Annotated in this window: 48 protein-coding genes and 4 pseudogenes (1 of these 52 running past the window's edge); 27 read left to right on the forward strand and 25 right to left on the reverse strand. The window is 71.7% G+C overall.

The genetic code is table 11. From position 1 onward, the window contains the following. Positions 1-186: 186 nt before the first annotated feature. Positions 187-1,344 (reverse strand): glycerate kinase, encoded by a 1,158-nt coding sequence (locus ACTWP8_RS24500; RefSeq protein ID WP_443324283.1) that lies wholly within the window; start codon positions 1,342-1,344, stop codon positions 187-189. Positions 1,345-1,477: 133 nt separating this feature from the next. Here ACTWP8_RS24500 and ACTWP8_RS24505 point away from each other — a divergent pair, with 133 nt between their 5' ends. From ACTWP8_RS24505 to ACTWP8_RS24515, 3 genes are all read left to right on the forward strand, one after another. After that, on the forward strand, positions 1,478-1,990 hold the full coding sequence (locus ACTWP8_RS24505) for an NUDIX domain-containing protein (RefSeq protein ID WP_443324284.1): 513 nt from the start codon (positions 1,478-1,480) through the stop codon (positions 1,988-1,990). An 83-nt stretch (positions 1,991-2,073) separates the two neighbouring features. Next, positions 2,074-2,832: an SIR2 family NAD-dependent protein deacylase gene (locus ACTWP8_RS24510; protein WP_443324285.1), complete on the forward strand. Its 759-nt coding sequence runs from the start codon at positions 2,074-2,076 to the stop codon at positions 2,830-2,832. 79 nt (positions 2,833-2,911) lie between these two features. Then, on the forward strand, positions 2,912-3,088 hold the full coding sequence (locus ACTWP8_RS24515) for a hypothetical protein (RefSeq protein WP_443324286.1): 177 nt from the start codon (positions 2,912-2,914) through the stop codon (positions 3,086-3,088). On the opposite strand, the gene ACTWP8_RS24520 is transcribed toward ACTWP8_RS24515, so the two are convergent. Together ACTWP8_RS24520 and ACTWP8_RS24525 are read right to left on the reverse strand one after the other, a co-directional pair. Next, the gene (locus tag ACTWP8_RS24520) at positions 3,072-3,584 is read right to left on the reverse strand and encodes a methylated-DNA--[protein]-cysteine S-methyltransferase (RefSeq protein ID WP_443324287.1); all 513 of its coding nucleotides are present in this window, start codon (positions 3,582-3,584) and stop codon (positions 3,072-3,074) included. The genes ACTWP8_RS24515 and ACTWP8_RS24520 overlap by 17 nt on opposite strands. Positions 3,585-3,629: 45 nt before the next feature. Beyond that, entirely contained in the window at positions 3,630-5,123 is a 1,494-nt protein-coding gene (locus tag ACTWP8_RS24525; protein WP_443324288.1) for an AlkA N-terminal domain-containing protein, read from the reverse strand. A 139-nt stretch (positions 5,124-5,262) separates the two neighbouring features. Between ACTWP8_RS24525 and ACTWP8_RS24530 the strand changes: the two genes are divergently transcribed. The 6 genes from ACTWP8_RS24530 (at position 5,263) to ACTWP8_RS24555 (ending at position 13,270) form a co-directional block, all read left to right on the forward strand. Further along, complete coding sequence (locus ACTWP8_RS24530; RefSeq protein WP_443324289.1) at positions 5,263-5,709, forward strand: CU044_2847 family protein; 447 nt, start codon at positions 5,263-5,265, stop codon at positions 5,707-5,709. A 3-nt stretch (positions 5,710-5,712) separates the two neighbouring features. Further along, positions 5,713-7,923, forward strand: coding sequence for a VMAP-C domain-containing protein (locus tag ACTWP8_RS24535; protein ID WP_443324290.1), 2,211 nt, complete (start codon positions 5,713-5,715; stop codon positions 7,921-7,923). A gap of 33 nt (positions 7,924-7,956) precedes the next feature. Next, positions 7,957-8,904 (forward strand): AAA family ATPase, encoded by a 948-nt coding sequence (locus ACTWP8_RS24540; protein ID WP_443324291.1) that lies wholly within the window; start codon positions 7,957-7,959, stop codon positions 8,902-8,904. Next, positions 8,901-12,353, forward strand: coding sequence for an SAV_2336 N-terminal domain-related protein (locus ACTWP8_RS24545; protein WP_443324292.1), 3,453 nt, complete (start codon positions 8,901-8,903; stop codon positions 12,351-12,353). The genes ACTWP8_RS24540 and ACTWP8_RS24545 overlap by 4 nt, the downstream gene beginning before the upstream one ends. A 72-nt stretch (positions 12,354-12,425) precedes the next feature. Continuing rightward, complete coding sequence (locus ACTWP8_RS24550; protein ID WP_443324293.1) at positions 12,426-12,650, forward strand: hypothetical protein; 225 nt, start codon at positions 12,426-12,428, stop codon at positions 12,648-12,650. Positions 12,651-12,652: 2 nt separating this feature from the next. Next, a complete protein-coding gene (locus ACTWP8_RS24555; RefSeq protein ID WP_443324294.1) occupies positions 12,653-13,270 on the forward strand; it encodes a Clp protease N-terminal domain-containing protein in 618 nt (205 codons plus the stop codon). Positions 13,271-13,312: 42 nt separating this feature from the next. On the opposite strand, the gene ACTWP8_RS24560 is transcribed toward ACTWP8_RS24555, so the two are convergent. Beyond that, complete coding sequence (locus ACTWP8_RS24560; RefSeq protein WP_443324411.1) at positions 13,313-14,728, reverse strand: phytoene desaturase family protein; 1,416 nt, start codon at positions 14,726-14,728, stop codon at positions 13,313-13,315. A 297-nt stretch (positions 14,729-15,025) separates the two neighbouring features. Here ACTWP8_RS24560 and ACTWP8_RS24565 point away from each other — a divergent pair, with 297 nt between their 5' ends. The 3 genes and pseudogenes from ACTWP8_RS24565 to ACTWP8_RS24575 form a co-directional block, all read left to right on the forward strand. Beyond that, on the forward strand, positions 15,026-15,565 hold the full coding sequence (locus ACTWP8_RS24565; RefSeq protein ID WP_443324295.1) for a hypothetical protein: 540 nt from the start codon (positions 15,026-15,028) through the stop codon (positions 15,563-15,565). A gap of 101 nt (positions 15,566-15,666) precedes the next feature. Beyond that, positions 15,667-15,780 (forward strand): annotated as a pseudogene (locus tag ACTWP8_RS24570) (nucleotidyltransferase domain-containing protein); the annotation flags it as partial. 24 nt (positions 15,781-15,804) lie between these two features. After that, positions 15,805-16,056 (forward strand): annotated as a pseudogene (locus tag ACTWP8_RS24575) (aldo/keto reductase); the annotation flags it as partial. 49 nt (positions 16,057-16,105) lie between these two features. On the opposite strand, the gene ACTWP8_RS24580 reads toward ACTWP8_RS24575, so the two are convergent. Together ACTWP8_RS24580 and ACTWP8_RS24585 are read right to left on the reverse strand one after the other, a co-directional pair. Further along, positions 16,106-17,014 (reverse strand): inositol monophosphatase family protein, encoded by a 909-nt coding sequence (locus ACTWP8_RS24580; RefSeq protein WP_443324296.1) that lies wholly within the window; start codon positions 17,012-17,014, stop codon positions 16,106-16,108. 173 nt (positions 17,015-17,187) lie between these two features. Beyond that, positions 17,188-17,442: pseudogene (locus ACTWP8_RS24585) on the reverse strand (gamma-glutamyltransferase family protein); the annotation flags it as partial. A gap of 125 nt (positions 17,443-17,567) precedes the next feature. Between ACTWP8_RS24585 and ACTWP8_RS24590 the strand changes: the two are divergent. The 3 genes and pseudogenes from ACTWP8_RS24590 to ACTWP8_RS24600 form a co-directional block, all read left to right on the forward strand. Continuing rightward, positions 17,568-18,719 (forward strand): ADP-ribosylglycohydrolase family protein, encoded by a 1,152-nt coding sequence (locus ACTWP8_RS24590; RefSeq protein WP_443324297.1) that lies wholly within the window; start codon positions 17,568-17,570, stop codon positions 18,717-18,719. A 141-nt stretch (positions 18,720-18,860) separates the two neighbouring features. Next, the gene (locus ACTWP8_RS24595; protein ID WP_443324298.1) at positions 18,861-20,009 is read left to right on the forward strand and encodes an ATP-grasp domain-containing protein; all 1,149 of its coding nucleotides are present in this window, start codon (positions 18,861-18,863) and stop codon (positions 20,007-20,009) included. 264 nt (positions 20,010-20,273) lie between these two features. Next, a pseudogene (locus tag ACTWP8_RS24600) lies at positions 20,274-21,089 on the forward strand (lipoate--protein ligase family protein); the annotation flags it as partial. Positions 21,090-21,121: 32 nt separating this feature from the next. On the opposite strand, the gene glpK reads toward ACTWP8_RS24600, so the two are convergent. Continuing rightward, a complete protein-coding gene (gene glpK, locus ACTWP8_RS24605) occupies positions 21,122-22,636 on the reverse strand; it encodes a glycerol kinase GlpK (protein WP_443324299.1) in 1,515 nt (504 codons plus the stop codon). A gap of 45 nt (positions 22,637-22,681) precedes the next feature. Next, positions 22,682-23,449, reverse strand: coding sequence for an IclR family transcriptional regulator (locus tag ACTWP8_RS24610; RefSeq protein ID WP_443324300.1), 768 nt, complete (start codon positions 23,447-23,449; stop codon positions 22,682-22,684). Positions 23,450-23,632: 183 nt separating this feature from the next. Between ACTWP8_RS24610 and ACTWP8_RS24615 the strand changes: the two genes are divergently transcribed. Then, complete coding sequence (locus ACTWP8_RS24615) at positions 23,633-24,058, forward strand: ATP-binding protein (RefSeq protein ID WP_443324301.1); 426 nt, start codon at positions 23,633-23,635, stop codon at positions 24,056-24,058. Positions 24,059-24,238: 180 nt separating this feature from the next. Beyond that, entirely contained in the window at positions 24,239-24,781 is a 543-nt protein-coding gene (locus ACTWP8_RS24620; protein WP_443324302.1) for an NUDIX hydrolase, read from the forward strand. A 7-nt stretch (positions 24,782-24,788) separates the two neighbouring features. Here ACTWP8_RS24620 and ACTWP8_RS24625 read toward each other — a convergent pair whose 3' ends face one another. Then, positions 24,789-26,102 (reverse strand): helix-turn-helix domain-containing protein, encoded by a 1,314-nt coding sequence (locus ACTWP8_RS24625; RefSeq protein WP_443324303.1) that lies wholly within the window; start codon positions 26,100-26,102, stop codon positions 24,789-24,791. A gap of 155 nt (positions 26,103-26,257) precedes the next feature. Here ACTWP8_RS24625 and ACTWP8_RS24630 point away from each other — a divergent pair, with 155 nt between their 5' ends. Continuing rightward, positions 26,258-26,701: an ATP-binding protein gene (locus ACTWP8_RS24630; RefSeq protein ID WP_443324304.1), complete on the forward strand. Its 444-nt coding sequence runs from the start codon at positions 26,258-26,260 to the stop codon at positions 26,699-26,701. A 200-nt stretch (positions 26,702-26,901) separates the two neighbouring features. Continuing rightward, complete coding sequence (locus ACTWP8_RS24635; protein ID WP_443324305.1) at positions 26,902-27,609, forward strand: 5-formyltetrahydrofolate cyclo-ligase; 708 nt, start codon at positions 26,902-26,904, stop codon at positions 27,607-27,609. 81 nt (positions 27,610-27,690) lie between these two features. Here ACTWP8_RS24635 and ACTWP8_RS24640 read toward each other — a convergent pair whose 3' ends face one another. The 10 genes from ACTWP8_RS24640 to ACTWP8_RS24685 all read right to left on the reverse strand — a co-directional run bounded on the left by ACTWP8_RS24640 (position 27,691) and on the right by ACTWP8_RS24685 (position 40,350). Further along, positions 27,691-29,232, reverse strand: a complete 1,542-nt coding sequence (locus tag ACTWP8_RS24640) for an NCS1 family nucleobase:cation symporter-1 (protein ID WP_443324306.1) — start codon at positions 29,230-29,232, stop codon at positions 27,691-27,693. A 27-nt stretch (positions 29,233-29,259) separates the two neighbouring features. Beyond that, positions 29,260-30,264 carry a TIGR03842 family LLM class F420-dependent oxidoreductase gene (locus ACTWP8_RS24645; protein WP_443324307.1) on the reverse strand — a complete coding sequence of 335 codons (1,005 nt, stop codon included), beginning with the start codon at positions 30,262-30,264 and terminating at the stop codon, positions 29,260-29,262. A 13-nt stretch (positions 30,265-30,277) separates the two neighbouring features. Beyond that, a complete protein-coding gene (gene hydA / locus ACTWP8_RS24650) occupies positions 30,278-31,678 on the reverse strand; it encodes a dihydropyrimidinase (RefSeq protein WP_443324308.1) in 1,401 nt (466 codons plus the stop codon). A gap of 220 nt (positions 31,679-31,898) precedes the next feature. Next, positions 31,899-32,669, reverse strand: coding sequence for a hypothetical protein (locus ACTWP8_RS24655; protein WP_443324309.1), 771 nt, complete (start codon positions 32,667-32,669; stop codon positions 31,899-31,901). After that, positions 32,659-34,203 (reverse strand): substrate-binding and vWA domain-containing protein, encoded by a 1,545-nt coding sequence (locus tag ACTWP8_RS24660; RefSeq protein WP_443324310.1) that lies wholly within the window; start codon positions 34,201-34,203, stop codon positions 32,659-32,661. Before ACTWP8_RS24660 ends, ACTWP8_RS24655 begins: the two co-directional genes overlap by 11 nt. A gap of 56 nt (positions 34,204-34,259) precedes the next feature. Beyond that, positions 34,260-35,501 (reverse strand): hypothetical protein, encoded by a 1,242-nt coding sequence (locus ACTWP8_RS24665; protein ID WP_443324311.1) that lies wholly within the window; start codon positions 35,499-35,501, stop codon positions 34,260-34,262. A gap of 131 nt (positions 35,502-35,632) precedes the next feature. Continuing rightward, on the reverse strand, positions 35,633-36,910 hold the full coding sequence (locus ACTWP8_RS24670; RefSeq protein ID WP_443324412.1) for an aspartate aminotransferase family protein: 1,278 nt from the start codon (positions 36,908-36,910) through the stop codon (positions 35,633-35,635). A 110-nt stretch (positions 36,911-37,020) separates the two neighbouring features. Beyond that, positions 37,021-37,863, reverse strand: coding sequence for a nitrilase-related carbon-nitrogen hydrolase (locus ACTWP8_RS24675; RefSeq protein ID WP_443324312.1), 843 nt, complete (start codon positions 37,861-37,863; stop codon positions 37,021-37,023). Between the two features lie 377 nt (positions 37,864-38,240). Further along, complete coding sequence (locus ACTWP8_RS24680) at positions 38,241-39,815, reverse strand: hypothetical protein (RefSeq protein ID WP_443324313.1); 1,575 nt, start codon at positions 39,813-39,815, stop codon at positions 38,241-38,243. Between the two features lie 139 nt (positions 39,816-39,954). After that, positions 39,955-40,350, reverse strand: a complete 396-nt coding sequence (locus tag ACTWP8_RS24685) for a PPOX class F420-dependent oxidoreductase (protein ID WP_443324314.1) — start codon at positions 40,348-40,350, stop codon at positions 39,955-39,957. Positions 40,351-40,509: 159 nt separating this feature from the next. Here ACTWP8_RS24685 and ACTWP8_RS24690 point away from each other — a divergent pair, with 159 nt between their 5' ends. From ACTWP8_RS24690 to ACTWP8_RS24705, 4 genes are all read left to right on the forward strand, one after another. Further along, entirely contained in the window at positions 40,510-40,755 is a 246-nt protein-coding gene (locus tag ACTWP8_RS24690; protein ID WP_443324315.1) for a hypothetical protein, read from the forward strand. Between the two features lie 70 nt (positions 40,756-40,825). Further along, positions 40,826-41,605 carry an RNA polymerase sigma factor gene (locus ACTWP8_RS24695; protein WP_443324316.1) on the forward strand — a complete coding sequence of 260 codons (780 nt, stop codon included), beginning with the start codon at positions 40,826-40,828 and terminating at the stop codon, positions 41,603-41,605. Further along, positions 41,602-43,764 (forward strand): M48 family metalloprotease, encoded by a 2,163-nt coding sequence (locus ACTWP8_RS24700; RefSeq protein ID WP_443324317.1) that lies wholly within the window; start codon positions 41,602-41,604, stop codon positions 43,762-43,764. The genes ACTWP8_RS24695 and ACTWP8_RS24700 overlap by 4 nt, the downstream gene beginning before the upstream one ends. Positions 43,765-43,908: 144 nt before the next feature. Further along, positions 43,909-44,388, forward strand: a complete 480-nt coding sequence (locus tag ACTWP8_RS24705) for a VOC family protein (RefSeq protein WP_443324318.1) — start codon at positions 43,909-43,911, stop codon at positions 44,386-44,388. A 153-nt stretch (positions 44,389-44,541) separates the two neighbouring features. Here the strand turns inward: ACTWP8_RS24705 and ACTWP8_RS24710 are convergent, their stop codons facing one another. Continuing rightward, positions 44,542-45,195, reverse strand: a complete 654-nt coding sequence (locus ACTWP8_RS24710) for a response regulator (protein ID WP_443324413.1) — start codon at positions 45,193-45,195, stop codon at positions 44,542-44,544. A gap of 683 nt (positions 45,196-45,878) precedes the next feature. On the opposite strand from ACTWP8_RS24710, the gene ACTWP8_RS24715 reads away from it, so the two are divergent. Continuing rightward, on the forward strand, positions 45,879-46,079 hold the full coding sequence (locus ACTWP8_RS24715) for a hypothetical protein (protein WP_443324319.1): 201 nt from the start codon (positions 45,879-45,881) through the stop codon (positions 46,077-46,079). Between the two features lie 247 nt (positions 46,080-46,326). On the opposite strand, the gene ACTWP8_RS24720 is transcribed toward ACTWP8_RS24715, so the two are convergent. The 3 genes from ACTWP8_RS24720 to ggt all read right to left on the reverse strand — a co-directional run bounded on the left by ACTWP8_RS24720 (position 46,327) and on the right by ggt (position 50,568). After that, positions 46,327-47,061 (reverse strand): TioE family transcriptional regulator, encoded by a 735-nt coding sequence (locus ACTWP8_RS24720; RefSeq protein ID WP_443324320.1) that lies wholly within the window; start codon positions 47,059-47,061, stop codon positions 46,327-46,329. 96 nt (positions 47,062-47,157) lie between these two features. After that, positions 47,158-48,189: an ATP-binding protein gene (locus tag ACTWP8_RS24725; protein WP_443324321.1), complete on the reverse strand. Its 1,032-nt coding sequence runs from the start codon at positions 48,187-48,189 to the stop codon at positions 47,158-47,160. Positions 48,190-48,741: 552 nt separating this feature from the next. Beyond that, positions 48,742-50,568, reverse strand: coding sequence for a gamma-glutamyltransferase (gene ggt, locus ACTWP8_RS24730; protein ID WP_443324322.1), 1,827 nt, complete (start codon positions 50,566-50,568; stop codon positions 48,742-48,744). Between the two features lie 115 nt (positions 50,569-50,683). Between ggt and ACTWP8_RS24735 the strand changes: the two genes are divergently transcribed. Both ACTWP8_RS24735 and ACTWP8_RS24740 read left to right on the forward strand, forming a co-directional pair. Then, positions 50,684-51,430, forward strand: coding sequence for a hypothetical protein (locus ACTWP8_RS24735; protein ID WP_443324323.1), 747 nt, complete (start codon positions 50,684-50,686; stop codon positions 51,428-51,430). A 133-nt stretch (positions 51,431-51,563) separates the two neighbouring features. Beyond that, a complete protein-coding gene (locus ACTWP8_RS24740) occupies positions 51,564-53,219 on the forward strand; it encodes a CocE/NonD family hydrolase (RefSeq protein WP_443324324.1) in 1,656 nt (551 codons plus the stop codon). Between the two features lie 68 nt (positions 53,220-53,287). Here the strand turns inward: ACTWP8_RS24740 and ACTWP8_RS24745 are convergent, their stop codons facing one another. Continuing rightward, positions 53,288-53,731, reverse strand: coding sequence for a DUF6278 family protein (locus ACTWP8_RS24745; RefSeq protein WP_443324325.1), 444 nt, complete (start codon positions 53,729-53,731; stop codon positions 53,288-53,290). Between the two features lie 190 nt (positions 53,732-53,921). On the opposite strand from ACTWP8_RS24745, the gene ACTWP8_RS24750 reads away from it, so the two are divergent. Then, entirely contained in the window at positions 53,922-55,748 is a 1,827-nt protein-coding gene (locus ACTWP8_RS24750) for an SGNH/GDSL hydrolase family protein (RefSeq protein WP_443324326.1), read from the forward strand. Between the two features lie 77 nt (positions 55,749-55,825). Here the strand turns inward: ACTWP8_RS24750 and ACTWP8_RS24755 are convergent, their stop codons facing one another. Next, positions 55,826-56,516 carry the 3' portion of an exodeoxyribonuclease III gene (locus ACTWP8_RS24755; protein ID WP_443324327.1) on the reverse strand. Its footprint extends 92 nt past the window's final position, so 691 of the gene's 783 nt are visible here — the last part of the coding sequence; the start codon falls outside the window, past its right edge — the gene reads right to left on this strand; the stop codon is at positions 55,826-55,828.

The raw sequence follows: 56,516 nt of genomic DNA on the forward strand, positions 1-56,516 counted from the left end.
GCGGAACGGGTGGGCACAAACCGGCCACCGGGCCGCACCCGGCGACGGTGCGCCACCCCTGCCGGGAGCTCCCGCCCCGTACGCGGCTGCACGCCGGTGGCCACATTGTGCCCACCCTCCCCCATAGCCTGAACGGCATGGTGGGACCCCCATCGCCCCGCGGAACGCATGCCCACAACGTGGGGGCTAGGAGCGCAGCTCCGTTATCGCCAGGCGCTCTGCCGCGCGCTCCAGCAAGGGCCCGGCATCGGCGATGCAGACGGCCGGGTCAGGCTCCAGGTCCGTCAGGGCGTACGCGCGGGCGATGCCCGCGGCCTCCAGCGCCTCGTCGGACAGGACGCGGCGCCCGCACACCGCGACCACCCGCCGCCCACCCGCCCGCGCCGCCGCCGCGACCCCCGCCGGGGCCTTCCCGTGCAGCGTCTGCTCGTCGAGCGAGCCCTCACCCGTGATGACGAGGTCCGCCCGCTCCAGTGCCGCCGCGAAGCCCAGAACGTCGAGCATGACCTCGATGCCCGGCCGGAAGCTCGCGCCGAGCCCGATCAGGGCGCCGTAGCCGATGCCGCCCGCCGCTCCCGCGCCGGGCGACTGCGCGTACGCCGCGGCCTCCGGCCCGATCGCCTGCTCCAGAACACGCGCGTAGTGAGCGAGCGAGGCGTCCAGCAGCTCGACGTCCTCCTCGCTCGCGCCCTTCTGCGGGCCGTAGACCGCCGCGGCGCCCTTCGGCCCGGTCAGCGGGTTGTCGACATCGCTCGCGAGGACGATCTCCGTATCGGCGATCCGCGGGTCGAGGCCGGAGAGGTCGGCGGTGGCGAGCTCGCGGAGCGGGCCGCCGCCGGGCGCGACCGGCTCGCCGTCGCGGTCGAGGAAGCGCGCGCCGAGCGCGGCGAGCATGCCCGCGCCGCCGTCCGTCGTCGCGCTGCCGCCGACGCCGAAGACGATCGTGCGCGCGCCCGCGTCCAGCGCGGCCCGCAGCAGCTCGCCCGTGCCGTACGTGGTCGCCGTGAGCGGCGTGAAGACGCCGGCGGGCAGGCGCTGGAGCCCGGAGGCCTCCGCCATCTCGACGACGGCGGTGCCGTCGCGCAGCGCGTACGCAGCCATGAGCGGGATGCCGAGCGGACCGGTGACCTGTACCTCGCGGCGCTCGAACCCGGCGGCGACCGCGGCGTCGACCGTCCCGTCGCCACCGTCGGCAACGGGCAGCGACTCGACGCGGACGCCAGGGGCCACCCGCCGCAGCCCGGCGGCGACGCGCTCGGCGACCTCTACGGCCGTGAGCGAGCCCTTGAACTTGTCCGCGGCGATCAGCACGCGCCCGGTTTCCTTGACTGCTGCGTCCGCCACTTACTACCCCTCGCTATCGAACACGCGGTCGCGCCGCTGCGACCCTATCCGGAGGTGAGCCGCACTGCCCAGCGTGAACGGGGCGAACCAGAGCGGTCCGCCGGTGCCGGGCGCGGGCGCTAGGCTCGCGGCCGTGACCATCGACGACTACGCCACATACATCGCCGGACTGCCGAGAGTTCTCGCCGGTGCGGGCGTCATCTTCCGCGACGCGCGGGGCCGGATCCTGCTGGTGGAGCCGAACTACCGGAACGACGGGAAGTGGATCCTGCCCGGCGGCACCGTGGAGTCCGACCACGGCGAGACACCGCGGCAGGGCGCGCGGCGCGAGGCGGCGGAGGAGATCGGACTCGACGTCGAGCTCGGGCCGCTGCTCGCCGTCGACTGGGTACCCGGGCCCGCCAGGCCTCCGCTGGTGTCGTACCTCTACGACGGCGGAGTGCTCGACGAGGCCCAGCTCACCGCCATCCGCCTCCAGGAGGCCGAGCTGCTGTCCTGGCAGCTGGTGCACCCGGACGCGGCCTACGGCTATCTCGACGGCGGGCTCGGGCGCCGCGTCCGCGCCGCGCTCGGCGCGCTGGCGGGCGGCACGGGTCCGGCGGAGCTGGAGAACGGATACCCGCCGCTCGGCGTCGCGTCCCGCTAGCGACGCGCAGAGCGGCGCCGGACAGCGGCAAGGCTCCGGAAAGCCGCTCGCCCCCGGCCCTCCCCCGTGCGTACGCTCGCCGCATGAGCAGCGGCGAGACGAGCGCGCGGAACGGCTCCCGGCAGCCCCTCGTGGCGGTCCTCAGCGGTGCCGGGATCTCCACCGACTCGGGGATTCCCGACTACCGCGGTCCGAACGGCCTGTGGCGGCGTGATCCGGAGGCCGAGAAGCTCGTGACGTACGAGTACTACATGTCCGACCCGGAGATCCGCCGCCGCTCCTGGCAGATGCGGCGGAACAGCCCGGCACTCCGCGCACAGCCCAACCCTGCGCACCGCGCGGTGGCCGAGCTGGAGCGCTCAGGGGTGCCGGTCCGGGTGATCACGCAGAACGTCGACGGGCTGCACCAGCTCGCCGGGCTCCCGCCCCGCAAGGTGCTGGAGCTGCACGGAACGGCGCGGGCCGTGATGTGCACGCGCTGCACGGCGCGCTCGGAGATGGCCGAGGCCCTCGGCCGGGTGGCGGCGGGCGAGGACGACCCGCCGTGCCGGGAGTGCGGCGGAATCCTCAAGTCGGCGACGGTGATGTTCGGCGAACGGCTCGACCCGGACGTGCTGGCCCAGGCCATGGCCATCGCCCAGGCGTGCCAGATCTTCATCGCGGTGGGTACGAGCCTCCAGGTGCAGCCGGCCGCCTCGCTGGCCGGTTTGGCGGCGGAGCACGGCGCACGGCTGATCATCATGAACGCCGAGCCGACGCCGTACGACGATGTGGCGGACGAGGTGGTGCGCGAGCCGATCGGGACGGCCCTGCCCGCCCTCCTGGAGCGGCTTCTCCCCTGACCCGCCGTCCCCCGCTCCCCCCGGATACCGCTGGCTGGGGGAGCACGCTGCAGCCCGAGTTCTCCACGTGGCTTAAGGCTTGAGCACGATCTTGCCGCGGGTGTGGCGCCTTTCGATCGCGGGCGTCGGCGAGCACGAACTCGGCGTGACTCGCCCGCCCGTGGGTGAACCCGAGAACCTCGTCGCCCACCGCGAAGTCCCCGACGCCTACGCCCAGTTCGGCAACGACTCCGGCGAGGTCACTGACCTGTCTTGAGCAATCCCTCGAGGGAGCCCGTCCCGGACTCGAAGTCGAGGAGGCGGCGCTTGCGGTCGAGCCCGCCGCCGTAGCCGGTGAGGCTGCCTCTCGCGCCGACGACCCGGTGGCAGGGGACGATGATCCCGATGGGGTTCCGGCCGTTCGCGAGGCCGACGGCGCGCGATGCGGACGGGTTCCCGAGGCGGTCGGCCAGCTGCCCGTACGAGACCGTCGCGCCGTACGGGATCCGGCGCAGGACCTCCCAGACGCGCTGCTGGAAGGGCGTGCCGTCCAGGCGGAGAGGCAGGTCGAAAGCGGTCAGCTCTCCCGCGAAGTAGGCCCTCAGCTGGCGTACGGCCTCGGCGAAGGGCGCGTCGTCGGGGGTGCCGAAGGTGTCCTCCGGGGGCCGGTGCCGCTGCTCGGTCATGTAGAGACCGCTGAGGACCCCGCCTGTGGCGACCAGCGTGAGCGGGCCGAGGGGGCTGTCGACGACGGTGTGGGTGCGCTCGGGCATGGCGTGCTCCTCGACGGTCGGATCGTCGACCGGGCAGATCGCCGGTCAGACGGCGGGCAGGTGGTTGATGGGGTGGTCGTCCGTCGCCCACAGATACTGGACGGCGTACGCCCGCCAAGGCCGCCAGGCCGCGGCCCGCGCGGTGAGGGCGGCAGGCGTCGACGGCAGACCGAGCTCCTGGGCGGCGCGCCGCAGCCCGAGATCGGTCGGGAGGAAGGCGTCGGGGTCGCCCAGTGCGCGCATGGCGACCACCTCGACCGTCCAGGGTCCGATCCCGGGCAGCGCGGCGAGCCGGGCTCTGGCCTCGTCCCAGTCGCTGCCCGCGCCGAGGTCGATGTCCCCGGCGGCGAGGGCCTCGACGAGCCTGGTGAGCGTGGTACGGCGGCTGCGGGGCAGGGCCGGCTGCCCGGGGTCGAGGGCGGCGAGCTGCTCGGGGCCGGGGAAGAGGTGGGTCAGTCCGCCCGCGGGGTCGTCGACGGGCTCGCCGTGCGCGAGGACGAGGCGGCCCGCGTGCGTACGGGCGGCTGCCGTCGACACCTGCTGGCCGAGGACGGCCCGCACGGCGAACTCCGCGGCGTCGACCGTCCGCGGCACCCGGCGGCCGGGGTCCTTGTCGACCAGCGGCGCGAGCAGCGGATCCGTCCTGAGCAGCTCGTCCACCGCCACCGGATCGGCGTCGAGGTCGAGCAGGCGGCGGCACCGGCTGATCGCGATGGTGAGGTCGCGCAGGTCGGTGAGGGCCAGCCGGCAGGCGATGTGGTCCGGCTGGGGGCGCAGCGCGACGACCCCCTGCCCGTACGGCAGCCGCAGCGTGCGCCGGTACGCCCCGTCGCGCCACGCCTCGACCCCGGGGACGGCGGTGGCGACGAGGTGCCCGAAGAGGTTGTCGGGGGAGAGCGGGGCCCGGTAGGGCAGGCGCAGCGAGATCGTCCCGGTCGCGGCCGTGGCCGCCGTACGACCGTCGCCGCTCGTACCGCGCGCGGCGCGGGCGCGCAGCTCGCTCGGCGAGAGGGCGAAGACTTCGCGCACGGTGTCGTTGAAGGTGCGGATGCTGGAGAAGCCGGCGGCGAAGGCGATCTCCGCCATGGGGAGTTGGCCGGTCTCGATGAGGAGCCGGGCGGTCTGCGCGCGCTGTGCACGGGCGATCGCGAGCGGGCCCGCGCCCAGCTCGGCCAGCAGCTGCCGCTCGATCTGCCGCGCGCTGTACCCGAGCCGCCCGGCGAGCCCCGGCACCCCCTCCCGGTCGACCACGCCGTCGGCGATCAGCCGCATCGCGCGGGCGACGAGATCGGCGCGCTCGTTCCACTGCGGGGAGCCGGGGCTGGCATCGGGCCTGCAGCGCTTGCAGGCCCGGAACCCGGCCTGCTGCGCTGCGGCCGCGCTGGGATAGAAGCGCATGTTCTCGACCTTGGGCGGCACGACCGGACAGCTCGGGCGGCAGTAGATGCCGGTGGTCAGGACGGCGGTGAAGAACCAGCCGTCGAAGCGTGCGTCCTTCGCCTGGACGGCGCGTACGCACCGGTCGGTGTCGGTGTGCATGGGTCCAAGCATCGGGTACGGGGAGTGGGCGGGGCTGGCGAGAATCCGACATCGATGTCGAACGAGCGCTGTGCATCGGGTGTGATCCGATTGCGGCAAACGGGAGACCGGTGGGGTGCTGATCTGCATCATGTGTGCGGTGACGCACTACGCCGAGATGCTCCTGGCCGATGACACATCCGTACGCCTGGAGCTGGCTCCCGTGGGCATACCGCCGGAACCGGGAGTCGCGCAAGCGGTTGGCGCCCGCCCCGCGGGCCCGCCGGCCCCTGCGGACACCGCTGGTCAGGATCTGCCCGACGGCATCGCCGGCGCGGTCCCGGCAGGGCGCCGCAGCGAGACCGCAGCGGTTCTCGCCACGGACACGATGCGCTCGGCGCTGCGACCGCTCGGGCCGCTGCTGCAGCAGGTGCACGACTCGGTCGCGACCGCGGCCGACCCGCCCCAGGAGATCAGCGTGCAGTTCGGCGTACACATCGGCCAGGACTTCAAACTCGGGATCGTCGGTGCGAACGGCCAGGCGAGCATGACCATTTCAGCCACCTGGCGGCTGTCCTCGGCTACGGACGCGGCACGCACGGACTGAGCCGTGGAGAACTTCCACACCGCGCCTTTCCTGGCGCGCCCAAGCTCTGTGTCGATCCTGCCCCGGGGTGGTCGCCGCGCCGCCGGATCGGGCGTCCTGCTGCCCGGCGGCCGCCTTCTGACGTGCGCCCATGTGGTCAACAGCGCGCTCGGGAACCGGCCGGAAGACGCGGACGACCCGGCGCCTGCCGCAGTGCGCGTGCTCGTGCTCCACCCGAGCGGCTTCCACGAGACCACGGCCCGGCCCGTGGTCTGGATTCCGCCCGGCCCTTCCTGTACCGCGGGCGCTGTCGAGTGGAGTGGCGACCTGGCCGTGCTCGAGCTGGCCGAGGACCTGCCCGCGACGGTCCTTCCGCCGCGCTGGCAGCCGATGGCCGAGGGACAGACCGTACGAGCTTGGCACGGCGGAGGACATGCTGCCACGGTCGCCGACGGCCGGGTAACCGCGTGCGACGGCAGGACCGGGTATGTCGACGGCATGCCGACCGGGGTGGCGATCGATCACGGGTACAGCGGCGGTCCCCTGTGGTCGGTCGGCGACGCCGCTGTGGTCGGCCTTGTCGCTGCAACGCTGACGCCTCCTCACGACCCCGTCACGGGCGTTCTCCAGCCCTACTCGCCCCAGCATGTCGCCCGCCGCAGCTGGGGCATTCCCTGGCAACGCATCCAGGAGGAACTGGCGCGCGCGGGCGGGGAGTACATCATTGAGGGGCTCGGCCCCAGTGTCCCGGCTCCGCCGGACGCGATCCGGCGCGACCTCGCGGATATCCTCGGCCGCGCTCTGCCCGACCCCGCGCACCGGGCGGACTGCGCACGGACGGTCGCGCAGCGGTGCGGGGCGGCGTACCCGCAGGGCCGCAACCTGCCGTCGGTGGACGAGTTCGCGCGGCTGCTCGCCACCGAGAAGCGGGCCATTCCCGCACTCACCGAAATCCTCCAGGCCACCGCTCCGCGAGCGGTGACGGAGCTGCTCGCCGTCGGACGACTGTCTGACACGGCGACGCTGCTTTCACCCCGCGAACACCGGCAGTTGACGGAGGTCCTCCACACTCTGCCCGAGGATGCGGCGGCGCGCCTCCTCTCGGCCGTACGCGCCGCCCTGCCACTGACCGGGCTGCCTTCGGGGCTGTGCGGGGCCGAGCCGGCCGAGAGCTCCCCGCACTGCTACGGCACCGAACGGTCCGCCCGGATCGCGGCGGTGGTCGAGCACCTGGAGGCCCTGCAGAGGGACAGCCAGCCGGTTCCGGACGGCACGTCCGGAGTCCCGGGTCTGCTGCGCGCCGTCGAGTTCGTGGCCGCCGTTTGCCCACCGCAGCAGCAGAAGGAGCTGCGCAAGTGGAGTGCGGCGACCGCCGGGCGCCTGGGCGTTCATGACTCGGCGCTCAAGGAGCGCCGGGCGGATGCCGAGGAGTGGGCGGCCCGGCAGGACGGGCACCGGCAGGCGGCGGCTCGCGTGCTGGTGCATCTGGCCGCGCACAGCGACCGGGACGGTGCCGACCGGTACCGGGTGCAGATCTGGTGCGACGAGGGAGCAGGGCCGCGCCGCGTCTCCGGCGACCCGGATCGTACGCGCACCGCCCCGGAGGCCGCCGAGGAGATTCTCGGCGTGCTCGAACCGCTCCACCGGGCCGCACCCGACAGCCCCCGTCCCCTCATCGAAGTGCTCGTGGACCGCGATGCGTTGGAACTGCCCGTCGATCAGTGGGAGTGGCCGGGGCCTGCCGGTCTCCTGCCGGGCGTGCTCGGCGCCGAGTATCCGCTCATCGTCAACTGCCCGGAGCTCGTCGAGCGCGGCGGCGAGCGGTACAAGGCCTCGTGGCGGCACCGCTGGCGGCGGCTGGACGACGGGGCGACGGTGCACATCGACCGGTCGACGGGCGGCAAAGACCAGGTGTACGGGCTGCTCATGGAGCGGCTCGACGCGGCACGGGTCAGCATCGACGACGTACCGCCGCAGGCACGCATCGAGATCGTCCAGCTCTGCCTGGCGATGGGTATCCCGGTCGTCCTGTGGGACAGGACGACGGACCCGTCCTCCGATGCCGTCCCGTCCCTGGCGGGCATTCCACCGCGGCGGCTGCCGGAGGCGGTGCGCACCTACCGGGCGAGGCGCCTGCGGCAGCCGCAGCGCTTCGTGGGCCGGCCGGTGCTTGCGTGGGCCGATGCGGACCGCCGGATGCCGCAGCTGGAGCTGGCAGACCCGACCGATCTCTGATCACCCGAGGCATGAATCCGGACGGAGGGTCCGATGACGTCGGAAGCGCAGTGGCGGCTGTTCCGCGGCGACGGCGAGCGCCGTGTGGTGCCCTTACCCGAGGCGCCGCCCTGGCGGCGCTTCAGCGAACGGGCGGCGGACGGCCGCCTGCCGTCGCCGTATCTCATCTCGCGGCAGCACGCGGATGTGGTGAACGCGGCGCTGCATCTGCGCAGGCCGCTGCTGGTCACCGGGCATCCCGGCACCGGCAAGTCGTCGCTGGCGGAGGCGATCGCCCACGAGCTCGGTCTCGGCGATGTGCTGCGGTGGCCGGTCAACAGCCGCTCCACCGTGCAGGAAGCGCTGTACCGGTACGACGCGATCGGGCGGCTCCGGGAGACCACGCTGAGCCGCGACCGGAGCGAGAAAGAGCCCTCCATCGGTGTGTTCGTACGGCTCGGCCCGCTGGGGACGGCGCTGGTGCCGCGTGAGCGGCCGCGTGTGCTCCTGGTCGACGAGTTGGACAAGGGCGACGTGGATCTGCCCAACGATCTCCTCACGGTCTTCGAGGAGGGGGAGTTCGAGATTCCGGAGCTCGCACGACTCCCCGAGAAGGAGTCGATCGTCGAGGTGCTGACCGCGCGGGCCGACGAGCAGGCCACGGTCGTGCGGGGACGGGTGCGTTGCAGCGAGTTCCCGGTCGTGGTCATCACCAGCAATGGGGAACGCGACTTCCCTCCGGCCTTCCTGCGCCGCTGCGTACAGCTGGAACTGCCGGTCCCGGACGAGGACCGGCTCAGGGCGATCGTCACCGCTCACCTCGGCGGGGACGCGATGGCGGAGGTGGACGACCTGTTGCGGGCGTTCCTGCAGCGCCGCGTGCCGGGGCAGCTGGCCACCGATCAGCTGCTGAACGCCGTGTTCCTGCGTGCAGGGGGAGTGGATCTGGACGCGGACGGGCTGCTGGACGCCGTGCTGCACCGGCTGGGCGGGGCGGTGTGAGTACGTGGGGGGCGCGGGCGGGGCTGATCACCGACGTGCGTGCGGTCCTCAGCGACAGCGGCGTCGACCTCTCTCATCAGGAGCTGCTGGACGCCCTGTGGCTGGCCCGCCTCATCCCGGGCGGGGACGGGGACGCCCCGCTGATGCGGGCGGCGAGCCATCGGCCCGAGCTGTCGTTGAATCCGGCACCGGGGTCCGTTCGCCCCCTCGACGCACCGGGGCCGTCACCTCAGCCCGCCGAACCGGCCGGGCCCCCGGAGCCGTCCGGGCCGAGGGGCACGCAGCGGAGCACTCCGGCCCCCTCCGCGCCGGCGCCACCGCCTGCCCCCAGGACCGCAGCGACCGATCTGTACGCGGCCCTGGGAGGACCTGGTCCCGCCCCGTCCGGTCGGCCCCCATCGGAGCCCGCGGGCAAGCGAGCCGTGCCGGTGGTCCTTCCCGAAGGGAAGGCGCTGGGCAGCGAGTTGGCCGTCGGCCGGGCCCTCCGTGCCCTCAAGCAGCACCGGCCCAGCGTGTCCCGGCTGGAGTTCGACGAAGAGGCGACCGCGGCGAGCCATGCGGAGACCGGGCTGCCGTATGTGGTGCTGCGGCCTGCGCGGGAACGCTGGCTGGACCTCGCCCTGGTCGTGGACGACGGCATGTCGATGCTGCTGTGGCAGCGGCTGGCTGCCGAGCTCCGCACGATGATGCAGCGGCTGGGGGCCTTCCGGGTCGTACGGACTTTCGGTCTGCACACGCGCGGAGGCAACGCCCCCCTGGTACGCGGACGGCCCTTCGACCCGGATGCGCCTGCGCTGCCGCCGCAGCTGCTGGCGGATCCCTCGGGCAGGACGCTGGTTCTGGTGCTGAGCGACGGAATGGGCGCGGCGTGGCGGGACGGCAGGATGCACAACGCGCTGGTCCGATGGGCGTGTTGCGGGCCCACCGCGGTCGTGCACGCGCTGCCGCGCCGGCTGTGGAGTGGCTCCGGCCTGCGGGCGGAGCGATGGCATGTCACCAGTCGGCGGCGCGGCTCGGCCAATGTCGACTGGACGGTCTCGGATCCGGTGCTGCCGGCGGAACTGGCGGAGTTCAACGGCCTGCCGGTGCCTGTTCCGGTGCTCGAACCGAGTCCGGGGCCCATGGGGGCGTGGGCTCGTCTCCTCGGCTCGCGTGGCGCCGGTGCGCTGCTTCCGTTGCTCGGCAACCCGGGTCTCCGCCGCTACGCCACGCGTGACCGTTCGGGCATCCGTACCGCCGACGACGAGGTGCGGCAGGTGCAGCACTTCCGGGACGCGGCCTCGCCCGAGGCTTTCCGGCTGGCGGCTCACCTGGCGGCGGTCGCGCCCGTATCCGTACCGGTCATGCGGCTGGTGCAGTCCGCCGTTCCGTGGCGTGCGGACACCGGCCACCTGGCAGAGGTCTTCCTGGGCGGCCTGATGCATCCGGCTGTCGGGTCTCCCGCCAGGAGGCCGCTGCCCCTGCAGCACCGCGTCTTCGACTTCACGGAAGCTGCCCGAGGAGCACTGCTCGACGCGGTCCCGACCGCCGAGCTGATCAATACCGGACGCCACGTCGGGCGGCGGCTCGAACAAGTCGCGGGCCGGTCACCGGATTTCCCTGCCTGGCTCGCCCGATCGGACGGGGCCGAGTCGCTTGCCGCCGGGCAGCGCGCCTTCGCCGGGGTCGGCCGCCATTTGTTGGCACGGTTCGGGGCACCGTCAGGTCCCCATCAGGCCCCGCCGCAAGCGGGGATCCCGGAGTCGCTGGGCCGCTACGAGCTGCGCGGGCCAGCCGGGTCCGGCTCGGACGCGTATCTGGCCGACGGACCCGACGGAGAGCCCGTGCTGGTGCGGTTGGCGAGCCCCTCGGGTTCGCGCTCGGCCGTCAAACGGATTCGTAACCAGGCAGAGGCGCTCCGCCGGATGGACGGCCGCCACGCGCCCCAACTGCTCGGGCAGGGCCTCGATGACGACCCACCGTGGATCGCCGAGGAGATCCTCCTCGATTCCGACGGCTCACCTGCCTCGAGCCTGACGCGTCTCCTCGCCGGCGCGCACGGGGATCTGGATGCCGTCACCGCCGCCAAGATCGGCGCCAGCGTCGCGAACGCGGTGACCCTGTGCCTCGGTCGGCGCATGGTGCACTCCAACCTGACCAGCGACACGGTGTTCGTCGTCGACGGCATCGCCAAGCTCACCGGCTGGGAGACGACGGTCATCGACGGTCGCTCGTCCACGCTGTCCCGCAGGCGGCCTCCTACCGCGGAGAGCAATGTCTTCGCGCTCGGCCTGCTCCTCCTCGCCCTGGGCGGCGGCGCCCCCGACCGGTGGTGGCCCAAGGGCGGCCACAGTCACGCCTTCGCCCTGCCGAGATGGCAGGGGCCGGAGTGGGAACGAGTGCACGCCATCGTTACAGCGTGCCTCCATGCGACACCCGGCTCCCGGCCCACGGCGCAGGAGGTCGCGGAGACCTTCGGGCTCCGGCTCTACGGGAGCGCTCCGCCGCCCCCGCCCGCAGCCAAGTTGATCCTGCCTCCTGAGTTGCCACCGCCCCCGGTCTCGCGGTTCCAGCCCACCAGTGCTCCGGAAGCGGCCACCGAGCCGGGACCGGTGGCGCGCCGCCTCAAGGGATGGGCATCACGACTAGGGATCGGGGAAGCCAGGCCGACGGGCGAGCGCCGCATTACGATGATCCGGTCGCCGCTGCCCACCCCCTACCGCATTGCGGTGGCCGGACTCGACGACCGGGCCGACAGAACCTCGACCGTCGCAGTCCTCGGCTGCGTCCTCGCCTCGGTACGCGCCCACCGGACCATCGCGGTCGACACCGGCCCCACGGCGTCCGCCCTCCGTGGAAGAATGCGTCGGCAGACGCGCGCGTACTTCCACGAAGTGGCGAGCGCGATCCCGGCCTTGGGAACCTACGCGAACATCCGCCAGCTCACCTCACGCAGCCGCTACGGACTCGACGTTCTGGCCCCCGACAGTGCCCTGGGGGATTCCGGTGGCCTGAGCGGCGAGGACTACCGCCGCCTGCTGAGCATGCTCGGCGTGCACTACCCCATCACCCTCATTGACCTGGGCGGCGATCTGTCCGAGCACGCTGTGAGCGGTTCCCTCGGCCCAGGCGGCGGACTCGGCCTCGATCTCGCCGACCAGCTCATCATCGTCACTGCACCCGGACGGGACGGTACGGGCAGCGGATGGTCGACTGTCGACCGGATGCTCTCCTGCGGCTTCGAGAATCTGCTCCGGCAGAGCATCACGGTCGTCACTGGTCACGGCCGGACCTGGGACGAGCGCCCCGTACCCCATGTGGCGGCGCACTGTCGGGCGGTGATCACGGTGCCGCACGACGGGCACCTCGAGACGGACGGCGAGCTGGTCCTCGACCGGCTGCAGCCCCGGACTCTCGACGCATACCTGGAGCTGGCCGCGCTGGTCACCGGGGACAACGGCTGGCCGTAGCCCGGTGCGCGCGCAACCATCCTATGTCAATGAAGGTTGACAAAGCTCGGGCTGTCATCTTAGGTTGACAGCATGGCTGGAGCAGACGCGAGAGAAGCCGTGGACGCGGCCGAGGCCGCCATGAACCGTGATCCCCAGATCGGCCTGCGCGCCGTGGCCGCGCTGCGGCGGCTGGTCGAGCGGCTCGAGGCGCTGCAGGTCGACGGCGCCAGGCGGCAGGGCTGGTCCTGGGAGGAGATCGGAGCTGCGCTGGGCGTGAGCAGGCAGGCCGTCCACAAGAAGCACGCCAGGAGGTAGGTATGTTCGAGCGATTCACCAAGCAGGCGCGCGCGGTTGTGGTGCAGGCGCAGCAGGAGGCCCGGGAACTCGGGCACACCAGGGTCGGCAGCGAGCACCTGCTGCTCGGCGTGGTGTCGCAGCCCGGCGCGCCGGGTACGGCCGCGCTGGACCGCCGGGGCATCACCGCCGAGACCTGCCTGGCGGCGGTCGCGGCCGTCGTCGGCCGGGGCGGCAGCGGGATCGGGACCGATGACGCGGAGGCCCTGAAGGCGTTCGGCATCGACCTGGATGAGGTGCGCAGCCGCGCCGAGGACACCTTCGGGCCCGGCGCCCTCGACATGCCGCCGCACCGGGAGGAACCCGGGCCGCGGCGGATCCTGCCCTTCCGGCGGCGCCGGCGGAGCGGTGGCCGCGAACGCGCGGGGCACATCCCGTTCACCCCGCGCGCCAAGCGGGCGTTGGAGCGGTCCTTGCGCGAGGCGCTCGCGATGAAGCACCGTCACATCGGCGCCGAACACGTACTGCTGGGGCTGCTGGATCCGGAGGACCGGCTTACGGCGGGGGTGCTGCGGCGGCTGGGCACGGATCCCGAGGCCGTACGGGCGGATGTCCTCGCGGACTTGGGGCGGGCGGCGTAAGCGCATGCTCGGGGCGGCTGTTCGGCAAGCCCTGACGCCGCCTCAGGTGCGCGCGGCCACGCGCAGCCTGCGCCACACCGCCCGCGCCGCGTTGTGGCCGCACATGCCGTGTACCCCCGGCCCCGGGGTGGTCGCCGCGGAGCACAGGAACACCGCCGGGTGGGCGGTCGCGTATGGGACGCGGGCGAGCTTGGGGCGCAGCACCGACTGGAGGCCGTCGAAGGCGCCGCAGGCGATGTCGCCGCCGACGTAGTTGGCGTTGCGGTCCGCCAGCTCGGCAGGGCCTGCGACGGCGCGGGCGAGCACCAGGTCCCGGAACCCGGGCGCGAAGCGCTCGATCTGACGCTCAATCACGTCGGTCGCGTCGCCGTCCCAGCCATTCGGGACGTGGCCGTACGCCCAGAAGATGTGCTTGCCCTCGGGAGCGCGGCCCGGATCGGCGACCGTCGGCTGGGCGGTGATCAGGAACGGCACCTCGGGCGCCTGGCCGCGCGCCGCCCGGTTCAGCGCCGTGGCGATCTCCCGGGCCGACGGGCCGACGTGGACCGTGCCCGCCCGGCGGGCGTCCTTCGCGGTCCACGGCACGGGCCCCGAGAGCGCGTAGTCGATCTTGAAGACGGCGGGGCCGTAGCGGAAGCGGTCGTAGGCGTTGCCGAGCCCGGCGATCCGGGCGAGGGCGGTGGGCGAGGTGTCGAAGACGTACGCGCGGGCGGGCGGCAGCTCGTCCAGGCGCTTGACCACCGTGCCGGTGTGGATCGCGCCCCCCAGATCGCGCAGATAGCCGGCCAGTGCGTCCGAGATGGCCTGCGAGCCGCCGCGCGCCACGGGCCAGCCGTGCGCGTGCGCGGCCAGCGCGAACATCACGGCGAGCCCGCCTGTGGTGAGGCTGCCCGGCCCGCTGACGGCGTGCGCCGCGAGCCCGGCGAGCAGCCCGCGCGCCTTCTCGTCGCGGAATCGGCGGTTCAGCAGCGCGACCGGCTGCGGGCCGAGGAGCGCGAAGCGGGCGAAGCGCGCCGGGTCGCCGGGCAGGCCGAGCCATTGGGGGCGGAGGAAGTCCGCGGCCAGCGCATCCCAGTGACCCATGAAGGGGGCCACGAGGCGGCGGTACGTGCCCGCGTCACGGCTGCCCAGGGAGGCGGCGGTCTCGCCGACGGAGTGGGCGAGCACGGCGGCGGTGCCGTCCGGGAAGGGGTGCGCCATCGGCAGCTCGGCGTGCACCCATTCGAGGCCGTAGCGGCTCAGCGGCATCGCGTTGAAGGCGGGCGAGCCCGCGCCGAAGGGGTGGACGGCGGAACAGGGGTCGTGCCGGAAACCGGGGAGGGTGAGCTCCTCGGTACGGGCGCCGCCGCCGACCGTGTCCCCCGCCTCGTACAGCGCCACCGCGCAGCCGCGGCGGGCGAGTTCGACAGCGGCGGTCAGCCCGTTGGGCCCGGCCCCCACCACGACCACATCGAGCATCGATGGCACCGCGAGACTCCTTCGTCATCCGACGGCCGGTCCCCGAGGCCGGCCGCTTCGCGCGGCCGCCGGGGCTTCGCCCAGGATATGCGGCGCATGTGACGGCCTTCCTGCGTCCGTCCTCATCCGGTCGTCCCATCCGGTCGTCCCATCCGCCCGGTCCTGCGGCCGTGGTCTGCGGCGCGGCCACCCCGGGCGAAGATCGCGGGGGAGCCTACGGGAGGATTCCGGACAGGCGTAACGGCCCATGTCGGAGAGCTACTGACGGACTCCGGAAAAGCCTTACCCTCTTCGCTCATGGAACGCATTGTCCGCACCGACTTCCGCAAGCTGCATGGCTTTTCGAAGGCGGTCGCTCTCCCCCTCCTCCCCGCCCGCGTCTGGACAGCCGCCGAGTGGGACCGCATCCAGCTGGGCTACCGCGCCCAGGGCATGGACGAGCGGTGGAACGCCTTCGCCGAGGGAAATCGGCTCTTCCTGCACAGCAGCTGGACGGGACACCGCGTCTACGAGGCCGTGTTCGCTCCCGCTCCGGGAGCCGACGGCGGGGACGGCCGGGGCCGGCACGGCGACGGGCTGATCATCTCCGGGGCGCTGGTCGAAGGCGACCCGCGCCGCCACCGGCGGACCTCGGACGCGTACGACGCCGTCATGCTCGAGGTCCTCGTGGGCTCGGTCCTGCTCGGCGAGCGCTCCGGGGCGGGGCGGCAGCGGCTGACCGAGCTCCGCGGCGGCGCGGGCGCCGGGCAGGGCGCCAGACAGGGCGCCGAGGCCGCGCAGCGGCTCAGCGCGCTCGGCCTGCGCACTGCGGACGAGGCGCCGGAACCGGCGCGGTGAGCACGGAATCGGGACCCGGGCCGGGACATGGACCCGGGCCGGGACCTGGATCGGGGGCAGGAGCGCAGGCGGAGTCGCCCGCAGAGGCGGTCATCCGGTCCATGGCAGACCGGCTCGTCCGCATCCCCGGCGTCAGGGCCGTCGCGCTCGGCGGGAGCCGGGCGCGCGGCACGCACCGAGCGGACTCCGACTGGGACCTCGGCGTGTACTACCGGGTCGAGCCCGACCTGGAGGCGCTGCGGCCGGTCGCCGGAGCGGTGTCGGGCGCGACGGCCGAGATCGCCCTCGTAGCAGCCGAACTCGGCGCCGCCCCCGCGCAGGTCTCGCTCGCGTGGCTCCTCGGCCACTCCCCGGTCATCGGCCACTCCCCGGTCATCCTGCCGATCCCGGGCACCGCCCGGATCGGCCACCTGGAGAAGAATCTCGCCGCGGCACATCTCCACCTGGCCCCGTCCCACCGCGACCGTCTCGACCGGTTGCCCGAAAAGGCCTGGGTTCCGTTCCTTCGGTCAGCCTCGGGGGGGACACGCTCCACACGCTCTACGCGCCCGTCCCCCGCTGGTCGTTCCAGGGGCCCTCGCCCGGGTGGGCGGCCGGCTCGCCGCCCAGGTGGGCGCCCTTGAGGAGGTCGAGGACCCGGCGGGCCGTCGCCGCGTCACGGGCGGCCGTGAACGGGAGCGCGTTCCCCCCGGCTATCCGGAACGGCTCGCCCGCGACCGTCGCGCTCGCCCCGCCCGCCTCGGCGACCAGCAGCAGCCCCGAGGCGTGGTCCCACGGGTTCTCCCAGCCGAAGGCCACGGCTCCCAGGGCGCCCTGCGCCACGTGCAGGTACTCCAGCCCCGCCGAGCCGCACGGCCGCGGGGCGACACCGCTGACCACCAGCCGCGCGAACGCCTCGTCCTCCTCCAGCGACCTGAAGTCGGGGTGGGAGGTGGCGATTTCCAGCACCGCGCCCGGCTCCGGGCTGCCCGCGAGCAGCGGCTCTCCGTTCAGCTGCGCTCCCCCGCCGCGCACCGCGACCGCCATCAGCCCCAGCGCCGGGGCGTGCGTCCAGGAGGCCAGCAGCTCGCCGCGGTGGGCGAGCGCGACGAGCGTGGCGAAGCCGGGGTCGCCGTGCACGAACTGCCGTGTGCCGTCGACCGGGTCCACGATCCAGACCGGCGCGTCCCCGCTCAGCGCGCCCAGAATGCCCCGGTCGGCGTGGACGGCCTCCTCGCCGACCACCACCGAGCCGGGCAGCAGCTTCGTCAGGGCGGCCGACAGGTGCTCTTCGGCGAGCCGGTCGGCGACCGTGACCAGGTCGTGCGGACCGTTCTTCTCGACGATCTCGTGCGCGGCGAGCTGCCGGAAGCGCGGCATCACCTCGACCGCGGCCGCCGCTCGCACCGCTTCCTCGACATCGGACAGGTGCCGGCCCGCATCGGGCCCGGAGACGAAATCATCGATCATCCCCCCATCGAACCACGCACCGCCGAAACCCTTCCCTTCGCGCAGCGGGACAGCCGGTGACCTGCGGATGAACCCCCCGCCCGCACGCGTACGGCCGTCCGGCAGCACCGCGCACACGCGTACGTCCGCCCGCGTACGCCCTGTCCGGAGCCCCGCCCGCACCGCGTACGCCGTCAGCGCCCGACGGCGTACCCCTGCATGGCCCGCGGGTTCGCGGCTGCCGACAGCACGCCCGTCTCCGGGTCGCGGGCCACCGCGCACAGCCGCCCCTCCGACCACGGTTCTCCGACCGTCACCTCGTGGCCTCGGCTCCGCGGCCCCTCGATGACCTCGGCCCCCGCCCGGCCCTCGACCGTGACGGAGCCCGGCCGCATCCCGCGCGGGAAGAACGAGCCGGGGAAGCTGTCGTTGTGCCAGTTCGGGGCGTCCCTCGATGAGCCGGTGCGCGTACGGTCGAGGGGGCGGGCTCGGTCGGCGCCCGGTCACAGTGTCGCCTCCCGGCCGTGCTGTCGAAATGCGGTCCGCCCGCGGCTCCGTCGAGTAGACCGGACACATGACAGCGCAACGCACCGCCGCCGCCCCCGTTCAGGACCTCGACGACAAGATCCTCGGCGGCTGGCTGGGCCGGATCGCGGGCAACATGCTCGGCAAGCCCGTCGAGCGCGGCGACCACTGGACGCGGCAGCGGATCGATCGTTACCTGCGCCGCATGGACGCGCTTCCGCTCACCGACTACATCCCCGGGCCGCCGCCCGGAAGCCCGCTGGATCCAGCGGAGTTCGAGCTGCGCCCCGAGTGGCCGGAGTGCACCCGCGGCAACATCCACGGCAGTTCCCGCGACGACGACGTCGACTACTCGATCCTCGGCCTGCACCTGCTGGAGACTCACGGCTTCGACTTCACGACGGAGCAGGTCGGCGACCTGTGGCTGCTCCGCCTCCCCTATCTGCAGACGTTCACGGCCGAGCGGGCGGCCTACCGCAACCTCGCGCGCGGCCTGAAGCCGCCGGTCGCCGCGACCGTCGACAACCCCTACCAGGAGTGGATCGGCGCCCTCATCCGCGCCGACATCCACGGCTGGACCTCCCCCGGCGACCCGCGCCGCGCCGCAGGCCTGGCCCGCCGCGACGCCGTCCTGTCCCACACCGGTAACGGCGTGTACGGCGCCATGTGGGCCGCCGCCCTCATCGCCGCCGCCTTCACGGCCCCGTCGGTCCGCGCCGCCCTCGAGGTCTCGCTCGAGCACATCCCGCCGGGCTGCCGCCTCGCCCGTACGGTCCGGCGCACGGCCGCCCTCCACGACGCGGGCCTCACCTGGGAGGCGACCCTGGGCGAGCTGGACCGCGAGACCGGCCACCTCCACTGGATCCACACCGTCCCCAACGCCGCCGTTCTCACGGCCGGACTCCTTTACGGTGAAGGGGACTTCACCGCCACGATCGCCCTCACCGTCCGCGGCGGCCTGGACACCGACTCCAGCGGTGCGACGGCCGGGTCTGTGGCGGGGGTGCTGTGCGGCGCAGCCGCGATCCCGCCGCAGTGGACCGCACCGCTCGAGGACCGCGTCCGCAGCGCGGTCTTCGGCTTCGACGGTGTACGGATCAGTGAACTCGCCCGGCGCACGGGCCGGTTGGCGGCGCCTCCGCCAGGGCCGTCGACCGGCCGGAGAACGGGCCCCGGAAAAGCCGCGGAAAAGCCCTCCTGAGGCCGTAGAAATCCCCCTCCCCATCCGGGCTATCATCCGCCTTACACACACGTGATCGCGCACAGCCGTGCAGGTCGCGGACTCCTTGGCACCGGCGTGTCTTCTCCGGCCCGGCGGCCTGGTCCGCCGCGCCGCAGGGCTGTGTCGCCCTGTGGGGAGGGGAGCCTTCCACTGGCAATTCGTATCTGGCTCAGCAGCGCGGGGGCCGCCACGACCCAGGTGATCCGGATGCTCCGCGAGAACCCCGACGCAGCCGAGGTGCACGTCTACGGCACCAACATCAGCCCGCTCGCTCCGGCGCTCGCCGCCTGCGACGTGAGCGAAGTCGAACCCCACCGCGTGAGCAACGAGGCCTACGCCGAGTTCGCCCTGGACTTCTGCCGCCGGCACGCCATCGACGTCCTGATCCCGCCCAGGCGCCTTGATGCACTCGCGCCGCACGCCGAAGCCTTCGCCCAGGCCGGTACGCGGCTCATGTGCTCACCGGCCGCCGCGGTCGGTGTGCTGACCAACAAGGCCAGGACGTACGAGGTGGCCAGGGCGGCCGGCGTCCCGGTGCCGCCGTGGCTGGTGGTCTCGGACGGCGACGGGCTGCGCTCGGCGGCGCGCGAGATCACCGAGGGCGGCGGCACGGCCTGCATCAAACCCGCCGGTGAGTACTCCGCGTTCGGCTTCCGCATCCTGGACGACGCGCCCCTGCACATGAAGGATCTGCTGGCACCGGCGCGGCCTCTCGCCTCGGTCGGCGCCGTGGCGGATGCGCTCAACCGGGCCGCGGACCGGGGCGAAACGGTGCCCGAGTTCATCGTGATGCCCTACCTGGACGACCCGGAGGTCAGCGTCGACTGCCTCTCGGCACCCGGCGGCTCCATGGTGACGTGCATCGCCAGGTCCAAGGACGGCCGCTATCGGCACCTGCTCGACGACCCCGCCGTGACCGCCATCGCGCGGCGCCTGGTGGGCCACTTCGGGCTGGCATACCTCTCCAACGTCCAGCTGCGCCAGTGGCGCGGCCGGCCGGTCCTGCTGGAAGCCAACCCCAGGGCCTCGGGCGGGATCTTCCAGACCGCCTTCACCGGGGTGAACCTTCCGTGGGCCGCCGTGCGCATGCTGCTCACCGGCCACCCCGGCCCGCTCGAACCGCCGAGGCTGGGCGGCCGTATCGCGGTCACCGAGACCGTCATGGACGTCGGCGCGGTCCAGCCGGCGATCCCGGGCCAGACGCGGGCCGATACGGTCCGGCCCGATGCGGTCACCGCGCCCCGGCCCGCCGGGCTCCCCCTGGCGTAGGAGGCATCACCCGGCGGATCCCGGGTTCCCCGCCGATCGCCGAGAGCGCCCCGGCTCATACCAGACCTCACCGAGCCGGTCGCCCCCTTCCTGCGTCCGCTCGGCAAACCCGCCAGGGCCCGGACCCCGCTTCTGCGCCGATGACCCCCGCCAGGCCGTCGCCGCGCTGCGACCGGCGGCTCCGGCGCCACCGCGTGTGAATCGGGGCCCGGGGGCTGAGGAGTACGGTGGACCGGCGGCGGCAGGCGACCGGTGGTAGCCGGTGGTTGCGGATGGAGGCGCGCCGTGCACGGGGAGTACGAGGTGCCGTGGGCGGACTACGACTGGCAGCTCATCCACGAGGGCGCGCAGTCCCCCGCCCTCCACATGGCCCTGGACGAGGTGCTGACCCTCGAGGTCGCCATGGCGCGGCGGCCGGCGACGCTGCGGGTGTGGGAGTGGGCCTCCCCCGCCGCGGTCATCGGGAGTTCCCAGTCGCTGCGCAACGAGATCGACCCGGTGGCCGCCGAGCGCCACGGCATCACCGTCGTACGGCGGATCAGCGGCGGCGGCGCGATGTTCGTCGAGCCGGAGAACACCATCACGTACTCGCTGTACGCGACCCGGGCGCTCGTCCGCGGGCTGTCCTTCGCCGACTCCTACGCCGTTCTCGACCGCTGGGTGCTCGCCGCGCTCGGCGGCATGGGCATCCAGGCCCGGCACCGGCCGCTGAACGACATCGCCACCGACGCCGGGAAGATCGCGGGCGCGGCGCAGAGGCGGGTGGTGGCGGGCGAAGGGGCCGTGCTGCACCACGTGACGATGGCGTACGACATCGACGCCGCCAAGATGCTCGAGGTGCTGCGGATCGGCCGCGAGAGGCTCTCCGACCGGGGCACGCGGAGCGCGGAGAAGCGCGTGGACCCGCTGCGCCGCCGGACGGGCCTCTCCCGCGCGGCGGTCATCGACCGGCTGACCGAGTCCTTCCGCGACCGCTACGGCCTCACCGACGGCAAGGTCACGGCGGAGGAGCTGGCGCGGGCGGAACGGCTCGCGGCGGAGAAGTTCACCTCGGCGGAGTGGACGGCGCGGGTGCCGTAGCGAGCAGATGCCGCTCCCCCATTTCGACAAGCTCAGGACGCCCCCGGCTGCCTGATCCACCCCAGCGCCCGCTCGACGGCCCGCTTCCAGTTGTCGTACTCCGCCTCCCGCCGTCCGGGGTCCATGTCCGGCAGCCACTGGGCGGCCCGGTGCCAGTTGCGGCGCAGGACTTCCAGGTCCGGCCAGTAGCCGGCGGCGAGCCCCGCGGCGTAGGCGGCGCCCAGCGACACCGTCTCGGCGACCATGGGCCGCACCACGGGCACGTCGAGCACGTCGGCCAGGAACTGCATGAGCAGGTTGTCGGCCGTCATACCGCCGTCCACCTTGAGCGCCTTCAGGGCGAGCGAGGAGTCGGCGTTCATGGCATCGACGACCTCCCGGGTCTGCCAGCCGGTGGCCTCCAGGACGGCTCGGGCCAGGTGTCCCTTGGTGATGTACGAGGTGAGGCCGACGATGACGCCGCGTGCGTCACTGCGCCAGTGGGGCGCGTACAGGCCGGAGAACGCCGGGACGATGTAGCAGCCGCCGTTGTCCTCGACGGTGCGCGCGAGGGTCTCGATCTCGGGGGCGCTGCTGATCAGTCCCAGACGGTCGCGGAACCACTGGACCAGCGAGCCGGTGACGGCGATGGGGCCTTCCAGCGCATAGACCGCGGGCTGGTCGCCGATCTTGTAGCCGACCGTGGTGAGCAGTCCGTGCCGGGACCGTACGAGGCTGGTGCCGGTGTTGAGCAACAGGAAGCTGCCGGTTCCATAAGTGCACTTCGCCTCGCCGGGGGCGAAGCAGGTCTGTCCGAACAGGGCCGCCTGCTGGTCGCCGAGGGCGGCGGTGATGCGGACACCGGGGAGGACGGCACGGGCGGCGCCGTAGTTCTCGGACGAGGGCCGGATCTCCGGGAGCATCGCGCGGGGGATGCCGAAGAAATCCAGCAGCTCCTCGTCCCAGGTGAGCGTGCGGATGTTCATCAGCATGGTGCGGCTGGCGTTGGTGACGTCGGTGATGTGCAGGCCGCCGTCCGGGCCTCCGGTGAGATTCCAGATCACCCAGCTCTCCATCGTGCCGAACAGCACCTCGCCGTCTTCGGCGCGCTGCTGCAGCCCTTCGACGTGGTCCAGCAGCCAGCGGATCTTCGGGGCGGAGAAGTAGGTCGAGGGGGCCAGGCAGCAGCGCTGAAGGAAGAAGTCGTCCCCGGGGTCGTTCCTCAGGTTCTCGATGTGCGCGGCGGTACGGGTGTCCTGCCAGACGATTGCCCTGCCCAGCGGGGTGCCCGTCCTCCGGTCCCAGAGCACCGTCGTCTCCCGCTGGTTGGCGATGCCGACGGCGGCGATCTCCTCGCCGCCGACGCCGGCGTCGGAGAGGGCCTGCGGCACCACCCGCTGCAGATTCCGCCAGATCTCGACGGCGTCGTGCTCGACCCAGCCGGACCTGGGGAAGTGCTGCTGGTGCTCCCGCTGGGCGACCGACACCAGCCGCCCACCGTGGTCGAACAGGATGCATCGAGTGGAGTTGGTGCCCTGGTCGATGGACATCACATACCGTTCAACCATGATCAGGTGCCTGCCTTCCGATGCGTTCGAGGAGGTCGGTGGGGCTCACCAGCGGGCTGCCCCCAGGTCTCGGGAGACCGCCCGTGCGGCATCGCGGACCAGGGTGACCAGGGCGGGCTGGGGACGGCCTTTGGAGTCGCAGATCCGCTCGACCGCGCCGGATGCTCCGATGGCGCCCACCACGAGGCCGCCGTGCCCCCGGATCGGCGCGGCGACGCCGGCATCGCCCATGCTCATTTCCTGGACCTCGGCGGCCCACCCGAGCTCCTGGATTTCGGCGAGGGCCCGGGTGAGATCCTCCGGGGCGATCAGGGTGTGCCGGGTGTACGCCTCGAGACCGGCTTCCAGCACCGGCTCCACGGGCGTGCTCCCGAAGGCCAGCAGCACCTTGCCGAGCGAGGACGCGTGCAGCGGCAGCAGCGCTCCCACGTCGAGGGTCTGGAGGGTGTCGTCCGGCCGGAAGACATGGTGGACGATGAGCACCTTCCCCTCCAGGGGCGTGCCCAGGCGTACCGCCTCCCCGCTGCGGGCGGCCAGGGCGTCGGCCCAGTTGATGGAGCGGGACCGCAGCTCGTTGACGTCGAGATAGCTGGTACCGAGGTGGAGCAGGGCCGCTCCGAGCTGGTACTTTCCGGTCGCCTCGTCCTGCTCCACGAAGTCCACGTGCTGCAGGGTGCGCAGGATGCCGTGCGTGGTTCCCTTCGCGAGCCCCAGCGCAGCCGCCACCTCGCCCAGCCCAAGCCGACGGGGACCGCCGGCGAGCAGACGCAGGATCGCCGCCGCCCGTTCGATGGACTGGACCGGGCCGGCCATGCAGCGATCCTAGTACCGCGATCACCGGTCGGCATCACGCACGGTTTCCGAATCGTTCGCACGCCCGACACGAGCGTTCGATAATGTCGACCCCTGTTCATTGACCCTCTCAGGTGCCGTCCATAGTCTTCGAGGACCTGCGTCGACCCACGACCGCTCGGCAGGCTCACGGAAGGAGGGCAGATGGCACTACAGCTCCATACGACGCCGCAGGAGGGCGCGGAGCACGTCTGCCCGCTGCCGCATGCCCCTGGAGCCGTCTCGGCCGTGCGCCGATGCGTGCGCACGGTCCTGGCCGAGTGGAACCTGTCCCCGGACGTCGCCGACGACGCGCTCCTGGTGATCTCGGAGCTGCTCACCAATGCGGTCGTCCACGCCCTGCCCCCGACCGCGCTACGGCTGTCCTGGACCTGGCTCGACGGGCGCAGCGCCCTGCGCATCGAAGTCACCGATGCGGGCCCCGCACATCCGGCCGGACAACCGGCCGACGAGCTCGACCCCGACGAGCACGGCCGCGGGATCGGCATCGTCACCACCCTCTCGGCCCGCTGCGGCGTGCACATCCACCCCGGCGGCATCACCCGCTGGGCGGACCTCCCCGCGGCGTAAGGAGTGAGGCTGCCCTCGGCGGGGGCAGAGCACGAGCCGCAGACAGCGAGGACGCACCGCCGCGAAGGCCACGATCGCCCTTCAGGCAGCCCTCGGGCCGGGCCGGTGGCGTGCGCGATCCGGACGAATTCTCGTCGGAATGACATGCTGGAGTCCGCACTGGCGAGAGGGAGTTGGCTCATGCAGTGGACCGTCCATGGCGAACGTCAGATCTACAGCAACCCGTGGGTCAACCTGTGGCTCGTGGACGTCCAGCAACCAGACGGCCGCCGCTGGGAGCACCACGTCGTGCGGATGCGGCACCTCGCCGTGGCCGCTGTGGTGGATGACCAGCATCGGGTCCTGATGCTCTGGCGGCACCGATTCGTCACCGACACCTGGGGCTGGGAACTCCCGATGGGCCTGATCGAGGCCGACGAAACGCCCGAACAGGCCGCTGCCCGGGAGGTGGAGGAGGAGACCGGCTGGCGAGCGGCGACGATGAAGCCGCTGGTGTACGCCCAGCCCGCGAACGGCATCACCGACTCCGAGCACCATGTCTTCCGCGCGGACGGCGCTACGTACGTGGGCCCGCCGACGGAGATGAACGAGGCGGACCGGATCGAGTGGATCCCGCTCTCGGAGGTCCGGGGCATGATCGACCGTCGGGAGATCGTCAGCAGCGGCACGCTTGTGGGACTGCTCTATCTGCTGCTCGACGAAACCGCGAAGCGCGTCGGCTAACAGGTGATCAGCCGAGTACTTCGCGCCGCCGCTGCTCGAACGCGATCACCGGCGCCTCGCGGGCGTACGGAACCAAGCGGCGGTGGAATTCGTGTACATGGCCCGCCACGCGGGGCGAGTCGATGGCAGCGGTCAGGTCGAGAGCGATTTCGGCGCTGTGACAAGCCTGGTCGAGTTTGCCCTGCTGGAGCTGAGTGCTGGCGAGCCAGAAGGCGTGGAAGGCACGTCCGCGCTGCTGGGCGGCCTTCTCGCGACGCAGCCCTTCGACAATGAGCGGTTCGGCGCGGGACGCCTTGCCGAGGCGGGCCAGGGCGATGCCCGTGTCGACGATGAGCTTGGTCTCGTCGAAGTAGCGCACCCAGGAGGGCGCCTCGTCCTCGCGGCCGCGCGATCGCTCGTACTGATCGCGGGAGCGGTCGATGGCTTGGTGGCAGGCGGGGGCGTCGCGGAGGGCGGCGTGCGCGAAGGCTTCGCGCATGTGCAGCATGGACATCACCAGCGGCTGCTCGTCCGCCGCCCGGGCAGCGTCCTGGGCCTTGCACGCGAGGGCGACGGCGTCAGAGGGGTTGCCGTCGTAGGTGGCGAGAAGACTCATGCAGGACAGCACGTTGGCCATGAACAGCCGGTCACCCTGGCCGTGGGACAGCTTGAGGGCCTGGGAAAAGTAGGTGCGAGCGGTGCTGTACTGGCGCGCATCGAAGTACGCCCACCCGGCGAGGCGGGCCAGCTCGGCGGCAAGCGACTGCAGATCGCTCAGCAGGCTCCCATCGGCACTGCGCGCCAACTGCTCGACGTAGCACAAGTGTCCAACGACAGCGGGGCGTAGGGACGCTCCGCCGTGCTGGTCGTCGCGGCGCCAGTAGTCCTCCACGGAGGAGCGGAGTGCAGCGAGGGTGGAGCGGGTGACCTGCCCGTCGGCCAGCGCGAGCAGATCATCCAGGTCACCGGACGGGGTCCTGTCGGCGATTTGTGCGTGCGAGGGCTCCGATTGGGCTTCCGGGGCGCGGTCGCGTGTACGGACGGGGACGGGGATCTCCCAGGGACGGTGCGCGAGTCCGAGCATGGCGCCCGGGATCCGTAGCCCGTCAGCAACGCGCTCGATCACGTCGATGTGCGCCAGCCCCCGGCGTCCAGCCATGATCTCCCCGACGCGGCTGGGCGTCATGCCGCACAAGGCCGCGATCCGCGAAGGGTAGATCCCGGCCTTGAGCTTGACCAGGCGAAAGATGCGGCTGAAGTCGCGAGCGCGACAGGCTTCCTGCCACTCAGGCCTGGCCAATAAGTCGGCCGGAAGCGCCTGATGCGACTGCGGTCCCGACACTGGCGGCCCCTCCTCACATGAGCGGCGAATCGACCCTATGGCTCAACCGTCCTCGATCTTATCCACGTTGGGTAACCCCCTGGACCTGATTCCGTAATCGCTCGCTGCGATCAGCTGTCCCCGTACCGCCAACGACAAAGCGACAAGGGGACGCGATGCACCCGATGACAACGCAGAACCGGGCGACTGAACAGCAGTGGAAGATGCAGTTCGCCTCGAACCCCAAGTGTGTCTCACTGGCTCGACGACTGGTCGGCAAGACGCTCACCCACTGGGGCTACAGCCAAGACGACGTCTTGCGTGTGATCCTGGTCTGCAGCGAGCTAACAACCAACGCCGTACTGCACGCCCGGAAACCCGGCCATCTCTTCGAAGTTCGCCTCACCGCCGACGGAGCGAACTGCCTCCTGGAGGTATCCGACGCGAGCCGCCGCCCGCCACGACCAGTCGATCCCGACACGGACGACGAGCATGGCCGCGGCCTCCAACTCGTAGTCAGTCTGACTGAAGAGACCGGCCACCACCCCCGCACTCCCATCGGCAAGACGGTCTGGGCCCGCCTGCACCTTGACGCCCCAGAAAGGGATCCAGGCGCATAACCTGATGGCGGCAGGTGACCCACCGCCGGAGACCGAAGGCAAAGATGGCAGTCCATCAAGGTGGCTCGGTCCGCTCGCCGCACGCTCCCTGACTCCGTGCCTGGCGGAACCGACCCGCGGTGCAGGAGGCGCAGGACAGGCTGATGGCTCTGGTGGAAGCGGCGTGAAAGGACTGACGTGCACCCGCAGATTGATCAAGAATGCAGCACGTACGTGAGCGTGTGTGGGACCTGCTCGACTCCGCCAACTCGGTCCACGATGCCTCAGTCCATGGCCGTATCCCCAACTTCAAGGGCTCTGAGCAGGCCGCGGACCGCCTTGCGGAGCTTTCAGCCTGGCACGAGACCCGGGTCATCAAGGCCGTGCCGGACAAGGCGCAGCTTCCGGTACGCGCCCGCGCGCTCGTCGAGGGCAAGACGGTGTTCATGGCCGTGCCGAAACTCGCCGACCCTCACCCGTTCTACCTCCTCGACCCGGCGGCGCTGGCAGTCCCGCCTGCCGAAGCTGCGGCGAGCAAGATCGCTGCGGCGGTCACACCGAAGGTGGACGTGGAAGCTCTGCGGCCCGTCGACATGGTGGTGGTCGGCAGTGTCGCGGTGAACCGGTCCGGCGTACGCATCGGCAAGGGGGCCGGGTACTCGGATCTGGAGTTCGCCTTTCTGATGGAGGCCGGGCTGATCAGCTCGCGAACCGTGGTGGTGACCACGGTCCATGCCGTGCAGGTCCTGGACGAAGAGCTACCGGCCACTGGCCACGACTTCGGGGTGGATCTGATCGTCACGCCCGATGAGGTCATCACATGCCGGTCTCCGCATCGCCCGGAGGGACTGGTGTGGGAGCACCTGGACGCGGAGAAGATCGCTTCCATCCCCGTCCTCGCGGCCCGCGCTCCTGCGGCCGGTCGCTGAGCGGCCGAGCAGAACAGCTCGGCCGACGGCGCCCGTTGAGGGCGCCGTCGGCGCAGTTACAAGGTTAACGAGTGTGGGCGGTCAGGGCCGTGCTGCCGTGGTGTGCCGCGGCAGCATCAGCACCGCGTACAGCACCAGCGACGTCCCCAGTCCCACCGCCCAGCCGTAGTCGGCGAGCGGCTGGAGGAGGGGAATCAGGCCGTCCTCCGGGAACGGGCCCTTGCCCGGGGCGGAGTACGAGCCGCCGACCGCGAGGGCGCCGCCGGCCGCGAAGGCCGTGATCGCCCGCCAGTTCCAGCCGGCGGCGTACCAGTAGCGGCCACCGGGCCGGTAGAGGTCGGCGAGGTCGAGGACCGTGCGCCGGACGATCCAGTAGTCGGCGATGAGGATGCCCGCGACCGTGCCGAGCAGCCCGCCGACCACGCCCAGCCAGGTGAAGATGTACAGCTCCGGGGTGGCCGTCAGCTTCCACGGGAAGATCACTACGCCGACGACGCCCGTGATCAGCGCGCCCGTACGGAAGTTGATGACCTTTGGGGCGAGGTTGGCCAGGTCGTACGCGGGCGAGACCACGTTGGCCGCGATGTTGACCGAGATCGTCGCGACGAGGACCGTCACCAGCGCGAAGAGCAGGCCGAAGGCGTTGTCCGTCTTCCCCGCGAGGGCGACCGGGTCCCACAGCGCCTCGCCGTAGACGGCCTGGGAACCCGAGGTGACGAGGACGGACAGCAGCGCGAAGGCGGTCATGGTGGTGGGCAGGCCGAGGGACTGGCCCCAGACCTGGGCGCGCTGGCCGCGGCCGAAGCGGGTGAAGTCCGGGATGTTCAGCGACAGCGTGGCCCAGAAGCCGATCATGCCCATGAGGGACGGGAAGAAGACCTTCCAGAAGTCGCCGCCCCAGCCGAGTTTCGAGGGCTGGTCGAGCAGCGGCCCGAAGCCGCCAGCCTTGTTCGCGATCCAGACCAGCAGGACCAGCGCGCCCACGAGCACGAAGGGCGCGGCCCAGTTCTCGAAGCGCCGCAGGGTCTCCATGCCCCGGTAGATGATGGCGAGTTCGACCACCCAGAAGACGACGAAGCAGAGCCACAGCGTCCACGGGTAGCCGCCGACCTCCGTGGCGCTCGCCCAGCCGCCGCCGAACAGCTTGCCGAGCAGGATGTAGATGCCCTGGCCGCCGATCCAGGTCTGGATGCCGAACCAGGCGCACGCCACGGCGGCCCGGATCAGCGCGGGCAGATTGGCCCCCCGCAGCCCGAACGAGGCGCGTGCCAGGACGGGGAACGGGATCCCGTACTTGGGTCCCGCGTGTCCGGTCAGCAGCATCGGGAAGAGGACGATGACGTTGCCGAGGGCGATGGTGAGAACGGCCTGCTTCCAGTCCATGCCAAGGGCGACGAGCCCGGAGGCAAGCGTCCAGGACGGGATGTTGTGGGCCATGCCGACCCACAGCGCTGCGAAGTTGTACGTGGTCCAGTGCCGGTCAGCGACCGGGACGGGCCGAAGGTCGTCGTTCGAGAAGGGGCCGTCGGGCAGCCGCGTGCCCGGCGGGAGCTCCACCCGGCCGTCGGCGTGGGTGAGTTGGGCTATGGCGGCAGGTGGCTGGGCGGGCGGGGCGTCGGTCATGTCAGGGCCATTCGTCCGGGGAACCGTTCACTTTCCGGCAAGGGCGGGAATCACGTGCTCCCCGTACGCGTCGATGGTCGACTCCCTGGCGTCGTGCATCGCGTAGACCGCGAACTGGTCCACGCCCAGGTCCCGGAGCGCCTTCAGCTTCGCCACATGCGCCTCGGGCCGGCCCAGCAGGCAGAAGCGGTCGACGATCTCGTCGGACACGAAGTCCGTCGACGGGTTCCCGGTCCTGCCGTGGTGGCTGTAGTCGTAGCCCTGGCGTGCCGTGATGTACTCCGTCAGCGCCTCCGGTACGAGGTCGGAGTGCTCGCCGTAGCGCGCCACCAGGTCGGCGACGTGGTTGCCGACCATGCCGCCGAACCACCGGCACTGCTCGCGCGCGTGCGCCAGGTCGTCGCCCACGTACGCGGGCGCGGCCACGCAGATCGTCAGCGCGTCCGGGTCCCGGCCCGCCTCGGCGGCCGCGGCCCGTACGGACCCGACCATCCACTCCGTCAGATACAGGTCGGCGAGCTGAAGGATGAAACCGTCGGCCTTCTGCCCCGCCAGCGCGAGGGCCTTGGGCCCGTACGCGGCCATCCAGACCGGCAGTTTCCCGTCCTTCACCCACGGGATGCGGATGGATTCGCCGTCCACCCTCGCCTCGCGCCCCTCCGCGAGGTCGCGGATGGCGCCGATCGCCTCCCCGAGGCGGGCCAGGGTGTTGGGTTTGCGTCCGGCCACGCGCATCGCGGAGTCGCCGCGCCCGATGCCGCAGACGGTGCGGTTGCCGTACATCTCGTTGAGCGTGGCGAAGGTGGAGGCGGTGACCTCCCAGGTGCGGGTGCCCGGGTTGGTGACCATCGGCCCGACGATCAGCCGCTGGGTGTGCTCCAGGATGCGGCTGTAGATGACGAACGGCTCCTGCCACAGCACGGCGGAGTCGAAGGTCCAGCCGTAGCGGAAGCCGTTGCGCTCGGCGCGGCGCATGAGGCCGACGACGGCGGACGCGGGCGGGTCGGTCTGCAGGACGAGTCCGAAGTCCATGGCGGCCCCCTTTTCAGATCAGGTATTGGCAGGTGCCGCGTGGCACGTACTGGCCGTGGCCGGCCCGGCCGGTGAACTCGCCCCCGTCGACGACCGGTTCACCGCGCGAGAGCACGGTCTCCACGCGGCCGGTGACCCGCTTGCCCTCATACGCCGAGTAGTCGACGTTCATGTGGTGGGTCTCGGCGGACAGCACCTGCTCGGCGTGCGGGTCGTAGATGACGACGTCGGCATCCGCGCCCGGCGCGATGGTGCCCTTGCGCGGGTAGAGGCCGAACATCCGGGCCGGGGTGGCGCAGGCGATCTCGATCCAGCGGCGGCGCGAGATGTGCCCGTCGACGACGCCCTGGTGGAGCAGGTCCATCCGGTTCTCCACGCCCGGCAGGCCGTTGGGAATCTTGGAGAAGTCGCCGCGGCCCAGCTCCTTCTGGCCCGCGAAGCAGAAGGGGCAGTGGTCGGTGGAGACGACCTGGAGGTCGTTGGTGCGCAGGCCCCGCCACAGGGCGGCCTGGTGCTCGCGGGGCCGCAGAGGCGTCGAGCACACGTACTTGGCGCCCTCGAAGTCCGGCTCCGCGAGGTTGTCGGTGGACAGGAAGAGGTACTGGGGACAGGTCTCTCCGAAGACGTTGAGCCCCTTGTCGCGGGCCTGGGCCAGCTCGGCGACGGCCTCCTCGGCCGAGACGTGGACGACGTACAGCGGGGCTCCGGCGACCCGGGCGAGCTGGATGGCGCGGTGGGTGGCCTCGGCCTCCAGCAGCACCTTGCGCACCTCGCCGTGGTAGCGCGGGTCGGTGCGGCCCTCCGCGAGGGCCTGCTCGATGAGGACGTCGATCGCGATGCCGTTCTCCGCGTGCATCATGATCAGCCCGCCGTTGGCGGCGGAGCGCTGCATCGCCCGCAGGATCTGCCCGTCGTCGCTGTAGAAGACGCCCGGGTAGGCCATGAAGAGCTTGAAGGAGGTGATGCCCTCCGCGACGAGGAGGTCCATCTCCTTGAGCGAGGCCTCGTTGACGTCGGAGACGATCATGTGGAAGGCGTAGTCGATGGCGCAGTTGGAGTCCGCCTTCGCGTACCAGGCGTCGAGCCCGGCGCGCAGGGCCTGCCCTTGGGTCTGCACGGCGAAGTCGACGATCGTGGTCGTCCCGCCCCAGGCGGCGGCCCGGGTCCCGGTCTCGAAGGTGTCGGAGGCGAAGGTGCCGCCGAAGGGCAGCTCCATGTGGGTGTGGGCGTCGACCCCGCCCGGGATCACGTACTTGCCGGTGGCGTCGACCGTACGGTCGGCGGTCCAGCTCTCGCCGTACGCGCTGCCGTGCGCGGCCAGGGCGGCGATCCTGCCGTCCTCGATGAGCACATCGGCGTGGATCTCGTCTGCGGCGGTGATGACGAGGCCGCCGCGGATGACGGTGCGGGTCATGCTCCCACTCCTTCCGGTCGGCTCCGGGCCTGCCCGTTGCGTGTGGAGGCGTTGCGCTCACGCGCCACCGCCCCGACCTCTACGCACGTAGACCCCGGCGTGGTGATGAACGTAGAAGGTGGTACCCACTGTGGCAATACCGCCGCTGTTAATCGCGGAAGACCATCACGTTTCCCGTGCCGGGAGACCCGCCCGGCCCAACCCCGCCGGCGGCCGAAGGTCACCGGAAGATGGCGAAAGCCAGCACTTCAAGGACCCCTTCCTCGGAGTTCCAGTTCTCGACTTTGCCGAAGCAGCGCGCCCGGAAGGGGCCCGCGGGGACCTCGTTGCGCAGACCCTCCGTAGCGCACCTGAGGCGGACGTGGTAGCGGCCGTGCTCGGGGTCTTCTGGAGCCCCGTACGGTGCCAGGAAGACGGTGCTCTCGGTGGTTTCGTCGATCTTCCGGAACCGTCCTCTGATCAGCACGAACGGCTCCATGTCCTGCAGACGTACGGCCCTGACCCGCCCGGCTGGTCCCGGACGGGCGGCCAGTTCGTCGGCCAGCGCCCTGTTCCGTCTGACGGCCCGGCCTACGAGGTCGACGTGGACGATGGCGTCCTTCCGCTCCAGGACGTCCACGATGAGGCCGATCACCGAGATGGGCTCGGCCACCTCCAGGTACTTGCTGACGACCTCCACGCTGTCGCGCTTGCCGCCGCCCGCGCCGACGCCGAAGACGGCGGCACGGATGTTCGCGTTCTTGCTGTCACTGGTCCGCAGCTCGACCTCCTTGCGGAGCGCCGGGGCGTAGCCGCGCATCTGGTAGTGGTCCATGACCAGTTCGTCGTTCAGGTAGAAGCAGATGCTGTCGGTGACTCTCTGGTCCCGGGCGCGCCTGCCGCGGGACAGCCATGTGGCGGTCACGTATACCAGCGCCATCGCGGCGGCCGCGGTCGCCGACCACAGGAGCATCCACGGCCACCAGATGCTCCACCACGCTTCACTGAGCACACCCACGGATCTCCTTGAAAGCGTTGAGGAGGGAGCGGTCGGTGGCGTCGACCATGCGACCGCCGGTTTTCCGTGCCGCCCGGTCGAGGTCCCCGGTGTCCGCCTCGCCGTAGCGGATGGTGTACGTGCGCACCGCGCGGGCCGCAGCGGGCAGGGACTGATAGCGGCGGATGAACGTGTCGAGGTCGATCCCGTCGTTGTTCTCGCCGTCCGTCATGAGGACGATCGAGACGGGCTCGCCCGGATGGTCGCGCACACTCCGCGACAGCTTCCGGTAGGCGTGGTCGAGCGCGGACCAGATCGCGGTGCTGCCGTCGAAGTCCGCACGGTGCACGAATCCGCGGAGCCGGTCCAGGTCACGCCGCCCGCCGTAGGTCAGGCTCCGCTCGTCGAGCACGCGCCCGCCGAACCGCATCACCGTCAGCGTCTCGCCCCGGTAGAACCTGACGAACTTTCCGGAGCGGGAGTCATCGGCCCCGCTGAGTCCGTCGAAGGTGGCGCGCAGGTCCGCGATGCGCTCGCCTCTCATCGATCCGGAGAAGTCGAGCAGGAAGACCACCCGGGCGGGCCGGTCCCGCCCGGGATCGCCGTAGTCGGCGAGAAGCTTGTCGACGACCTTCTGGTCGTCCGGGAAGTACAGCGCGTTGCCGATGGGGTCGCGGAGGCGGGCGGTGCGGGGCAGCGCGGGATCGACCGGCCTGCGCAGCGTCCGCTCCATGATCTTCTTCTGGACGGGTTCGCTCTTGAGCCAGTCGACGACCTTGTCGTACGCCGCGCGCCTGGCCGGGTCGAGCAGCAGCAGGGGGTAGTCGGACAGCACCATGCCGTCCTTCGGGTAGACGATCTCCAGCGGCCGGCGCAGCTTCCCGCTGTCGTTGAGGGAGAGCAGCTCCGACTCGTAGGTGATCAGGGCATCGAGGTCGTCCTGGCGCCGTACGAAGGACTCGGTCAGCTGCCGGGACGAGTCCGCGGTGAGCCGCTGCCCGGTGAAGAAGCCGCGCAGCCGGTCGCAGGAGACGTCCTCGGGACGCAGGGCCTCGCCGGTACCCGCGGCCGCGGTGGCCACTCCGACGAGCGTGGCCAGGCCGCTGTTGGAGTGCCGCGGATCGGCCATGCCGAAGCGCAGCGACCCGGCGGCCGCGGCGTCGGCGGCGTCCGCCCAGGAGATCTGGCCGCCGGGCGTCCCGCGGCGGAGCCGGTCGGCCGTCTCCTGCTTCATGCCGATGACCACGGGGGACTTCATGATGCTGGTGCCCAGCGGCCGTTCCGCGCCCTGTCCGGCCTCCTTCAGCTTGAGCTGGAAGTAGCGGTCGGAGGACAGCCAGGCGAAGTCGTGCCGGTAGTCGCCGGGGGCGAGCGCGGTGCTGGCGTCCACGGTGCTCCGGTAGTCGAGCTCCAGCGTGACGCCGGTGTCGCGCCGGAGGTCGTCCAACAGCGGCCGCATGTCGGCGAGTTCCGGGCTGGCCAGCACCGTCAGGGTGGCGGTCTCGGGGCCGTCCGTGGAGCACGCCGTGAGGACCGTGCCCAGCGTCATCCATGCCAGGCACAGCGCGAAGACGGCCCGCGGGCGCCGGCGCAACCCCCCTGCCCTCATCCCCGGTCCCCCGGTTCCGCCACGGCGGGCGGGCAGTCGCCCACGATGGAGATCATCCGCTCCAGGAGGGCCAGCCTGGGCATGGCCGACCTGGTGTCGCCCGCCATCTCGGGGACCGGGATCTCGCGCTCCTCCAGGAACCGCGTCAGCTGGTCGCCTGCGACCTTCCCGGTCGGGTCGAGGATCCGGAAGCCCAGTTCCATGGCCCGGCTGCGCAGTTCGGGGTCATGGGTGATCAGCTCGCCGAGCCGGTCCCCCGCACGGGTGAGCGCGATGTACTGGGGCTGGGTCACGAACTGGGGCGAGGGGTAGAGGAGCACCCGGTCGGCGTCCAGCCTCCCCGCGTGAGCCTGGTACTGCGCCTGGTAGGCGAGGTACTGGTGCTCGTACGCCACCACCACGGGGCCTATTCCCTTCCCCTCCGGGGAGGTGTAGGTGCGGAACAGATCGTCGGGCGGCAGGCCCTGCCCGGTGAGGAACGGCTTGATGTCCCGGCCGAGGGTGTCCGCTTCCTTACCGGTGTCCGGCACGTCGCCGTCGCTGCGGGTGAAGGCGACCAGCGCCAGGTAGGTGACCCCCGAGTTGGTCCCGCAGACATCCGGCGTCTGGGCGAGGACCTTGTTCCCGTTGGTGACCCCGTGGTCCTCGATCTTGAGATCCTCCCACTTGCGGCCTTCCTCGATCAGCCCGAGGAAGGCCTTCATGTCGAGGGTGTAGTAGAGCGGCCGGTCCTGACCGGTGCCGCCCTGCGGGGCGGCGACTCCCCGGTCCCGCAGCGTCTCGGCGTACTCGCGGTAGGTGGCGAGCACGATGGGGCTGACGAACGGCCGGTGCACCTTGGCGTACCGGCCCTTCGCCGCGCGCTGCGTGGTGATCAGGTCGCCGGCGGGCTGCCCGGAGGGAAACACGAAGTCGTACGAGGCGATGTCCCGGATGGCCACCTCACGCGACCCCGAACTGGTCGTGTGGACCCGCAGGTGATACTTCATCAGGATCCGCTGGACCTCTTCGTCCTCGAAGAAGTCCCGCTTGGACGCCATCTTGCCCTCGAGCGTGGTGACGTGCTCGAACGGCACCAGGATGTTTCCCGAGATGCCCAGCACGGCCACACCCGTCAGGACGGCGGCCAACAGGGGCAGGAAGGCGGCGAGGAAGCGGCGCCGCGACCACAGGGAGGACGACCGGCGCTGGATGGCTAACCGCGGTTCTTCGACAACTGGTCTCTGCCCGACGGTCACGGACGCCTCCCCCGTTGTGCCGCGCGTCAGCTCATGGGCCAGTATTCACGATTCCACGGTGAAGCGGGCGCGCTCCGGCGAAGCCCGAGTGGACAACTCGGCCTCGCCGGAAGGGAGCTGCGGCCCGCGCGTCAGGTCTGCCACTCCGCCGCGACCTCGGACTGCACACGCGTCAGGGCGGCTTCGAGCAGGGCCGCCCCCTCCTCGGCCTCGGCGACGCTCAGCGACATCGGCGGGGCGATGCGCAGCGCGTTGCCCTCGCGGCCGCCCTTGCCGATGAGCACGCCCTCCTCGCGGGCGTACTCGAGCGCGAGGGTAGCGGCGTGCGCGGAGGGCGCGCCGTCGGGGTCGACCAACTCGATCCCGATCATCAGGCCGCGGCCGCGCACCTCCCGTACGACCGGCAACCCGGCGGCGACGGCGCGGAGCCGCTCGATGAGCAGCCCGCCGACGCGGCGGGAGTTGCCCTGGAGGTCGTGCTCGATGAGATACGAGAGGTTGGCCAGGCCCGCGGCCATGGTGACGGGGCTGCCGCCGAAGGTGGAGATGGAGTTGGCGTCGAGGCAGTTCATGACCTCGGCGCGGGCGACGACCCCGCCGATGGCCATGCCGTTGCCGATGCCCTTGGCGAAGGTGAGCAGGTCGGGCGGGCCGTTCCGGGCGTGCGCCTGCCAGCCCCAGAAGTGCTCGCCCGTCCTGCCCCAGCCGGTCTGCACCTCGTCCGAGATCCACAGGATTCCGTGCTCCTGAAGGACCTCGCGGAAGGCGGCGAACAGGCCGTCGGGCGGGAGGGTGAACCCGCCGACGCCCTGCACCGGTTCGGCGATCAGCGCGGCGACCGAGCCGCGCTGCGTCTGCGCCAGCATGTCCTGGAGGTCGGCGACGCAGGCCTCGATGAACTGGGCGTCGGACAGCTGCGCGTACGGGCCGCGGGTGCGGATGCCGCCGTGCACGTACAGCGTCTGGAGCGGGGACAGGCTGGTCGGCGACCAGGCGGAGTTGCCGGTGACGCCGATGGTGGAGAAAGAGCGGCCGTGGTAGCTGTTGCGCAGCGCCAGGATCTGGTTCGACCGGCGGTAGGTGGTCGCCAGCAGCAGGGCCGCGTCGTTGGCCTCGGTGCCGGAGGTGGTGAAGAAGACCCGCGCGTCCGGGATGCCGGACAGGGTGGCGATGCGCTCGGCCAGGTCCACCATGGGGCGGTTGAGGTAGAGGGTGGAGGAGTGGATGATGCGGCTCGCCTGCTCGCTGACGGCCTTGGTCACCTCGGGCAGGGCGTGGGCGGTCATGGTCGTGAGGATGCCGCCGAAGAAGTCGAGGTAGCGGCGCCCTTCGGCGTCCCAGACGTGGCGGCCCTCGCCGTGGGTGAGCTCCAGCGGGTCGCGGTAGTAGAGCGCGAGCCAGTCGGGCATCACGGCCTTGTGGCGGCCGATCAGCGCCGGGTGGGGGTCGGGCGGGGGGACAGCCGGGCCGGACTCGGGCCGGGGGACAGCCGGGTGCGATTCGGGCGGGGGAAGCGGTGTCACGGCTGCACCAGCCCCTCGTACGCGTCGGGCCGCCGGTCCCGGTAGAACGCCCACTGCTGCCTGACCTCGTCGATCAGGCCGAAGTCGAGGTCCCGTACGACGAGTTCCTCCTTCTTGTCGCTGGCGACCTCGCCGACGAACTGGCCGCGCGGGTCGACGAAGTAGCTGGTGCCGTAGAAGTCGTTGTCGCCGTACTCCTCCTGGCCGACGCGGTTGATGGCGGCGATGAAGTACTCGTTGGCGACGGCGGCCGCGGGCTGTTCCAGCTGCCAGAGGTAGGCGGACAGACCGCGGGAGGTGGCGGAGGGGTTGTAGACGAGCTGGGCGCCGGCCAGACCCAGGGCCCGCCAGCCCTCGGGGAAGTGGCGGTCGTAGCAGATGTAGACGCCGACCTTGCCCACGGCCGTGTCGAAAACGGGCCAGCCCAGATTGCCCGGCTTGAAGTAGTACTTCTCCCAGAAGCCCTTGACCTGGGGGATGTGGTGCTTGCGGTACTTGCCGAGGACGCTGCCGTCGGCGTCGATCACGACCGCGGTGTTGTAGTAGAAGCCGGACTGCTCGACCTCGAAGACGGGGACGACGACGACCATGCCGGTCTCGCGGGCGAGCGCCTGCATGCGGCGTACGGTCGGCCCTTCGGGCACGGGCTCGGCCCAGCGGTAGTGCTCAGGCTCCTGGACCTGGCAGAAATAGGGCGCGTTGAAGACTTCCTGGAAGCCGATCACCTGGGCGCCCTGGCGGGCCGCCTCCCGGGCGTGCTCCTCATGCTTCGTGATCATGGACTCGGTATCGCCGGTCCAAGTCGCCTGGACCAGTGCGGCGCGGACGACATTGGCCATGAGCTGCTCCTTCTCCCCCAGAGCTTCGCCTGGGTGGTACCCCCACGCTGTGCGGGCGCGGCGGGGCCCGCTCCCCCGCTGACGTCAGAGAGCCACTACGCCGCCTCTACCCACCCTCTACGCACGTAGACGCGGGACGTAGATGGAGAACGTAAGCCCCGTCACACCCCGTGGCAAGACCATCGCCGTTACGCGGCAGAGTCGATCACGTTTCATACCGCAACGGGCCACATCGGACATGGTCCGTGCCCTGCTCGGCGCGTCCTTCCTGGTGGTCCGGGGCTGCTCGGAAGGCGTTCGGAGGGCTTCGGAGGGGCTTTCGGAGGGGCTTTTGGGAAGGCCTTCCGAGGCGCTCCGGGAGTCCCGCAGCGGTGCGGTCAGACGACGTCGGGCACGCCCTGCAGTCCCGCGATCCGCATCGCATGCGCGACGTCGCGCTGCCGGTGCGTCGAGACGCCCGTGGCCGCATCGAGCACCATTGGCACGAGTGCCTCCGGATCCGCTTCCGCGACGCGCGCCACCTCCTCCGGCGTACGGGCCCTGAGCAGCGCGTCGAGCAGGGTGTCGGCCTCGTCGGTGCGGTCCGCGTCGCGCAGCGCGATGAGCGCGTCGGCGAGCTCCGGGGCGGGCCGGGCCACCGCCTGGCGCAGCAGGGTGCGGCAGTCGCCCGTGCGGTCCCCGTCCGTGAGCGCGGCGGCCGCGGCTGCCAGGGCCTGGGGCGGCAGGCAGGACGCCTCCCACAACAGCGTTGCCACATCTGCCGCGAGGCCCGACCGCTCGAGCCCGGCGACCAGCAGCGGCAGCTGCTCGGCGGGCCCGGCCACGGCCTCGCACAGCACGACGTACGCCTCGCCGCCACGCTCCGATGCGCGCAGCGCGGCGAGCCGCTCCACGGCCTCGTCGGTGGCGCGGCGGGCGGCCGCGAGGTCGGGTGAGTCCTGCGGCGCGGCCTCCGCCCGCTTGGGCGCGCGGTCGCGTCCGCCCCGCTTCCCGGCCCGCGGCTCTTTCGGCGCGCGGGGTTCTTTGGGCGGGCGGGGCTCCTTCGGCGTCTCGTAGGCACCGGCGAAGCGGGCGCCGCGCGGCTTGACGGGTGCCGGAGCCGCGGCCTCGGGGGTGGCGGGTACGGCGGCGGGCTCGGCCTTGTCGGTGTCCTCGATCCCCGCGAACCGGGCGCCCCGTGAGGCGACCGCCCGCTTGGGCGGCCTGCCGGGGTCGGGAGCGCCGCGCGACGGCTGTTCGGGCTCGCGCCCGCTTTCTTCGTGGTCATGGTGGTGGCGGGCCTCGCGGGGATGCGGCACGCGCACGGCTTCGCCGGCGGCGTCGGGGCGCGGCTGGCCCGGCCGGTGGTCCCCCGGGACGGCCCCCGGGTCCTTTCCCTGCTCCCGTTCCTGCTCCCTTCCCTGCTCCCGTTCCCGCTCGCCGCCGTGTTGGCGGCCGTGCGCACGGCCGTCCTCGAGCGTCGCCAGGCGAGCCCGGAGCTCCGCGCAGCGGGCCGTCGCGCGTTCGCGATCATCCTGGGCCCAGGCCAGCTCCGCCTCGAGGCGCTCGGCCTCTGCCCTGCTCCCGGCGGAGGCCAGCGCCGCGCTCAGCTCGCGCTCGCGCGCCGCCGCGTAGCTGTTCTCCCTGAGCATGACGTCCAGCCGGTCGAGCAGCGCTTCCCGCCCGCCGATCCACCGGTCGTACGCGGCGACCGAGGCGCGGTGCAGCTGCTCGGCGCGGGCGCGCTGGCGGTCGGCCACGGGGGTGCCGTGCCGTACGGCCAGGTCCTGGAAGAGGGATTCCACGACGTCCCAGGGCAGCACCTCGCTGCCCTCCAGACAGGCCCGGATGCCGTCGGGGTCGCGCTGCGCGAACACCCCGTACCAGCCCGCCTCCGGGTCGAGTGCGCCCAGGAGTTGATGCAGATAGTCGGCGAACTCCGCGACGTCGTCGGGGAGTTGCTGGTCCAGCATGTCCCACCCCTCTCGCCCGGCGGCCCCTTCTCTCTCCCGCGGCAGAGACCTCCGGGCCCGATGGCATTCGACACCTCTGGGATTAGGCGGGTGTCGCGATCGTGTTACGGGAAGTTTTCGAGTGTCGCACGGGGAGGCGTCAGAAGATGACGGCAATGCCTGTATGCGGGCGCTTACCGAGGCGTACGAGCGCGCCGCCACCGTCGACGATCCGGAACCGCCAGCCGTACTTGCCGGCGAGCAGTCCGCGTACCCGGCGGAGCCCGTCGGCGTCCAGCAGCTCCGCATCGCCTTCCGCCGCCGTCGCCCCTTCGGCGGTGCGGCCGCGGGCATCGCATGGGGTGACGGTGACGCGGCGGTTGTTGCGGATGCGCTTGACCTTGCCGGAGTCGGTGCGCGTCCAGACGTAGAGCCGCTCGCCGTCCGAGACGGCCCAGACGGGCGTCGGCACGGGGGTGCCGTCGCGGCGGTAGGTGACGAGGCTGACGTACGGACTGCGGCCGAGTGCGTCCAGGGCGGCGGGGGCGGGGGTCATGGGGCTGAGCCTAGACCCGGCTGCCCGCCAGGGTGCGCCGGAAATCCCGGAACGGAGGTGAACACAACACCGCCGAAAGCCTGTTACCGGGTGTGGACCACGTGGACCACGTGGACACGTGGACCCGAAACCGAGCGGAGGCAGGAGGTGTCTTCACACGTGTCGGACCCGATGATCGTCGCAGTCGTTCTCGTCGTGGCGGCGGCCGTACCCAGAGTCGTGCTCTTCTGGCTGATGGCCAGGGAGCGGGAGCGTATCTTTTCCCTTGCGCTGTACGCGGAGCGCACCGATGTCGTCATGGAGCACAGCGGCCCGGAACGGGCCCGGCTGGCAATGCGGGCGGGGCGCGGCGCTCGCGGCGTGGAGCGAGGGGGATGCGGTGACGACCGAGTCGGCCAGAACTGACGGCGCTCATGGCGCTCACGGCGCTCATGGCATCGAGGGCGCTCATGACGCCGATGGCGCCGATGGCTCCGTGGCCCCTGATGGCTTCGACGCCTTCTTCGAGCGCTCCTTCCCCAGCATGATGGCCCGGGCCCTCATCCTGTGCGGCCACCGGCAGGACGCCGAGGACGCGGTGCAGGAGGCGTACGCCGAGGCGTTCCGCAGGTGGGAGCGGTTGCGCGGGTACGACGCACCGGACGCCTGGGTGTACCGGATCGTACGGCAGCGCTTATCGGCGGTCTCGCGACGCAAAGCGCGGTGGCGGCCCGCGGAGCTGGACAGCATCCCGCATCCGCCGGCCGCCGGCGTGGAACAGGCAGTGGAGGCGCGCGCGGTGCTCTCAGCGCTGGCCGCTCTGCCCCGCCGCCAGCGGACCGTCCTGGTCCTGCACTGCCTTCAGGGCATGTCGCAGGAGGCCATCGCCGACGAGCTGGGGCTGAGCCGGGGCGGCGTCGCGGCCAGCCTGTTCAAGGCCCGTAAGAAGCTGAAGAAGGTGCTGGGCATGCCGGACAGGGGAACCGGCGGAGCCGGTGAACTGGGCCGAGCGCGCGATGAGTTGATCTCCACGGACGTGCTCCGGGCCCGGCTCGCCGAAGCCCCGGCGGGGCAGAGCGGCGATCCGCTGACCGAGCGCCTGCACCGGACGGAGGTCTGGCTTCGCGGGGGTTTCACGGCGGAGCGCGAGACCATGGCGCGCATCCACGAACGGATCCGCACACGTACGAGTCAACACGTCCCCGGACAGGTCCGCGAACACGTCCACAATGCGGTGACCGGGCCGCGGCCCGAGGCGAAGGACGGCCGGCGGTGACCGCGACGCTGCGGGCGCTGCTCGCCCTGGCGCTGGTGGCCGGTTTCTACGCGCTGGCCTGGACGCTGGTCCTCGTCTATGTCGCGTTCGCGCTGCTCACGCTGTACGTCGTGTTCAGCTCCGAGGCGCCCCTCCAGTCGCCGACGCCCCTCTATCTCGTCGCCTTCAGCACCCCGGCGATCCTGGCGGTGATCCGCGGACTCTTCGCGGGCGGAGCCTCGCCCGGCGCCCAGCCGGGCTCGGTCCGGGTCGGCCGGCGGAAGGCTCCCGAGCTGTGGGAGGCGGTCACGGACCTCGCCGAGCGGGTCGGCGCCCCCGCGCCGACAGACATTCGGCTGACCCTTGACGTCAACGCGGCGGTGAGCGAGGAGACGCGGTTCGGATTCGGGGTGGCGCAGCGCCGGATGTATATCGGGGTGCCGCTGCTGGCGGGGCTGCGCGCCGATGAGATGCGCGCCGTGCTCTGCCATGAACTGGGGCACTACGCGCGCCGCCACACCAGGTTCGGCGCGACGGTCTACCGCGGCTCGGCCGCCCTGAACACGGCTCTCCAGGGCATCGCGGATGCCGCCGCCGGCAACAAGCTGATCGCGTACTACTCGGGCTTCCAGTACCGCCTGCTGTCGGCCTACGCCTGGCTGTACGACGCGGCGTCCTTCGCCATCCGCCGCCGCCAGGAGTTCGAGGCCGACGCGGCCGCGGCGGCGGTCGTCGGCAAGGAGGCCACGTCCGAAGCGCTGTCCTTGGTGCATGTGCTGGGCGCCGCCTGGGAGGACTTCAGGACCAGGTTTCTCGACCCCATGCGGGAGATCGGCCGCGTACCCGACGACCCGCTACGCGCCTTCGGGCTGATGGTCACCGATCCCGCGTACGAAGCGGCGCTCGCCCGCTGGCGGCGCGACCTCCCCGAACAGCCCAGATCCCGGCTGGACTCCCACCCTCCGCTCGACGAGCGGCTGGCCGCACTGGCACGGCGTACGGATGTGCCGGCGGCGCGCGACCTGTCGCCTGCGCTCGCCTTGCTGGGCGAGTCGGGCCGCGTGCCCGCATCCGTCTGGGCGGCGCTGTCGCGGTGGGGGACGGAAAGGCGTCAGGAGCAGCAGCCGTGGCGCGACTGGGTGGACGATGCGGCCGAACTCCAGGCGATCCGGGCGATCGAGGACCTGAGGGTGGCGATCGGACTCATCGGCACCGCGAGCTCAACCCTCGGCGGGGTGCTCGACCTGCTGGAATCCGGGCGCGGCGAGGAACTGGCCGGCGCGCTCCGCGACACCCGCTGGGGAGAGCGGCAGTGGGGCGACCTGGGCGAGGACCGCCTGCTCACAGCCGTCTGGACCCTGGTGGGACAGGGACTGGTCACGGCGGGCAAGGCCGCCTGGAGTGCCGAGTGGACCGGCCCCGGCAAGCTGGTGACCCTGGACGCCGACGCCGCCGTTGCGTACGAGCTCGTACGCGTGGCAGTCGCCCAGCCCTCCGACATCGCGGAGCTGCGCTTCCACCTCGTCCTCTGCGGCGTCAACGGCGCCGTTCCCATGAGCGAGGCCGGAGCCGCATCCGCCCTGCGGGTGCCGGCCAGGAAGACCGGGCGCTCCCCCAGCTCCGCGGACGGCTCCACGAGGGGGCAACGCAAGATCAGCGCTGGAGGCCTCGCCGTCACCGTGGTGCTCAGCGCGGTCTTCCTCTCGGGATACCTCAGGAGCGACGGTTCGCCGTCGGTGCCTCCGGTCCGCCCGGTGGACAGCCAGGCCGACTGGGGCCTGACGCCTCCCGCGTACCCCTCCCCCGGTCTCGGAACGGCCTATCCGGCCCTTCCGACACCGGGTACCGCCGACCCGACTCCGGACCGTCTGAACAGTTCGTCGCTCCCCGAGTCCCTCCCCTCCTCCCTCCCCTCGTCTCTCCCGTCATCCCTGCCCAGGGCCGGCTGCGGGACGCCAGGCGTGTCGTACGCGGGCGGGTGCCTGCCGTTCCCCGAGCTGGGGCTCCACCACACGGTCACGGTGAAACCGGGCGACACGCTGTCGAAGCTCGCCTGCCGGTACGTGAGCACGGTGGACGAGCTGGTCGAGGTCAACCACCTGAAGTCCACCGGCCTCCGCCCCGGCCAGAAACTGAAGGTCCCCGGGACCCCCGGCCTCACCCGCACGCGCTGCGGATAACGGCGCCGGACCACCGCCGCGCCGGACCACCGCCGCGCCGGACCTGCGGCGCCCGGTTCCGCGACGATCCGGCCGACGACCGATGAGTTTGCGGCACGAGATCGGTCGGTACTCGTGAACACGCTCACCTGGCAGGAGGTACCGATGACCACCGACGGCTTTACCACGTGCCTGTGGTTCGACGGGCAGGCCGAAGAAGCGGCGAACTACTACACCTCGATCTTCAAGAACTCCAGGCTCGGAAGGGTCGGCCGCTACACCGAAGCCGGACCGGGACCCGCCGGCTCGGTTCTGGCCGTCGACTTCGAGCTCAACGGCCAGAAGTTCGTCGCCCTGAACGGCGGGCCGGAGTTCACGTTCAACGAGGCCATCTCGTTCCAGATCTTCTGCGACGATCAGGAAGAGCTGGACTACTACTGGAACAAGCTGACCGAAGGTGGCCATGGAGTCGCCTGCGGCTGGCTGAAGGACAAGTACGGCGTGTCCTGGCAGGTCATCCCCTCCGGGCTCATCGACATGATCAGCGACCCGGACCCGGTGAAGGCGACGCGAACCACCAAGGCGATGCTCTCGATGGTCAAGTTCGACATCGCCGCGCTTCAGAAGGCCCACGCCGGCGAGTAAGCGCGCTCGGCACCGCCTGCACGTGCCCCCGGATGCCAGGTGGCGCGGGCGCCGAACGAATCCCCGGTGACCGCGCCGCCCTGCGTCGCGGCCGCGGTCGGCGGTGTGACTCGCACTCTGCCCGGATTCTTCACGCTGGATGAGCGGACGGGCCTAGCCTTCATCAAGGCCGTGCTCGATGGCGTACCGGACCAGCTCCATGCGGCTGTCCAGCTGCAGCTTGCTCATGATGCGGTGCACCACGTTCTGTACGGTGCGGATCGAGACGTACAAGTGCTCCGCGACCTGCTTGTAGGTCAGGCCATTGGCGACCAGGCGCAGGATCTCGGTCTCGCGATAGGAGAGTTGTGGCGGGTTGCCCGGGTTCGCCGGGCCGTCCGCGCCGGGTTGCGGTGCGGCGGGCGGGCGGCCGTGCTCGCCGGGCACCAGGCCCGCCAGCCCTGGGGTGAACACCGGCTCACCCGCGGCCGTCCTGCGTACGGCTTCCACCAGCTCGTCGACCGTTGCCGACTTCAGCAGATAGCCGGAGGCGCCGGACGTCACGGCTTCCTGCACATCCGTCGGTTCGCCGCTGGCCGAGAAGATCAGGACGCGCGGCGCGAGCTGACCAACCGTCAGTTCATGGCACAGCCGGGCACCTGGCATATCCGGCAGCAGGAGCCCCATGACGACCACGTCAGGCTCCGCCGCGCGCGCCTGGCGCAAGGCCTCGGCTCCGTCGCCGACCGTGGCGACGACGTCGTAACCCGCGCCTGCCAGTTCGGCGGTGACCTCTCGGCGCCACAGCGGATGGCTGTCAACGACCATCACGCGCACCGCGCCCGGCGCACCGGTGGCGGGCGACGGAGCGGCGTCCTGCACCGGCACCGCCGCCGGGCCATGGCCATCGGTACGAGTCGGGGGCAGAGGGGCGACGCGTCCGGCGTGACCGGGTGCGGAGGCAGGGGACGGGGGCTCTGCCCCGCGGGGCGCGCTGCGCACGTCCTCCTCGGCGAGGCGGGCCGCCACCCAGAGGTCGCGGAATCGCTCGACGTCCCCGCCGAGTGCCGTCACCACCGGCTCCAGGGAGTTCCATCGCGGCACCTCGGGACGGGTGAGCACGCGATGGACCGTGTCATGGCTCAGCAGCCGCGTCCTGTTGGCGATCTCCCTCATGCTGGGCTCGCCGCCGCGCAGATGCAGGGAGCGCAGAGCCGCCAGGAGATCGGCCAGGGGCCCGGGCGTCACGTCGGGTCTGCGTATGCGGGCCATCCGAATCTCCAGAACGACCGAGGACCTGCCGCCCTCGAGGCACTGCCTGACAGCACCGTCTGACACTTTCTGACAGTGTTCGAAATACCTACGGCCCAAGTGCCCCTGCACGCCGTGCAGTTGAGGACCACCGTCCTATGTTGTCAGACTTTGTCGAACGCCGTGTACAAGATACTCAGACATCGGTAAGCATTCATGGAAGGCAAGGAAGACAGGGAAGACGGTTCCGAGGAGCATCGGTGGATCAACGTCAGACCGGGTCGGGGCCGGAGCCGCTGCTGTCCCTGCGAGCCGCCGTGATCCTGCTCTCCGGGGTCATCGGCGCGGGAGCGGCCGGAGCCCTGGCCGTGCTGGCCGGGGCTCCGTGGGCTCAGGCCGTACTCACCGGTGCCGGCGCGTTCCTCGCCCTGGTCGTCTTCCTCAACACCATCATCGGTTAGCGCCCGCCGACGCCCGGGCACGGGCGCCGGGCCCCGCTCGGGCGCTTCTTCTGGATCATCTGCGGGCCAGATGAAGCTGCCGGGTCGACAGCCATGTGGCGTCGGCGTAGTCGCCCGGTGGCCTGCGGCCGTGCGTGATCCGGCTGCGGTCGGTGAGGAGTAAGGATCAGGCCGGCATCGGCGGACGGGTCAGCCGGGGACGGAACCGGTTGATGCCCCGTGTTCTCTTCGGCTGGCGACCGAAGTCTCATCCGCGGTCGCGGAGGTATGCCTCCAGCTCGGCGGCCCCGGTCAGCATCGCCCTCCCGCGGGCGGACAGCCGGCGGCGCCAGTCGCCCAGTGCGGCCTCCAGCGGCTCCAGTCCGCCCGCTGCCCGCACTTGGGCGATCAGCGGGGCGATCTGCCGCAGCAGGTAGCCGCCCCGCCTGAGCTGGTGGGCCAGCCGGGCGTCTCGTACGTCGGCCTCGTCGTAGACGCGGTACCCGGTTCGTGGGTCGCGGCGCGGGCGCACCAGCCCGGCGCGCTCCCATTTGCGCAGCGTCGCGGGTCGGATCCCGAGCTGCCCCGCCAGCGTCCCGATGAACGTGCCGCTGGGCCCGGACACCGCCGCGTCGGGTTCGGACGCCGTGGTGGGCACCAGGTCCCGGAGGGCGCTCTCCACGGCCTGGAGGGTCCGGCGGTCGTCGAGGAGCTGGAAATGGCTCTCGTCGATGAGGCGGAACGCCTCCTCGGCCACGCCCTGGTTCACCGCCCGCATGATCGCCGTCGCCGTCCGGTGGCCGTGGCCGGGCACCAGGGCAAGGAACGCGCGCAGGGCCCGTGCGTGGAGCGGGGTGTAGGTGCGGTAGCCGTGGGGTGTGCGATCGGCGGCCGGAAGGATGCCGGCTTCCTCGTAGTTCCTGATCGCCTGCGTGGACAGACCATGCCCGCGCGCCAGGTCAATCGGCCTGAGCCGTTTCCCGCTTTGAAGGTTTCGTCCCATGGCCCTGCCGATATCTCGCGGAAGTTTCAATCACCGCGCGCACCGCGCTGGCCAGCATGCCGCCCGCCCGGCACCATGCCCCCCTCCGGCGAAGGCTTACTGTGTCGGCAGCCTGACATGAATCTCCAAGCCGCCGCCCTCGCAGGGTACGGCTGTCACGGTTCCGCCGTGGGCGCGCGTCACGGAGCGGACGATAGACAGGCCCAGGCCAACGCCCTTGTCGCTGCCCGTGCGCCCTGTACGCAGCCGTCTGAAGGGCTCGAAGAGATTGTCCACCTCGTATGCCGGGACGACCGGGCCGGCGTTGGAGACAGTCACGAGCTGCTCGCTGCGCTCGTTGGTGGCCAGAAGGGTCCTGCCCAACTGGAGCAGCTCCGGCGAGGCGTCCGAGTCGGACATCTGTACCTCAAGCAGCGTGCGGTTGATCGCGAGCGGGGTGCGTAGCTCGTGAGAGGCGTTCGCGACGAACCGCTGCTGGGCGTTGAAGGCCCGGTCGAGCCGGTCGAGCATCTCGTCGAAGGTGTCCGCGAGCTCCTTCAGCTCGTCGTCCGGGCCGTCCAGCTCGATACGACGGTTCAGATCAGAACCAGCCACGCTGCGCGCCATACGCGTGATGCGACCGAGTGGCGACAATGTCCGCCCAGCCAGGACGTACCCGAGGGCGAAGGCCAGTACCGTCAGGCCCAGCAGGGACAACAACGAACGCTGCAGCAGTGAGTTGAGCGTGGCGGCGCGCTGGTTGTCCAGGCAGACGTCCAGAATGCTGTTGAACTCGTCGATGTCCCGCGCATGGCTGACCTCCGGACAGACGTCGCTGGACAACCTCAGGTCGTAGCCGCTGAGGATACGCAAGGCCGCGCCGCTATTTCCCAGTTCCTGGGCAGCCAGGAGATGGTTGATCGTAAGCAGCACTACCCCAGCCAGCAGAAACATGCCGCCGTACAGCAACGTCAGCCTAATCCGAACGGTAGGACGCAGTTGCGAGTAGTCCCTGGGCGACTCGCGTCGATACCAGGGGTCTTCAGAGGGCAGGCTGTGTCGCTTCTGCGGGGGGTGATGCTTCGGCTGCGGCGGAGGCGTCGGCTGCGGCGGAGGCGGCTGCTGCGCGCCCTTAGGAACACCGGCCATGACCTCAAATCCGATTGCAGGAGCCGTAACCACCGTGGTCGGTGCTTGCTCGCCTGAACGTGGGCTGCAGCATGGACTTGGAGTGCCCGTGACGAGCCGGCGCTTGCCCGTGTGCCTGGCTACGCGCACGGTGGTACGTGTCCCTCCTTGCCACAGTGAGCTCGAAACATCGTGCCGGAGCACACATAAACTGTTAGTAAGGGCGCATTTGGGGTGGCCGGCCGCCCGGCCGCCGCCAGTCTGATGAGGGTCTTTGACATCAGTTCTGGCCGTAGTTGCGTGTAGTTCATGGTCGGGTGAGGATCTGGGTTCGCAGGAGGGACGAAGGACGCTCGGCGGTACATAGCTCGCTTGAGGTTCACCCAGTGGACGTTGGCCCTCGAGACGCCTGAGCTTCAGGGAAGGGTGGGCCCCGGCCGCGCGCTGGTGAACGTTCTTCGGCAAGTGCGGCTCCAGCCGGGCCCACTCCTCGTCGGTGACGTCACCCCGCCGCACACTGCCGTGCACGAGCCGTGTCCGAGCTCGTCACCGACCCATCGGACATGCCCTGGACTAGCTCCCCGCGCCGGTCGGCCGTACCACCATCGCCGAACCGCCGCCACGCCGGACCTTCTCCGCCGCCGCGAGCCAGCGGCCGTCCGGGAGGCGCTGGATGCCGGTCGCCGCGCCGATCTCCGGGTTCTGCTTGAAGACGTGGCCGAGCGCTTCGAGTTCGGCGCGCAGCGGGCTGTTCCAGAGGCCGGGCTCCAGCTCCGTCGTCGCCGCGTTGCGCTGGCTGGCGCGTGGGGCGGCGATGGCCTCGACGAGCGGGAGGCCGCGGTCCAGGTGGCCCGTCAGGGTCTGGAGCACGGTCGTGATGATCGTCGAGCCGCCCGGGGAGCCCAGGGCCACCACCGGGCGGCCGTGCTCCAGAACGATCGTCGGTGACATCGACGAGCGCGGGCGCTTGCCCGGGCCCGGCAGGTTCGGGTCGTGGACTTCAGGACTCGCGGGGGCGAAGGAGAAGTCGGTCAGCTCGTTGTTGAGCAGGAAGCCGCGCCCCGGCACGGTGATGCCGCTGCCGCCCGTCTGCTCGATGGTGAGGGTGTACGCGACGACGTTGCCCCACTTGTCGGCGGCGGTCAGATGCGTGGTGTTCTCGCCCTCGTACGTCGTGGGCGCGGCCCCGCCGCCCGCGTCGCAGGCGGTGGGGTTGCGCGGGTCGCCGGGAGCGACGGGGCTGGTCAGGACCGCGTCATCGCGGATCAGGCATTCCCGCGAGTCGGCGAAGCGCTGCGACAGCAGGCCCTTCACCGGCACGTCCTCGAACGCCGGGTCCCCGACCCACCGCCCCCGGTCCGCGAAGGCGATCCGGCTCGCCTCGATGTAGCGGTGGAGGTAGTCGCGGTCGCTGAGCTTCGAAAGGTCCGTCTTCTCCAGGATGTTGAGCGCTTCGGCCACTGTCGTGCCGCCCGACGACGAGGGCGCCATGCCGTACACGTCGAGGCCGCGGTAGGAGGTCCGCGTCGGCGCCTGGCGCTTCACCGCGTACGACCGCAGGTCATCGGCCCGCACATCGCCCGGCCGTACAACCCGCTCCGCACCCGGGTCCACCGGCGGCTTGCGGACCGTGTCGACGATGTCCCGGCCCAGCTGACCCTCGTAAACCGCGTCGGAGCCGTGCTCGCGCAGCTGCGCGTACGTCCGGGCCAGATCCGGGTTCTTGAAGGTCGAGCCGACCACCGGCAGCTGCCCGCCCGGAAGGAAGAGTTCCGAGGAGGCCGGGAAGTCCCGGAAGCGGGCCTCGTTGTCCGCGGTCTGCTTCCGGAAGGTCTCGTCGACCGTGAAGCCGTCGCGGGCGAGCCGCTCCGCCGGGCCGAGCACCTGGTCGAGGGACTTGCTGCCCCACGCGTCGAGCGCCGCGTCCCAGGTGGCGGGCGTGCCGGGGGTGCCGACGCCCAGGCCGCTGGTGACCGCCTCCGCAAACGGGATCGGCTTGCCGTCCTCGACGAAGAGGTCCTTGTCCGCGCTGAGCGGCGCCGTCTCGCGCCCGTCGATCGTACGGACGGTGCGCTGCTTCGCGTCGTAGTAGACGAAGTAGCCTCCGCCGCCGACACCCGCCGAGTACGGCTCGGTGACGCCGAGCGCCGCCGCGGTGGCGACGGCCGCGTCCACCGCGTTGCCGCCGCGCCGCAGCACCTCAATGCCCGCGGCCGAGGCGTCCGGGTCCACGCTCGCCACCGCACCGCCGTAGCCCACCGCCACAGGCGACTTGGCGGGCGTACGGGCCTCCGCCGCGGCATTGCCGGGCCGCGTCGGCGGCGCGGCAGCGGCGGCCATGGAGACCACGGCCGCGCCCGCGGCCAGCAGTGACAGACTCCGGGCGGCGGAACGGCGCATACGTGACCTCCACTGGGCGGCTGTGGCCCGCAGCCTAACCGCGGCGCGGGTCCACCGTCAGCAGCAGGGCCGCTCACCTCGAACACGGGTGCGCGCACCGCTACGATCGCGGCCCATGAACGACGACGTGCGCAACATCCTCCTCGGCGTGATAGCCGCCGGTATCAGCGCCGCCATCGGCTGGTTCGCCCGCACCTACCTGTGGCGGCGCAGACTCCGGCGCAAGCAGCGCTTCTTCGGGCTGCCCGCGAACTCCGAATGCCTGCTGGTGGTCCACCGGGCTGCCGGCGGCACCGGCTGGACCGTCGCCCGGCGCGATGTCTTCGCCCTCCTGGAGCTGTCGGCCATCATCAAGGACTGCGGCGCGAACGCCCAGATCGTCGCGCACGATGCGGCGGAGCAGGGCTTCGGTGAGCGTACGGAGTTCTGCATCGGCGGCCCGGTGTCGAACCAGCGGATGGCGGCGCATCTGCGCTCGCTGCTCCCCGGCATCGAGGTCAACACGGACAGCGAACCGGGGCCTGACCGCGGTGCCTTCAGGGTCGGCAGCGAGCGCTACCGGATGCAGCAGGGCACGGTCGAGCACGTGCTGCTCGCCCGGCTGACCGCCAGGCAGGAGGGGCGCCCGGTCTTCCTCGCCTCCGGGCAGCACTCCAACGCCAATCACGCCGCCGTGCGCTATCTGGCCCGCCACCACACCAGGCTGGCGCGCAAGTACGGCAACAACTCCTTCTGCCTGCTGCTCAAGGTCGTCAACTCCGACGCGTACGGGCCGGATGTCGTCGAGCTGGTCGCGGACGTCACCCGCGCCGCCACGTCACCGGCGCCCGCACCCAAGAACTCCCACAGGGCGGCGAGTTGACAGAGTCAGGATTGTTACTGACGCGTAACTCGCTTTTTTGTTACCAGCAGTAGCCCCTAGAGGTTACCGTCGGGTCACTTTGCAGCGTGTGTGCTGACACCCCCACGTCAGCACCGACGTCAGGAGCCGACCCATGGGACACCCTCACCCGCGCACGGCTTTCCGCACCTCCGCCGTAGGTGCCGTCTCGGCCGCCGTACTCGCCGGGACCACCTTCGGTCTCGCACCGGCGGCCGGAGCCACCGCACCTGCCCGAACGCCGACGATCGCGACCGCGACGGCGACCTCCACCAAGGCCCCGAACGTACGGTTCGTCGACATCCCGGGCGACGGCGGAACCGTCCTCAAGGCCAATGTGGTCATGCCGAGCGGCGAGGACGGCGGCCCGGGCGGCGCCACCACGCGCCGCCACCCCCTCGTCGTACTGCCCACCAGCTGGGCCATCCCGCAGGTGCAGTACCTCGCCCAGGCCCAGAAGCTCGCCGACTCCGGCTACATCGTGCTCAGTTACAACGTGCGCGGCTTCTGGCAGTCCGGCGGCTCCATCGAGGTCGCGGGGCCGCCGGACATCGCCGACGTCTCCAAGGTCATCGACTGGGCGCTGGCCAACACCCCGGCCGACCCCGAGCGGATCGGCATGGCCGGCATGTCGTACGCCGCGGGAATCAGCCTGCTCGCCGCCGGATTCGACAAGCGCATCAAGGCCGTCGTCGCGATGAGTGGCTGGGCCGACCTGGTCGACTCCATCTACAGCGGCCGCACGCAGCACGTCCAGGCCGCCGGGTTCCTCGCCGGAACCGGCTATCTCACAGGCCGCCCGAGTCCGGAGTTCCAGCGCCTGATCGGCCAGTTCCTCGACTCCGACATCGACGACGAGGCCGAGCTGATCGCGTGGGGACGCAAGCGCTCCCCCGCCACCTACATCGACCGGATCAACGCCAACGGCGCCGCGATCATGCTGGGCAACGCGTGGGGCGACACCATCTTCCCGCCCAACCAGTACGCGGACTTCTACGAGAAGCTGACCGTCCCCAAGCGCCTGGAGTTCCGGCCCGGCGACCACGCGACCCCCGAGATCGGCGGCCTGCTCGGCCTGCCGAACGACACCTGGAACAACGCCCGCCGCTGGCTCGACCACCACCTCAAGGGCACGGCCAACGGCGTAGGCGACGAGCCGCCGGTACAGCTCAAGTCCCGCTCCAACGGCGGCTACGAGGGCTACGAGAGCTGGGCGGCCGTACCGTCGCGGACCCGGCGGATACCCCTCGACGGCACGAAGCGGATCTTCGCGAACGTCGACTCCGGTGCCAACGGCGGCGTCGTCATCCTCTCCAGCGCGCTCGACCAGTTCCTCAAGCTGCCGCCCGTCGCCGCCGTCCCGCTGCTTCCCCGCGCCTTCGCCGCCGTCTGGCAGTCCGAGCGGTACGACTCCGAGCAGCGCGTCCGCGGCACCGTGAAGCTGCACACCAACATCACGAGCACGCACGCGAGCGGCACCGCCGTCGCGTACCTCTACGACGTGGGCCCGCTCGGTTTCGGCAAACTGGTCACCACCGCCCCGATCACCTTCCACGGCCGGACACCGGGCCGGCCGTTCCCCGTCGACCTGGAGCTGTTCTCGACGGCCTACGACGTCCCGGCCGGGCACCGCCTCGCGCTCGTCGTCGACACCGTCGACCCGCTCTACTCCGAACACAACCCCGACTGGTCGCGGCTCACGTTCTCGTCGCCCGCCGACGACCCGTCGTACGTGTCAGTGCCACTGGGCGCTGAGCGGCCGACCCCCTAGGGCTCCCCCCAGCGGAGATCTTTCCGTGACCCGCCCTCCCCAGCGGCTGCTGGGGAGGGCGGAGGCGGTCAGCCCTCGGACGCCTCCGCGTAGACCTGGGACAGCTCGGGGGCGCCGCTGATGGCCCAGTCGAGGCCCGCCTCGACGACGTCGATCTCGCGGCCCGTGGCGAGCTTCACCACCGGCTGGCCGTTCGGCCACACCTGCCACACCGCCCCCGGGACCGTCCGGACGATCACGGTCCCCAGGTAGAGACCCGCGTCGTTGCCGAGCCACGGCAGCTCCTCCGGGTCGTCGCGCCAGCGCGGCAGCAACTGGTCCAGGGCCTCCAACGAGCGAGCGGAGTCGTCGAGTTCGAGCCCTGCACTCGCCGCCTGGCTGCGCAGCAGCTCGCACTCGGAGAGGAGCTCGGCCACCCCTTCGGGGTCCACCTCGGGCGGGACCGTCACGGACGCGCCCCGCTCCGCGTCATCGTGCCGCCTGCGCCAGCCGGCCAGGAAAGGGATGTTCATACCACTCAGGTTCGCATCCAGCCCCCGGTGTGCACCACAGGCGCGCCTGTCCACCACCCGGCCGCGCACGAGGGCGGCCGACGGCGGGAATTCAACCTCAGTTCAGACCGGGATCATTGACGGTCTCCAGCTGCCTCCCTACGTTCATCCCGCACCTGTCGGATCACTGCGGATGCGGGAGGGGACGGCCATGCTGCTCGTGGCAAGACGATGGACCATCGGGATCGTCGCGGGAGGTGCGGCCGTCGCCATCGCCGCAGCGGGCACACCCGCACTCGCGCAGACCCCGCTCGCACAGGCATCTGCACCAGCAACCCGCACGGAGCCGCTCCCCTTGGAGCGGCTCTTCGACAACACGGCGGTCAGCGACGACGCCCGCCCCTCGGAGGCCGACTTCGACGGCTCCGGCCAGTCCCTGTCCGCCCAGGACCTGTCCGCCGCAGGCTGGACCCCGGGCCGTACGCTCGCCCTCGACGGAGCCCGGCTGACCTGGCCCCGCTCCGCCGCCGGGCAGCCCGACAACGTACGTGCGGACGGCCAGCCGTTACGGCTGCGCGGGCGGGGCGACGCGCTGTCGTTCCTCGTCGCGGGCACCGGGGCGGGCGGGGATGTGACCGGCACCGGCACCGTGCGCTACCGGGACGGCGGCAGCACCTCGTACACCCTCACCGCCCCGGACTGGCGCAGCGGGCCGCTGAGCACCAAGGCTGTCGCACTCCCCCACATCAACGCGCCGGGCGGGCAGCGCACGGAGAAGGTCCGGCTGTACGCGGTGACCGTGCCGGTCGAGCGCGGCCGCGAGATCGCGTCCGTGGTGCTGCCGCGGGACCCGGGGCCCGCCGCGGATCTGCACGTCTTCGCGGCCGCGGTGCGCACTCCGGCGCACGGCTGGACCGGGACATGGTCGGCGAGCACCTCCGGATACCCGGCGGTCGGGCCGTGGACCGACCAGACGCTGCGGCTCGTCATCCACACCAGCGCGCGCGGGCGCGGCATCCGCATCCGGCTCGCCAACACCTTCGCGGCCGCGCCGGTACGGATCGGGCACGCCTCGGTCGCCGTCCAGGCCTCTGGGGCCGCGGCCGACGGGGCACCGCGGCGGCTGGCGTTCGGCGGACGGCCGGGGACCCGGATCCCCGCGGGGGCCGAGGCGTTCACGGACCCGCTGGACCTGCCCGTGCCCGCGGATACGAACCTGCTGGTCAGCCTGCATCTGCCGGAGAGGATCACGGCCGCTCCCGTGCACAGCAGGACCAACCAGGTCTCGTATCTGAGCGCGGCGGGCAGCGGGGACCGTACCGGCGACAGCGGGGCGGAGGCGTTCACCGGATCGCTGGCGAGCTGGCCGTTCCTCACCGGAGTCGACACCGGTGGCGGCCCGGGGTCCGTGGTGGCGCTCGGCGACTCGATCACCGACGGGGACAAGTCGACGGTCGACGCGAACCGGCGGTGGCCGGACGTGCTGGCGCGGCGGCTCCAGGGGCAGAGCGAGGTGCCGCGCTACGGCGTGCTCAACCACGGGATCTCCGCGAACCGGATCGTCACCGACCGCTACCCGGGCGACGGCGTGAGCACGGACACGGGCGGCGTGAGCGCCCAGCACCGGCTGGACCGCGACGTGCTGGCCCAGACGGGTGCCCGTACGGTCGTGGTCTTCGAGGGCGTCAACGACGTGCGCTGGGGTGCCTCGCCGGACCAGGTGATCGCGGGGCTGCGGGCCATCGCGGAGCGGTCACGGGCGCGGGGGCTGCGGGTGGTCGGGGCGACCATCGCGCCCTGCGAGGGCTTCCCGGACTGCACGCCGGAAGTCGACGCGCGGCGGACCGCCGTCAACGCGTTCATCCGGGAGAACGGCGGGGTGTTCGACGCCGTGCTGGACTTCGACGCGGTCATCCGGGACCCGGAGCGGCCGCAGCGGATGCTGCCGGAGTACGACAGCGGCGACCACCTGCACCCCGGCGACGCGGGGCTGCGGGCGCTCGCGGAGTCGATCGACCTGCGGAAGCTGATGCCGTAACGGCGTTGTGGGCATTCGTTCCGCTGGGCGATGGGGGTCCCCCCATCGCCCCGCGGTACGAATGCCCCCAAAACCGGCTATGAGACGTCCAGGTCCACCACGACCGGGGCGTGGTCGGAGGCGCCCTTGCCCTTGCGCTCCTCGCGGTCCACGTAACTGTCCTTGACCGCGCCCGCGAAGGCCTTGTTGCCGTAGACGAGATCGATCCGCATGCCGCGGTTCTTCGGGAAGCAGAGCTGGCGGTAGTCCCAGTACGTGTACGGGTGGTCGTACTTGAGCGGGCGCGGGACCACGTCGGAGAGTCCGAGCCCGCGCAGCCCTTCCAGGGCGGCGCGTTCGACCGGCGTGACGTGGGTCAGGCCCTCGAAGGCCGACCGGTCGTACACGTCCTCGTCCGTCGGCGCGATATTGAAATCGCCGAGCACCGCGAAGGGGCGCTCGGCGGCCGCGTCGCCCGCCACGGCGGCGCCCAGCGCCTCGAGCCACTGCAGCTTGTAGGCGAAGTGGGCGTGGTCCACCTCACGGCCGTTCGGCACGTACACCGACCAGACCCGGACGCCGTCGCAGGTCGCCGCGATGGCGCGCGGCTCCTGCGCGCCGTCGTACTCGGGGCCGCCGGGCAGGCCGCGCGCCACGTCGTCGAGGCCGGCCCTGGAGACCACCGCAACGCCGTTCCACCGGCCGTCCGCGTTGACCGCCGAGTCGTAGCCGAGCTCCCGCAGCTGCTCGCGCGGGAACTGCTCGTCGGTGCACTTGGTCTCCTGGATG

Source organism: Streptomyces sp. 7N604 (assembly GCF_052245475.1).
GTDB lineage: Bacteria > Actinomycetota > Actinomycetes > Streptomycetales > Streptomycetaceae > Streptomyces.

Coding starts and splice junctions, on each gene's coding strand:
- ACTWP8_RS24510 (WP_443324285.1), top strand. CDS start 2,074: ATGAGCAGCGGCGAGACGAGCGCGCGGAACGGCTCCCGGCAGCCCCTC.
- ACTWP8_RS24520 (WP_443324287.1), bottom strand. CDS start 3,584: ATGCCCGAGCGCACCCACACCGTCGTCGACAGCCCCCTCGGCCCGCTC.
- ACTWP8_RS24525 (WP_443324288.1), bottom strand. CDS start 5,123: ATGCACACCGACACCGACCGGTGCGTACGCGCCGTCCAGGCGAAGGAC.
- ACTWP8_RS24540 (WP_443324291.1), top strand. CDS start 7,957: ATGACGTCGGAAGCGCAGTGGCGGCTGTTCCGCGGCGACGGCGAGCGC.
- ACTWP8_RS24550 (WP_443324293.1), top strand. CDS start 12,426: ATGGCTGGAGCAGACGCGAGAGAAGCCGTGGACGCGGCCGAGGCCGCC.
- ACTWP8_RS24555 (WP_443324294.1), top strand. CDS start 12,653: ATGTTCGAGCGATTCACCAAGCAGGCGCGCGCGGTTGTGGTGCAGGCG.
- ACTWP8_RS24560 (WP_443324411.1), bottom strand. CDS start 14,728: ATGCTCGATGTGGTCGTGGTGGGGGCCGGGCCCAACGGGCTGACCGCC.
- ACTWP8_RS24565 (WP_443324295.1), top strand. CDS start 15,026: ATGGAACGCATTGTCCGCACCGACTTCCGCAAGCTGCATGGCTTTTCG.
- ACTWP8_RS24580 (WP_443324296.1), bottom strand. CDS start 17,014: ATGATCGATGATTTCGTCTCCGGGCCCGATGCGGGCCGGCACCTGTCC.
- ACTWP8_RS24590 (WP_443324297.1), top strand. CDS start 17,568: ATGACAGCGCAACGCACCGCCGCCGCCCCCGTTCAGGACCTCGACGAC.
- glpK (WP_443324299.1), bottom strand. CDS start 22,636: ATGGTTGAACGGTATGTGATGTCCATCGACCAGGGCACCAACTCCACT.
- ACTWP8_RS24610 (WP_443324300.1), bottom strand. CDS start 23,449: ATGGCCGGCCCGGTCCAGTCCATCGAACGGGCGGCGGCGATCCTGCGT.
- ACTWP8_RS24615 (WP_443324301.1), top strand. CDS start 23,633: ATGGCACTACAGCTCCATACGACGCCGCAGGAGGGCGCGGAGCACGTC.
- ACTWP8_RS24620 (WP_443324302.1), top strand. CDS start 24,239: ATGCAGTGGACCGTCCATGGCGAACGTCAGATCTACAGCAACCCGTGG.
- ACTWP8_RS24630 (WP_443324304.1), top strand. CDS start 26,258: ATGCACCCGATGACAACGCAGAACCGGGCGACTGAACAGCAGTGGAAG.
- ACTWP8_RS24635 (WP_443324305.1), top strand. CDS start 26,902: ATGCAGCACGTACGTGAGCGTGTGTGGGACCTGCTCGACTCCGCCAAC.
- ACTWP8_RS24640 (WP_443324306.1), bottom strand. CDS start 29,232: ATGACCGACGCCCCGCCCGCCCAGCCACCTGCCGCCATAGCCCAACTC.
- ACTWP8_RS24645 (WP_443324307.1), bottom strand. CDS start 30,264: ATGGACTTCGGACTCGTCCTGCAGACCGACCCGCCCGCGTCCGCCGTC.
- hydA (WP_443324308.1), bottom strand. CDS start 31,678: ATGACCCGCACCGTCATCCGCGGCGGCCTCGTCATCACCGCCGCAGAC.
- ACTWP8_RS24660 (WP_443324310.1), bottom strand. CDS start 34,203: ATGACGCTGGGCACGGTCCTCACGGCGTGCTCCACGGACGGCCCCGAG.
- ACTWP8_RS24670 (WP_443324412.1), bottom strand. CDS start 36,910: ATGCCCGACTGGCTCGCGCTCTACTACCGCGACCCGCTGGAGCTCACC.
- ACTWP8_RS24675 (WP_443324312.1), bottom strand. CDS start 37,863: ATGGCCAATGTCGTCCGCGCCGCACTGGTCCAGGCGACTTGGACCGGC.
- ACTWP8_RS24680 (WP_443324313.1), bottom strand. CDS start 39,815: ATGCTGGACCAGCAACTCCCCGACGACGTCGCGGAGTTCGCCGACTAT.
- ACTWP8_RS24685 (WP_443324314.1), bottom strand. CDS start 40,350: ATGACCCCCGCCCCCGCCGCCCTGGACGCACTCGGCCGCAGTCCGTAC.
- ACTWP8_RS24705 (WP_443324318.1), top strand. CDS start 43,909: ATGACCACCGACGGCTTTACCACGTGCCTGTGGTTCGACGGGCAGGCC.
- ACTWP8_RS24710 (WP_443324413.1), bottom strand. CDS start 45,195: ATGGTCGTTGACAGCCATCCGCTGTGGCGCCGAGAGGTCACCGCCGAA.
- ACTWP8_RS24720 (WP_443324320.1), bottom strand. CDS start 47,061: ATGGGACGAAACCTTCAAAGCGGGAAACGGCTCAGGCCGATTGACCTG.
- ACTWP8_RS24725 (WP_443324321.1), bottom strand. CDS start 48,189: ATGGCCGGTGTTCCTAAGGGCGCGCAGCAGCCGCCTCCGCCGCAGCCG.
- ggt (WP_443324322.1), bottom strand. CDS start 50,568: ATGCGCCGTTCCGCCGCCCGGAGTCTGTCACTGCTGGCCGCGGGCGCG.
- ACTWP8_RS24735 (WP_443324323.1), top strand. CDS start 50,684: ATGAACGACGACGTGCGCAACATCCTCCTCGGCGTGATAGCCGCCGGT.
- ACTWP8_RS24740 (WP_443324324.1), top strand. CDS start 51,564: ATGGGACACCCTCACCCGCGCACGGCTTTCCGCACCTCCGCCGTAGGT.
- ACTWP8_RS24745 (WP_443324325.1), bottom strand. CDS start 53,731: ATGAACATCCCTTTCCTGGCCGGCTGGCGCAGGCGGCACGATGACGCG.
- ACTWP8_RS24750 (WP_443324326.1), top strand. CDS start 53,922: ATGCTGCTCGTGGCAAGACGATGGACCATCGGGATCGTCGCGGGAGGT.